Below are 57,671 nucleotides of genomic sequence, written 5' to 3'. Positions count from 1 at the left end.
TTACTGGAAGCGATGCTGCGCACCACAAAAATGGCACTGCCAGGCAGCGCATCGTCAGTATTCACGATGGTGGTGGTCTGAAAACGGTCACGCGGCAAGCTGGCCTGCTGAATGGCTTCGATTAATCGTGCACTCTGATCCTTCGCTGAGAGACGACCCGCCACATGAATCACCAGACGCACTTTTCCGGTCAGAGTCTGACTGTTCCAGCGCTGATAATTTATGTCGCCCTGATTCAGCACCATTTCGCCTTTATCGGCAACGAAGACAGGTGGTACAGGCTGACCAGGGGTCAGGGTGTGAGCGGTGGCAAAGCCGGAAAACAGCAGGGCAATCATCAATCCATAATGGCGCACGGGTTCCTCACTTCTTTCTCGGTTTGCGTCAGACGCGGTGAACGCTCTCATTAGCAGGCAGAAGATTAGTACCACATCTATGTTTCAGATCAATAAAAGCATTCAGGATTTGGCCTGAAAATGCAGGGGAGATTGTGTTTACAGGAGGTGGGAAATGAGTACAGCATTGATGACATTACCTGAATTTGCCCGTCATATCGGCATTGCCACCCCAACGCTGGCGCGCGCCTTTTGCTGCCGGGGATCGCTGGCGGGTGTGCCGCTGCCGCAGGCGCTGGATGATGCACCGCTGACGCAACGCCACTGGCTTCGCGATGATGTACGTCAGTTCGATCATGCCTATAAACGGGTTCAGGCGATGCAGCAACGTAGCACGCTTTAATCTGCGTTAAACAAGACGTGAGCGCGGGAAAGTTCCCGCGCTTTTTTATGCAAAATTATCGGGCTTTATCAGGAAGCAGACCAGATTGGCATCCCGATCGCCCACGATCTCGACGCTGGAATCCAGCCCGCTGACGGCATCACCGCGACTCAGTCGCTGATCGCCGACGCGAATAATCCCTTCAAGTACGGTAAGATAAGCGACAAAGCCCGGCATCGACGGCACGTCCAGCGTATGGTTGCGCTCCAGCAGCGTGTCGAAGATGTAGACTTCCTGGCGCAGTTCCAACGGCGCATCAGACTCTTCCGGCCCGGCCAGTTCGGTCCAGCCATTGGTCATAATGCCCTGATCGCGCTCCAGCACCTGGGTCATCGCTTCACCGCCCTGCTGTGAAGGCCGAATAACCGCCTGTAACAGCTCCGCTTCATATAACGGCACCGACTCTTCGTATTGAACGCCATCACCCGCGTTCACCACCATCACGCGTTTTGCAGAGAGCTGGGTACGTTCGCCGTTACTGTCCTGATGCTGCATCGAACCACGCCACAGGTAGGTGAAAACTTCTTCATCCTGATGCTGCTGCATCGGAATCCGGGCATCGAGTTTTAGCGACATCAGATCAACACTGACCAGCGGGCTTAACGCCTCGCCAGGACGCTGGCGACGGACGGTAAAAGGACCGTACTCAAACAGTTGTTCAGGATTAGCTCGCACAATGTTCATGATTTGCTCTCAAATAAAGTGACTCATAACAACGATCATAGACCTCAGGCGGAGAATGAGAAGCCGGGAGTTTTGCCCGGCTTCGTCAGTTATTTTGAATAACAGAGTTTAGGGTGTCTTGCCAGCTTACTTGCCCTGTTCGTCGCTCTCACCGAGGAAGAAATACCAGAGTGGAATCGACAACAGTCCGGTAAAGACCGTGGAGTAGAGCAGGATCATCATCGCCTGAGTTATATACATGGTCAGCGACCAGTGACTGAAGGGGATCTGATATTGATCAATCACTCCGCCAATCATCGCATTCGCCATCACCGTAATGACAATCAGCGCCAGCACCGTCACGCTGCGCAGAAAATAGCGCATCTCTTTGCGCTTCCCGGCAAAACGCGACTGGACGATGGCCAGCGGCGACTGCTTGTCCGGAGCGACATCCACGCGGACGACCGCGGCGCGCTGTGCGCTGCGCCAGCGCTGAATATCCAGCAGCACCAGCACCACCAGGCTGATTCCCATAACGGGCAGGGCATATCCCAGCGCCAGCATCACTATCAGGCTGGTGCCCTGCGCATAGCGCGGCAGCGCCAGCCAGGCGGATAACAGCGTCTGTGAGGGGTTGAGCTGCGGAACAGCCGGGCGACGAATCCACCACATGCGGTAGCCCAGCACAATCATTGTGCAGAGTCCAAAGCCAGACAGCGCCAGAATCAGCTGATTAGGCAGGCCAAACAGCACGCCCATATGCGCATCCACGCCCCAGCGGGTCAGTTTCGCCACCAGCGGGAAGCTGGCAAACTCAACGCGGTCGACCACGCTAAAATCAGTCGGATTAATTGAAACCGCATCGACCTGGCTTGGCCAGCTGCGGTCAATCTCCGAAACCGTCCACGCCTGTTCAGCGTTCTTAGGCTGGCGTAGTTCCAGTTTCGCTGAGTGCAGTCCTGCCTGACGCGCCGCTGCCAGCGCCTGATCCCAGCTGGCATTCGGCTGATTGAGAATCACAGGCGCAGCGGTTTTCGCTGGCATGGTCATTCCGGACATCGTCATCCCTTCCATTGCGCCGCGATGGTCAGCATGGGGATCGGCGGCTTCAGCGGGCGCGTTACCGTTTAGCGCGGTATTAACCTGCGGCGTTTTCCAGCCAAAGTCGCTGCGCATCTTTTCAATATTATTGCCCGCCCACTGTGACCAGGTCAGCCCGGTTACTGAAAAGAACACCAGTCCGATTGCCAGAAGCAGCCCCAGAGTGACATGCCAGTGACGGGTTGTCGCGAAGCCGCTCCGTCCTTTACTGCGGGTGCGCGGCGGCCGGGTGCCGGACCATAAGACAATCCCACCCAGCGCGGCGACCCACAGCCAGGAGGCTGCCAGTTCACTGTAGTTTCGGCCAAAATCACCCAGCAACAGGCCGCGATGCAGCTGATCCAGCCACATGCGCAGCGGCAACACACCGCTGGTGCCATACACCGTCATATCGCCTTTCACCTGCAGGGTGTAGGGATCAATAAACAGCGATCGTGATTCCGATGGGCCAAGCTGTGGCTCGGCAAACTGCACGCGGGTCGTATCCTGCGGGCCGGGTGCCGGACGCACAGCGTAAATGCGTGCTGATTCACCGGCACGGGCTCGCGCAGCGGCAATCTGGGCGGACAACGGTTGGGCCTCACCCTGGGCATCGGTGGTCAGGGCATCATGGTAGATAGCCTGTTCCAGTTGCGGTGTCAGAACGTAGAGCGTGCCGGTGAGTGCCGCGACAAAAATAAACGGCGCAATAAACAGGCCGATATAAAAATGCAGGCGGCGAAAGAGATTAAACACCGTGCCGCGCGGTGCAGGGGACATTTCCTGAGAAGAGGACATAGCATTCCACACTTTTCAAAAGACAAAGACGATCAGGTGACGTTGTCACGCAATCGGATTAGTAAGTAGTGAGTGTGACGCGATAAAGGGTGGCGCGCGCGGTCGATGAAGACGCAACAGCCGTCGCCATTGGGGTGGATTGATAGCCGCTGGCGGCGGGGCGCGGCTGATCAGGCACATCCACCAGATAAACGGGATAAAAACCCAGAGCATCAGCGGAACATGCACCAGTAGATCGCAGTAGCCACAGGCAAAGCCCGGGCCCATCATCATCCCGTGATCAGCCATCGACATCTCGCTGTGATGAACCATCATCGGCATCTCTGCGCTCATGATCGAAGCGCCTTGCATCCTGGAATGATGTTCAGCGAGATTCTTTGAGATCATCGGTGCAACAAACAACAGAAGCACGGCCAGTATCGCAATACCGGCGGTGAGTCGTTGTCTGAGTGAAGATCCCGGCATGATTTCAACGGTCGTATGAGGTCAGAATTCAGGGCGGCAGTGTAACGCGAAGGGAATAAAAGGGTTAAATAAAGTGGCATCTGTTCCGAAAAAATTCGCACTCTTTGAACATTTTCACTTTAATTTCAGCATCATTTAACTTAGTTGTTACTCGCGGTGCACATACAAATAACATTAATCATTCGCCTGCGGTTTAACCAAACCTGATGAAGGAATAAAAAAAATGAAAATTGTAATGCTGGATGGTGACACGCTGCCTGTACCCCTGCCGACCGATCAACAGCAGGCTGACTGGGAGATGCGCGCGCAGACTCCGGCTGATGACATTGTATCTTCTCTGGCGGGCGCAACGGTCGCTATTACCAATAAGGTGCCGTTGCGGGCTGACACACTGCAACAACTGCCTGAACTGCGTTTTATCTGTGTCGCAGCGACGGGCTATGACTGTATCGATCTTGATGCTTGTAGCGCACGCGGCATCGTGGTCAGTAATGTTCCAGGCTATTCGACTCAGAGCGTTTCAGAGGCGGTGATAGCCGCGATTTTTGCCCTGCGCCGTCAGCTGATGGCGTATGCCAGCAATACCCGCATCGACTGGCCCCAGGCTAAGCACTTCTGTGTGCATCATCAGCCGATAGGGGATATTGGCGGTGCCACGCTGGGCATCGCGGGTAAAGGCGACATCGGCCAGGCGGTCGGCAGGCTGGCCCAGGCGCTGGGAATGCAGGTGCAGTACGCCGAGCGAAAAGGCAGTGAAAGGGTGCGTGACGGTTATGTCAGCTTTGAGCAGATGCTGGCGACCAGCGACATCATTTCGCTGCACTGCCCGCTGAGTGACAGCACCCGCCAGATGATTGATCGCGAGGCGCTGGATAAAATGAAGCCACAGGCGCTGCTGATAAACACGGCTCGTGGCGGACTGATTAACGAAGCCGATCTTGCTGCCGCGTTAAAGCAAGGGCAGATTGGTGGTGCGGCGCTGGATGTGCTGAGCAGCGAGCCGCCCGCTCCGGATAATCCGCTGCTGGCGGATCTGCCAACGCTGCTGCTGACACCGCACATCGCCTGGGCAAGTCGCAGCGGCGTGGAGAATCTGGTGGCTGGCGTGATGGCCAATATCGCGGCCTTTATTCAGGGCGAGCCAATTAATGTGGTGAGCTGAGTCAGATGGAATAGTTTTTAATGCCCGACAGGGGTTGATATTCAGAGCAACCTCGTAGATTTCAGGAAAAGCCTTTTACGCGGTTTAGTCATCAGGGTATTAATTTCGTTATTTCCATCAGGACTTTAAACGTTCGTGCGCTACAGGAATTAGCGCCTTTTACTGGCTGAATCAGCCGATGTAAGCGCTTCAGGAACAGAAAGGATTCTGGCCAGTGAAAAAGAAGAACAGCACGCCTGTGCCTCATGATGCCACATTCCGGCAATTTCTGACTCAGCCGGATATTGCCCGGGATTTCATGGAGCTGCATTTGCCGCCAGAGCTGCGCATATGCTGTGATCTCAGCACGCTGAAACTGGAGTCGGGGGCATTTGTCGAGGATGACCTTCGGCAGTACTTTAGCGACGTGCTTTACAGTCTTAAAACAACCGCTGGCGATGGATATATCCATGTACTAATTGAGCATCAGTCTGTGCCAGACAAACATATGGCATTTCGGCTGATGCGCTATGCAGTGGCTGCCATGCAGCGCCATCTTGAAGCAGGGCATAAGCGGTTGCCGCTGATAATTCCCGTACTGTTTTACACTGGCAGACGCACTCCATATCCCTATTCGACCCGGTGGCTGGATTAGTTCGACGACCCGGCGCTGGCGGACAGGCTTTACAGCCGCAGTTTTCCGCTGGTCGATGTCACGGTGATTCCTGACGATGAGATCATGCAACATCGCAGCATGGCGGCTCTGACCCTGTTGCAGAAGCATATCCGGCAGCGTGATCTGGCTGAAATGATGGACCGGCTGGTAACCATTTTGCAGGCTGGCTATCACTCTTCATCACAGGTGATAACGCTGGTACACTACATTGTACAGGCGGGTGAAACATCGGACGCCAAAGCCTTTGTACGGGAGCTGGCACAGCGTGTGCCCCAACACGAGAACGCACTTATGACTATCGCACAACAGCTTGAGCAGATAGGGCTTGAAAAAGGTATTGAGCAGGGTATTGAACAGGGACGGACAGAAGGTAGTCGTGGAGCAAGCCTCACAATTGCCCACACCATGCTAGAGAGTGGCATGGATCGCAATACCGTTATGCAGATGACTGGTCTGAGTGAAGAGGACCTGGCACAGATTTCGCACTAATTAATTTTTTGAGTTCTGATTATCGCTGACGACTCAAATCGCCAGCGCACTACACGGAAAATGCAAAATCAGCTTCCCGAAATCATGGGAACCCCGTCGCATTTCATCACGGCGAGCCTGTGACTTGCGCGCTCAGCCTCAGAATATCGATCGCCCCAGCTTCTCGGTCAGCAATTCCAGCACTGCGGTACCAGCCAGAGAATTGCCCGCGCTATCCAGTCCAGGCGACCAGACGGCAATGCTCATCTCACCTGGGATAATGGCAATAATCCCGCCACCCACGCCCGATTTTGCGGGCATCCCGACCCGCCACGCGAATTCGCCAGCGCCGTCGTACATCCCGCTGGTGATCATCAGTGCGTTAATCTGCCGCGCCTGACGTGGAGTAATCATCTGGCTGCCATCCAGCGTTTTGCCCTGATTCGCCAGATAGATAAACGTGCGGGCCAGCTCAACGCAGTTCATCGACAGGGAACAGTAGTGGAAATAGGTCTGCATCACGCTGGTGACATCGTTATCGAAATTTCCAAACGACTTCATCAGCCAGGCGATCGCTGCATTGCGGGCCGAGTGTTCGAACTCAGAACGGGCAACGTGGCGATCATAATTGATATCGGACTGCTGACTCAGCTGGCGCACAATTTCCAGCATTCGCTGACGCGGGGCGGTCAGTCGGGTTTCCAGCAGATCGCAAATCACCAGCGCACCGGCATTAATAAACGGATTACGCGGCTTGCCCTGTTCCAGCTCCAGCTGAACCAATGAATTAAATGGCTGGCCAGAAGGCTCTTTGCCGACCCGCTGCCATATTTCGCTGTCCTCATAGCGTGTCAGTGCTACGGTCAGAGAAAGCGCCTTGGAGATCGACTGAATCGAAAAGCGCGTCTCAGCATCGCCCGCCTGAAAGAGGGTGCCATCACGCAGGCAAACCGCTATTGCCAGATGATCGGCAGCCACATCCGCCAGCGCAGGGATATAGTCAGCCACCTTTCCCTGATGGATCAGCGGACGCACCTGATCCAGGATCTCCTGCAGCAGAGCATTATTCAGTTCAGACACGCACATTCTCCCGTCGATTCCCGCCGACCGGTGATGCCAGGCATCCGCGATCCGCGAGTCATTTATTGTTAACGGCTCCGCCGCATTTTCAGCTAATGGGTTTTGACTGCGCTGCCAGCGGAGCCAGCAGCATCTGTAACAGGCTCAGCATTGCCAGCACGCTGAAGGGCAGCGTCCAGTTACCGCTCTGCTCATGGAGCACGCCAAAGAACAAAGGGCCGAGTGCCGCCAGCGCATACCCGACACACTGTGCCATGCCCGACAGCTGTGACGCCTGACGGTGATGAGTGGCTCGCAGATTAAACAGTGAGAGGCAGAGCACCAGTGATGCGCCTGCGCCCAGTCCGGCCAGTGTCAGCCAGATGACGGCCCACTGCGGATTGAACAATAGGCCCAGCATGCCGAGGAAAATGCCTGATGAAGCAATGAACGCGGTAAGCCGGGCATCTTTTACGCGCTTCAGCGCCACCATGCAGCCCAGGTTAGCGACGATCGCAATTGCCTGATACCAGAACAGCAGCCAGCCTGCGTGGGCCTGACTGAAGCCGTTATCCTGGGCAAACAGCGTAAACCAGTCAATCAGGGTATAAAACGCCAGCGATTGCAGCGCCATAAACAGGGCGATTTGCCAGCCGCCGGGCGTTCGCCACGGATGGCGATATGCAACGGGCGCGTCGGCGGACGCTGCGGTTGACCGCCGTTGACGTAACAGCGGCAGCCAGACGAGTAGCGCAATCAGCGCCGGTAGCGCCCAGACAACCAGCGAGAGTCGCCAGCCTGCCGCTGAAAGCTGGCTCAGCGGAACGGCAATGCCAGATGCCAGGCTGGCAGTAATCGACATGGTGGCGGCATAAAGGCCAATATATTTAGCGGTGTGGGCGGTGAAATCGCGTTTAATCAGTGGCGGCAGCAGCACGTTGGCGGCGGCAATGCCTGCGCTGAGCAGCAGCGTTCCGCTCCACAACGCCGCTTCATCAGGCAGCCAGCGCAACAGCGAACCGGCAGTGATCAGGCATAGCGCGCCCCATAAACTGCGCTCAAGCCCGACGCGATTTCCCAGCCAGGCGGCCAGTGGGGCGAGCAGGGCAAACAGCATCAGTGGAATAAAGTTAAACAGGCCCGCTTCACCGACACTCAGGCCAAAGGTCTGGCGGATATCCTGTAGTACCGGGCCGATGACAGTAATGGGCGCACGAAGATTAGCCGCGGTCAGCAGCAGGACGAACAAAAAAAATGTGGCGCTGGAATACGCAGCGAGAGGTTTAGCTGGGTGTTGTACAGGCATCATGGCAGGGATCATCACATGCAGCAGTGCTGCGGGGGCGTTGGTTGACGTTAACGCTTACGCATCAGAATTGATGTCTGGGCGCTACTTTACTGACCGGTTAGCAGCGTGTAAAGCCTTGTTATGCGATGAAATAGCGCAATTGAGATCTCACAGCAGCGATCGCCTTGTGACAGGATCAATGGAATTCAGGTTCAGGGAAATGACCGCAGTCGTTCTGGCTGGGATTGGAGCCTGGCTGGCAGGTCTGCTGGCGGGTTTCGGCCGCCGGAACCGGTTTTTCAGCGTGCCATGGGGCACTACAGGCACTGAGAAGAGAAACCAGAATCATCACACTGATAACGCGCATATCCGCTCCTTATTAACCGTCATGAACAAGGCCACGTCGGTGATCGGCGGTTTGCAGGTCAGGGACGTCTTACCTGAGTGTGGTATCTAAGGGGATAACGTCAATTAAAACAGAGCAAACATCAGCGCGACAGGAAAACTCATCGGCCAGGTGGCCCCCACCAGAAAGGCGCTCAGCAGTTTGATGCTCAGCTTATCTTTGGCGATGAAGAACGTGATCAGCGTAGCGATCAATGCAACAACGGCATAGAAAATTAGCATACCCTGGTACAGTGTCATTGATATCTCCGCAGCGTCATTAAGGTTTTCGCTGCGCATGATGCGGATTTTTGTGATCCAGATCAAGTGAATCAGGGTTTAGCATCTAAAGAAATCATGGGTAAGGGCAGTTGGTTCGCTCGCTGAACTTCATCGTAACAGCGGGCGATTTCAGGCTGAAACCAGGCGGGATAAACGCGGCTAAAACCTTGGCTGATGCCGTCAGCCAGACTCAACAACCTCTGGCGAAGGCTCCCGGATTAAGCGTTGCCATGACGTAAAAAAGCCCGCCAGCGAGGACGGGCCTGTTATCGGCAGTGCATCACTACAGGATATGCGCTTTAACTCTGGCGGTATAACGCCATCACGTCCTCCAGGTCCGGCGTACGTGGGTTGCCGCCGGTACAGACATCATCCAGCGCGGCCTGTGCCAGTGCAGGGATATCCGCTTCTTTTAAGCCCACTTCACGCAGTGAGCGGGGAATACCCACATCGCGACAGAGCTGACGCACCGCGGCGACCGCCGCTTCCCGCGCCTGATCCAGCGACAATGACTCAACCTGTTTCACACCCATTGCACGGGCAATGTCGCGATATTTTTCGCCAGTGCTTGAGGCATTCCACGCCATCACCTGCGGCAGCAAAATGGCATTGGCTACGCCGTGCGGGACATTGTAAAAGGCGCCCAGCGGGTGTGCCATGCCATGCACCAGACCAAGGCCGACATTAGAGAAACCCATACCGGCCACATATTGTCCCAGCGCCATCTGCTCAACCGCCTCAATATTTCCTGCCACCGATTCGCGCAGTGACTGGCTGATAATCTCAATGGCTTTGAGGTGTAGCATATCGGTCAGGGTCCAGGCTCCGCGCGTGATATAGCCTTCAATGGCATGAGTAAGGGCATCAATACCGGTCGCAGCCTTCAGCGACGCTGGCATGCTCGCCATCATCTCCGCATCAATGATCGCCACTTTCGGTATGTCATGGGGATCGACACAGACAAACTTACGGCGATTCTCTTCATCGGTAATGACGTAATTAATCGTCACTTCTGCGGCGGTGCCTGCCGTGGTCGGGATAGCGATGATCGGCACGCACGGATGACGGGTGGGGCTGACGCCTTCCAGGCTGCGGACATCTTCAAACTCAGGGTTATTAATAATAATGCCGATCGCCTTGCTGGTATCCTGTGGTGAGCCCCCGCCAATGGCGATCAGGTAGTCGGCACCTGACTCTCTGAACACCGCAACACCCTGCTGCACAACCCGAATGGTAGGATTCGGCACCACCTCATCATACACCGCCCAGTCAAGCTGATGTTGCGCCAGCAGATCGGTCACCCGCTTCAGCGCACCCGCCGCGACCAGCGCTTTGTCAGTGACGATCAGTGCTTTTCGCATCCCGCGACGTTGTACCTCTTCCGGCAAATGGCGCAAAGCACCAGCACCAAACCAGGCGGTTTCATTGAGAATCATACGTTGGGTCATTAAAACATCCTCTGTTAACAAATGAATTTTTACCATCCGTGATCCCCGGTTCATGTTCTGCGCAGAACCTCTCACTTTCAGGTAAAGACATTTGATAAAAATCAATCAATTAGTAAAAATCACTGCGCCTGTGTCAGCTGGTTTTCGTGCGGTATGTCTGAAATCAGGCTACAGACCTGTTGATGGATTTCTCACTGTCGTCAGTGATATGTAACACTGGGTCATCAGCAAACCCGCATGCCTATGAGGAAAGAAGACATGACCCGATTCGTAATGAATAAAAAGGATGATCTCGTCGACAGCGCGTTAGATGGCATGATTTACGCCAGCCCGTGGCGCAATCTGGTCCGGTTGCAGGTCGATCCGCGCATTCGCATCGTGATGCGTAATGACTGGCAAAAACAGCAGGTCGCGCTGATTTCCGGTGGTGGTTCAGGCCATGAACCGGCCCATGTCGGCTTTATCGGCAAAGGGATGCTGACGGCTGCCGTCTGTGGCGATGTTTTTGCTTCCCCCAGCGTTGACGCGGTTTACAACGCCATCATCAATATTACCGGTGAGGCGGGATGTCTGCTGATTGTGAAAAACTACACCGGGGATCGCCTCAACTTCGGTCTGGCGGCAGAAAAAGCGCGCAAAGCGGGATTCAGCGTCAATATGGTGATTGTCGGTGATGATGTTGCGTTGCCCGATAACCCTCAGCCACGCGGCGTCGCGGGCACGTTGCTGGTGCATAAAGTGGCGGGCTTCATTGCAGAGCGGGGTGATGACCTGACGGCGGTGACCGAGGCAGCAGAGGCAGCCAGTCGTGCTATCGCCACCATGGGCGTTGCGCTCTCAAGCTGCCATCTGCCGGATGAACAGACCGGCCAGCGGGTGCCAGACGGAAGCGTTGAAATGGGGCTGGGGATTCACGGCGAACCGGGTGTTGACGTCATGCAGACGCAAAACAGTCAGCAGATTGTGCAGCACCTGCTGGAGAAAGTGATGCCGGACAACGATCAGCCACGCGCGCTGTTAATCAATAATCTTGGCGGCATGTCCGCGCTGGAGATGAGTCTGGTCACGCGGGATCTGATTGAGTCGCCGCTCAGCCGGGGCAGTGATTATCTGATTGGCCCGGCTCCGCTGATGACCGCGCTGGACATGAAGGGCTTTTCCGTCACCTCCATGACGCTGACGCCGTTGTTCGAAGAGGCGATCTGTGCGCCGGTTGAGGTCACCGGCTGGGTTCAGGCGGTTAAAATCGCACCGCTGCAGCCGGTAAACGCGGCAAAAGAGGCAACAGCGCATCCGGCGCAACCCTCAGATAACCCGACCGTCGCTGCGTTTGTTAACAGCATCTGTGAAACCCTGATCGCCAGCGAAAGCGAGCTGAACAAACTGGATGCGCAGGTCGGTGATGGCGATACCGGTTCGACCTTTGCTGCTGGCGCACGCCAGATCCAGCGCGAATGTGCAGATAATCAGCTGCCGTTAAATGCCTTGCCCGATCTGCTCGCGGTGACGGGTGAGCGACTGGCGACGGTGATGGGCGGCTCCAGCGGCGTACTGATGGCGATCTTTTTCACCGCTGCTGCGCAGCAGCTGGCCGAAGGCGATGCGCTACCCGCGGCCCTGCAACAGGGTCTGGAGAAGATGAAGCAGTATGGCGGGGCACAACCCGGGGATCGCACGCTGATTGATGCGCTGCAACCGGCAATCGAGGTGCTGGTGGCGGGTAAATCGCTGGCAGAGGCGGCTGATGCGGCACAGCAGGGCAGTGATGCAACCGCCAGCATGGGGAAAGCAAAAGCGGGCCGATCATCTTATCTCAACAGTGCTAACCTCAACGGCGTGTCTGATCCGGGTGCCGTCGCTGTCGCCAGGGTCTTTGCGGCATTAAAAAAACTTTAGTGCTGTCACGACGCTAAACGCGCCTGGAGAAAGGCCAGTAACTGGCGGTTTACTTCGCTGCGCTGACGGTGCTGCGGGTAAACCGCATTCAGAGAGAGTGCGGGCGGCAGATAGTCGTCCAGCACGCTCACCAGCTCACCGCGTTGCAGGGCTGCCTCAACGATAAAGGCGGGTAACAATACCAGTCCTAAGCCTGCCAGTGCGGCATCACGCAGGACCTCGCCATTGTTACTCACCATCGGTCCCTGAACCGCCAGCCACTTGGGTTTACCATTGACCTGCAGTTCCCAGCCATTCTGACCTTCACGTCCGTAGCGCAGACAGGCATGTTGCAGCAAGGCTTCTGGCTGCTGCGGCACGCCTGCCCGTTCCAGATAGCGGGGGCTGCAGCAGATAACCCGCTTCAGCTCGCCGAGCGGGCGGGCAATCAGCGTGGAATCAGCCAGCGTACCGATGCGAATCGCCATATCAACGCCTTCGCCAATCACATCGGCATAGCGGTCAGCCAGCTCAATATGAAACTGCAATGACGGATGGTGGCTCAGAAACTCGGCAATCAGGGGGGAGAGGTGGCTCATGCCAAAGGACATCGGCAGATTGATTCGGAAGGTGCCGCGCAGCGCCTGCTGCTGCTCTGACACTGCCAGTTGCGCTTCCTGAATCTCATCCAGAATGCGCTGAGCATGTTGCGCGAACAGTAAACCTGCATCCGTTACAGACAGCTTACGGGTGTTACGGATCAACAGTCGTACCCCTAATGATGCCTCCAGCGCAGCCATACGGCGGCTGACATACTGTTTCGATAGCATCAGATGCTCAGCTGCTGCAGTAAAGTTGCCAGCATGCATTACCGCAACGTAAATCCGGAGATCTTCAATCTGCATAGTGTCCACTTATCGGTGACAGTGACGATGATTCAGGCGAAACTTCAGCCAGATGCGTTAACTTATATCGGGTAATGCGTCACAGGGCAACGCGTCAGCTCTCTCAGCCAGCGCGACGGAGATCATAGATTTGCCGTTTCCTTACCCCTGAACAGGCGGTCAGTCGGGTCAATCGCGTTAAAGCCGTTATAGTAATCAGGCAGTGACGCAATCCATACGGAACATAATCTCTTGAGTAATCTGATAAGGAGTGGCTGGTGAAAAAATTACTCTGCGCGACGGTGCTGGCCGTTTTGCCAATGACCACGCTGGCAGCGTCGGTATTTACGCTGCAATCACAAGACTTCAGCGATAATGCGCTACTGGATAAAAAGTTTGCCGGTGCGAATAAAAGTAATCCTTCCTGTACCGGTGAGAATATCTCTCCCGAATTGAACTGGTCTGCGATTCCGGCGGGCACCCGCAGTCTGGCTCTTCTGATGACCGATCCGGTCGGGGCCAAAGGGCTCGGTGTTACCCACATGGTGGCCTATAACATTCCCGCCAGCCGCTCGTCATTTGCGCAGGGGGCTCTGACAAAGGGCAAGGACTACACCGGCGGAAAAAATACCCCAGGGACGCTGCACTATTATGGCCCTTGCCCGCCTGCAGGCAGTGGTCTGCATCACTATAACTTTGTGCTGATCGCCACCGATTTGCCGGTGGGTCAGTTAAAAGCGGGGTTAACCCAGGCAGAGCTGGTTGCACAGCTAAAAGGCCATGCGCTGGGCGCGGCAAGTACCGTCGGCCGCTTTAGCAATGAATGACCTGCACGTTTGCAGAGGCAGCGCTGAATAGCCTGCCTCAGCGCGCAGCGGATCAGTCGCCACTGAACATCTCGCGGATGCGCGACGCAATGTGATGCGTGTGTGTCTCCAGCGCGAAGTGGCCGCTATCCAGCATCTCGACCACCGCCTGTGGATTATCCCGCTGCCAGGCCACTGCGCCCGGTGGAATAAAGAACGGATCGTGCTTGCCCCAGATCACCAGCGTTGGCACCTGCTGCTGGCGAAAGAACGCCTGAAATTCCGGATAACGTTTCAGATTACTGGCGTAATTGAGAAACAGGGCCTGTTGAATATCTTTGTTACCGGGGCGCTCCATCAGCAGAGTATCCAGGGTATAGGTTTCCGGGGCGATCTGCTGCGGATCGCTCACCCCATGCAGATACTGCCACTTCACCCCTTCCAGCGTCAGGATGGCGTCACGGATCACCTGACCATTTGCTTCGCTGGGATCGTCCCAGTAGGCGCGGACCGGCGCCCAGGCTTCTCCTAATCCCTCCAGATAGGCGTTACCGTTTTGTGATATCAGTCCGCTGACGCGATCGGGGTAAGCCAGTGCCAGTCGCAGACCGGCAGGTGCGCCATAGTCGAAAACATACATCGCATAATGTTCCAGCCCCAGTGCATCGACAAAGGCGGTCAGCGTCTGGCCCAGCGCGTCGAAGGTCCAGGAATAGTTGCGCTCAGCAGGCACTTCAGTGAAGCCAAAGCCCGGCATATCGGGTGCGATGAGATGAAATTTATCGGCCAGAAGCGGGATCAGATTGCGGAACTGATGTGAAGAGGTGGGAAAGCCATGCAACAGCAGCAGTACCGGCAGGGAAGGATCGCCCGCTTCGCGATAGAAAATATTGACGCCATCGGCCTGCTGGTAACGATAGGAAATGGATTGATCACGCATGCTGAACTCCTGTAACTGGTTAAATGATATTTATGGGGTTACCAAGAGTCATTATGCAGCCAGAATGTAACCTGTCAAATCAATTTATAATGGTTACAAAAGATGCGGTGTAACTATTCAAATAGTACTTTGTCGGTTACAGTGGCATCAGCAGAGTTAACAAGGGAGGCAATATCATGGCGGAAACGCAATCACACACCGCCCAGGGACCGTGGTTTCTGGCCGATCATCCGGCGCTGGATTTCATCAATACCCTGGCCATCGTGGAAGGCCAGCCGCACGACTTCTGGCAAACCGATCAGGATGTTGAAGCCTGGCTACACCAGGCCGGACTGGCACCAGACGCCCCGGCTCCGCAGCATGAACCGGGTGCGCTGTTGGAAGCAGCGCGTCACTTACGTCAGATCATTCGTGATAACGTGCAGCAGCACAAAGCGGGAGAGGGCGTTGATATTCAGGCGCTGAACGCCTGGCTGGGTGAAGCGACCAGCCATCTGCAAATGACCGGGGAGCCGGGTGCCTTAAAAATCAGGCGGGTCTATGCGGGCCAGAGTGTGATGCAGCGGCTGGGACAGGTTGCGGAACAGACCGCGATGTTGCTGGCGCAGGAGGATTTCAGCAGAGTCCGTGGCTGTGAACATCCCGCCTGTACACTGTGGTTTTACGATCGCACCAAAGCGCATCGCCGTCGCTGGTGCAGCATGGCGCTGTGTGGCAATCGGGCGAAAGTGGCGCGTTTCAGGGCAGTTAAATCAGCTGGGTAAACAGATCGGATGGCAGATAAAAAAACACCCTGCAGAGCAGGGTGTCAGAACAGTTATTTCGCGGTGGTCGCTGATGGCTTGTGCCGCTTGCGCAGCTTGTCGATCAGGCGATGCGCTTCCGCTTTGGTCGCTACCGCAGGGGATGAACCGGTCAGCGGTTGACGGGCTGTTTCACGTACCGTCAGAATGGTGAGCAGGCCAATCACGCCCGCGCCCATCATGTAGTAAGCCGGCATCATATTGTTTTTAGTGGTATCCACCAGCCACGCGGTAATCAGCGGTGTCGTACCCCCAAACAGCGATACCGACAGGTTGAAGCCGATGGCCAGCGCACTGTAACGGATATCGGTAGTAAACAGCGCAGGCAGCGTCGAAGGCATAGTGCCGCTGAAGCAGGTGTGCAGTACACCCAGAATCATCAGGCCGCCAAATACCGCCCACATATTACCGGACCCGATCAGCATAAAGCTTGGGATGGCGAGCAGGATCAGACCCACCGCACCAAAGGCAATCACCGGACGACGACCGATGCGGTCAGTCCAGCGACCCCACAGCAGCGTCAGCGGCATCATCACGAACATCGCCACCATCACCAGCAGCAGGCCACTTAACTCTGGCAGACCCAGCACGCCGGTCAGATAGCTCGGCATGTACGAGGTCAGCATGTAGTTAGAGACGTTAAACAGCAGCACCAGACCGATACATTTCATCATCGGTGCGCGGTATTTGCTCAGCATCTGCATCAGCGTCAGACGCGGCTTGCTTTGCTCCAGTGCTTCCTGTTTTTCCATGTGCTGCTGGAAAGCCGGAGTCTCTTCCAGCTTCAGTCGCACATAGAGACCAAACAGGCCCAGCGGCGCGGCGATAAAGAACGGCACGCGCCAGCCCCAGGACATCATCGCCTCATTCGACATCACGGTGGTCATCACCGTGACCAGGCTGGCACCCAGCAGGTAACCACCGATGGTGCCGAATTCCAGGAAGCTGCCCATAAAGCCCCGGCGTTTATCGGTAGAGTACTCCGCGATAAAGGTCGCTGCGCCACCATATTCACCACCGGTTGAGAAGCCCTGGATCAGACGTGCCACCAGCAGCAGAATCGGTGCCATGATGCCTATTGAAGAGTAAGCCGGGATCAGACCGATACAGAACGTACCAATCGACATCATGATCATCGTCATCGCCAGCACTTTCTGCCGTCCGATGCGGTCACCCAGCGGGCCAAATACCAGGCCGCCAATCGGACGGACCAGGAAGGCCGCGGCAAACGTACCAAAGGTGGCGATTAGCTGCACCGCGTTGTTGGCATCCGGGAAGAAGACTTTGCCGATGATCACGGCGAGATAGCTGTATACGCCAAAGTCGAACCATTCCATCGCATTACCTAACGCAGCTGCGCCAACTGCACGCTTCAGCATGTCGTTGTCGATTACGGTAATGTCGTCAACAGTCAGCTCTTTTGGCTTCCTGTTCCAGAAATGTTTCTTTGGGTGTTCAGACGATGAGTTTCTGGTGTCCATATTCTCCTCAGGTGCATCAATGAAGGAGTCTTATAGCTTTCGCAGCCGCAAACAATGTTCAGAAGAAACCGTGGAAATGAAAGCTATAAGAAGCCGAATAAGTTTTAAGTGAAGCGGCAGAAACCGCAGCCGGTAAACTCTAGACTACGATTGTAAGTTTTTGCAAGTTTTCAGCCGAAATAACTGCATTTACTGACAAACCCAGCATAGTGAACTTATTTACGCCTGCTTACGGGTCTGAACATTTGGTAATAACTTGCAGCTGGTGCTCTGGTTATATCTGGAACTGATTTTCCCGATACTGATGCGCTACTTAAACAGTTTCAGTTCGTCGATGCGATCCAGCGCCTGCAGTAATTGCTCCGTCCCGGTTGTCAGGCTGATGCGAATATAATCACGGCCCGCTGCGCCAAACCCGTTACCCGTTGCCACCAGCAGATGACATTGGGCCAGTAGCAGGGCGGCGAACTGCTCCCCGGTGAAACCAGCTGGCGCTGCCAGCCAGAGGAAAAAGGTGCCCTGACGGGCGCGAACCGGCCAGTGCATCGCTGCCAGCCTGGCTAAAATCACTCTGCGGCGCTGATGGTAATGCTCTGCCAGCAAGCTGAGTTGTTCAGCGGGCAGCGACAACGCGGTGATAGCGGCATCCTGCACCGCGCCATACACCGTGCTGTAGCTATGAGTATGAAGTTTTTTAAATGCCGCAATCATCGAGGCGTTTCCCACCGCAAATCCCACCCGCCAGCCTGCCATGAGTGCGCTTTTTGACAGCGTATAGATTTCCACGCCCCAGGCTTTGCCATCGGGCTGTGCCAGCAGACTCAGCGGCTGTTCGCCCGACTCACTGCCCAGCGTGGCATAGGCGAAGTCATGAATCAGCGGAACATGATGCTGGCGGGCGAAGGCCAGCGCGTCGTCGAACAGCGCGGGTGTCGCCAGTGCGCCGGTAGGGTTATGGGGATAATTGAGCAGCAGCAGACCGGCACGCGCCGCGATCTCGTCCGGCACCTGGGTGAAATCGGGCAGGAAATCATTGCGCGCCTCCAGCGGAATGCCATAAAAATCGGCACCTGCCTGACGGGCCGCTGAGCGGTAGAGCGGATAGCAGGGATCGGTAGAGATCAACACCTGCCCCGGATTGAGCAGGGCGCGGGGAAAACCGTTGACGCCAATGTGCGCGCCCTGGAACAGCGCCACTTCAGTTTCAGGATCGAGCGTGACGCCGTAGTGACGCTGGTAGAAGGCTGCGATAGCACCTCGCAGCGCGGGTTTGCCCCAGAACGAGGGATACTCATGGTTCTCCGGTTTCGCTGCCGCAGCCTGTAATGAAGCGATTACCGCGGGCGGCGTTGGCTGACGTGGACTGCCGGAAGAGAGATCGATCAGCGGTAACAGCGCATCATCCAGTTGTGCTGCCTGCTTTTCCAGCATGCTGAAGAGGTTCTCTTCGAGCCCTGCGACCATCTCTGAAGCTGCAAACTCCGCCATATCTCTCCCGCAATAAACAGTGTTAAGCGAAGAAGGATGACACAGCTGACATTAAAATCTTTAGCAGAAATAACGCTGTTCTTTGCAAGGATTCGAATATCCAGCATGTGACTATCGTTAGCATAAATAAGCCAAAGTCGGGGCTGGGTTTTGCCTGTTCCTCTCCGCGATGGCTGTGATTAAATCGATCGCTCTCACAATAATGAATCAGGGCAAACAATGCAGATCACATCCCGGGGAATTATTCTGGCACTGACCACCGCCAGCCTTTTTATTTCTGCCGCTCAGGCAGCCGACCAGAAGAAAATACGGATTGGATTTAATCCAGGGCCTTATAAAGAGCAGTTTGAAAAAGGCGTTGCGCCCTTATTAATCAGGCAGGGGTATACCCTGGAATATAAAGATTTCAGTGATGGGATTCAGGTTAATGATGCCGTTCACCGCGGGACGATTGACGCCAATATCATGCAGCACCCCGTCTATCTGAAGTCGGTTAATGAGCGGCTTGGCATTGATAATGTTGGCATTGTGCAGGTGCCGACCCCGCCAATGGGGCTCTACTCTGAGCGCGTGAAAACGCTGACTCAACCTGCACCGGGCAGCACGGTCTCTGTGCCCAACCAGCCCTCAAATGAGTATCGGGCGGCGCTGTTACTCCAGAGCATCGGCTGGCTCAAAATCAGCCCCGATAGCGATGCTGCCACTTTTTCGCAGAAAAATATCACGGAAAACCCCTACAAAATCGTGCTCAAAGAGATGGATAACGCTCAGCAGGTGCGTGCACTCCCCGACGTTGACTATGGAGTCATTCAGGGCAACTTCGCGGTATCCAGTGGCATGAAACTCAATTCGGCACTGAAACTGGAAGCGGCAACCAGCCAGTTTATTAACGTTGTGACGGTAGCCGGTAAAAATAAGCAGGCTCAGTTTGCCCGTGACATTATTGCCGGCTACCACTCAGCAGAATTTAAAAGCTATATCACCGGAAATGCGCAGTATGCGGGCTATCTGCTGCCAGATTATTTCAAATGAGTCAGGTAGCCATTGCGTTTCGCCATGTCAGCAAAACGTTTGCGCGTAACGGTGCAGAAGTGCAGGCGCTGAAGGAGATTAATCTGCGCATCAACCAGGGTGACATCTTTGGCGTCATCGGCACCAGTGGAGCCGGAAAAAGTACGCTGCTGCGCCTGATTAATCACCTGGAGACCCCCACAACCGGCTCGGTTGAGGTGCAGGGTGAAGCGTTACAAGGGATCAGCAAAAAGCGCTTAATTCAGGTCAAAAAGCAGATTGGCATGATCTTCCAGCACTTCAATCTGCTCAATGCCCGAACGGTGTTTCACAACGTCGCCATCCCACTGATTTTACAGGGCCGGGATAAAGATTTTATCGCCACCCGCGTGGCGGAGCTGCTGGCGTTTGTTAACCTCAGCGACAAAGCCCACAGCTATCCGGATGAACTCTCCGGCGGTCAAAAACAGCGCGTCGGAATTGCCCGCGCGCTGGCAACCAATCCCGCGATTCTGTTGTGTGATGAGGCGACCTCCGCGCTGGATCCCCAGACCACGGTACAGATTCTGCTGCTGTTACAGGAGATTAATCAGCGTTACGGCATCACCATTGTCCTGATCACTCATGAGATGTCGGTGGTACAGAAGATCTGCAACCGGATGGCGGTGATGGAGCAGGGCCGCATCGTTGAACAGGGCGATGTCCTGTCGCTGTTTGCTGAACCGCAACAGTCGGTGAGCGCCAGCTTTGTGCAGTCCGTTATTCACGATCGCCTGCCACAGCAGACCCTTGCGCTGTTAAGCCAGCATCCGGCTGTCGACGTGTTGCGGCTGGAGTTTGTCGGCAGCACGGCACAACAGCCGATCATCAATCGCCTGATCCGTGAACATGAGGTTGAAGTGAATATCCTGTTCGCCAGCATGACGGAAGTTCAGCGTACCATTGTGGGTTTCATGATTGTGCAGATCAAAGGCGAGCCCGCCCGACGCGAGGCGGCCATCCAGTTTCTCATCGCGACCGGAGTGAAAATCTGTGATATCAGAACTCTTTGAAACCGCCGTTACCGGCGATCAGTTCCTGACGGCGATGCAGGACACGCTGATCATGGTGGCGCTATCTCTGGGCTTTGGTTCGCTGCTGGGCCTGCCGCTTGGCATTGTGCTGGTGATCTGTCGTCCGGGTGGGATACAGCCGAATCGACTGGTACATCAGTTGCTGAACCCGATCGTGAATATCATCCGTTCACTGCCGTTTATTATTCTGCTGATCACTATTCTGCCGCTGACGCGCCTGCTGGTGAACACCACCATTGGTACGGCGGGGGCCATTGTGCCGCTGGTGATATTTATCGCGCCCTATATTTCACGGCTGGTGGAGAATGCGCTGCTGGAGGTGGATGAGGGCATTCTGGAGTCAGCCAATGCGATGGGTGCCACCACGCTGCAGACCATCTGGTATTTCATGATACCCGAAGCCGCCTCGTCGCTGGTGTTAGCCCTGACCACCGCCACTATCGGCCTGCTGGGTGCGACGGCGATGGCGGGCACGGTGGGGGGCGGCGGCATTGGCGACCTCGCCATCACTTACGGCTATCAGCGCTTTGATGCCTTTGCCACGATTTCGACTGCGCTGGTGCTGATTGTCATTGTCCAGCTACTGCAAACCCTGGGTACGCGTCTCTCGCGCCGTATCCGACGCGAGTAAGCCATGAAAAAGAATGATTTAGCCGTTATGCACTGGGGTACGTATCACGTCACCACCGATGGGGACACGCTGACGTCGGTCAGGCCGGTGGCGTGGGACCGTAATCCCTCTGCGATCGGGCAGTCGTTACCGGGCGCGGTGCAAAGCGAAACCCGGGTCAAAAATCCGGCCGTCAGGCTCGGTTATCTCCAGAACAGAAGCGCATCCCGCAACGGGCGCGGCAAAGAGCCGTTTGTGGAGGTGAGCTGGGATGTTGCGTTGCAGCTGGTGGCGGAGGAGCTGGGGCGGGTAAAAACAGAGCACGGCAATCAGGCGATCTACGCCGGCTCTTACGGCTGGTCGAGTGCCGGACGTTTCCATCATGCTCAGAGCCAGCTTCATCGTTTCTTTAACCACTATGGCGGCTACACCGCCAGCACCAACACCTATAGCATTGCGGCCGGTGAACGCACGCTGCCGCACATCATCGGCAACCTCGATGAGTTACAACGTCACCATACCCATTGGCCGGTTCTGGCAGAGCATTGCGAACTGTTTGTGGCTATCGGGGGTTTGCCGCTGCGCAATGCGCAGGTCAATGGCGGCGGGGCTAATGACCATGCGCTTTCTCATTGGTTAACCACGCTGCAGCAAAATGGCACCCGGTTTATCAACATCAGTCCGGTCAGAAACGATCTTGCTGGGGTGGCCGATGCGGAGTGGCTGGCGATACAGCCCGGCTCCGATACGGCGCTGTTACTGGCAATCGGGCAGGTGTTAATTACTGAATCTCTCTATGACGCGCCATTCACAGAACGTTACACGGTGGGCTTTGACCACTATGCCGCCTACCTGCTGGGTGAACACGACGGGATAGCTAAAACGCCAGAATGGGCCGCACCGCTGACCGGGCTGGCGGCCGCGAAGATCCGTGCGTTGGCACGGCAGATGGCGGCGCATAAAACGATGGTGAATATTGCCTGGTCGGTGCAGCGGGCGCGGCAGGGCGAGCAGGCTTTCTGGGCCACCGTTGCGACTAGCGCTCTGCTGGGTCAGATAGGCACGCCCGGCGGCGGGCTGGGCTTTGGTTACGCCTCAACCAATCTGGCCGGTGCCGCCCGGCGACAGTTTTCCGGGCCTCGTCTGCCCGCCGGTCATAATCCGGTTCAGGAGACGATTCCGGTGGCACGCATCGCCGACATGTTGCTCAATCCCGGAGGGCACTATGAGTTTGATGGGCAACAGCGGGTCTATCCCGACATCCGGCTGGTCTACTGGGCGGGCGGCAATGTCTTTCATCATCATCAGGATATCAACAAGCTGATACGCGCCTGGCAGCGGCCGGACACTGTAATTGTGCATGAGCAGTTCTGGACGGCGCAGGCAAAATTTGCCGACATCGTGCTGCCTGCGACCACGTCGCTGGAGCGTGAAGATATTGGCAGCGCCAGCAACGACGGTTTTATCATCGCCATGCCGCAGCATCTGCCGCCGTTTGCAGCTGCAAAATCGGATTACGCAATTTTTGCCGCTCTGTCGCAGCGGCTCGGTTTTGCTGACGCCTTTACGCAGGGGCGTGATGAGCGCCAGTGGCTTCAGTCACTCTATGAAGATTCCCGGCCACGCGCGGCAGCGCAGGGCATCGAACTGCCGCCCTTTGAGGCGTTCTGGTCACAGGGAGTGGTGGAGTATCCCGCGCCAGAGACGCCGCAGATCCTGCTAAAACCGTTTCGCGATAACCCGGAGTCAGCCCCGCTCAGCACGCCGTCGGGGAAAATCGAGCTTTTTTCTCAGCAGGTGGCCGATTTCGGGTATGACGAAGCGCCCGGATTTGCCTGCTGGTATGCGCCGGAATACCAGGCGCAACAGCAGGAAAAGCAGCAGTGGCCGTTGCATCTGCTCTCCAGCCAGCCACGGACCCGGTTGCATAGTCAGTACGATCATGGACGGGTCAGCCGGGCCACCAAAATTGCCGGGCGTGAGCCACTCTGGATGCATCCTGAAGATGCTGCTGCGCGCGGCATTGAGGAGAACAGCATCGTAAAAGTCTTTAACGGACGCGGCGCGCTGCTGGCGGGTGTGCATCTGACGCAGGATATCCTGCCGGGTGTCGTACAGATGTCGACCGGCGCCTGGTATGACCCGCTCGATCAGCAGGAGGGCCAGCTGCTGGATAAACACGGCAATCCCAATGTGCTGACCCAGGATAGCGGCAGTTCACGACTCGGCCAGGGGTGCAGTGCGCAGACCTGTTTTGTCGAGATTGCGCTTTATCAACAGCCTTTGCCTGAGATTACGGCATGGTTACCGCCGGCATTCGTGGCGTGGAGCGCAGAGTAATCTGCGGGTTTATAGCCCGCGGCATGGTGGGATATTCCCATCCGTCGCATATCTATAGCAGGATTAGTTGGTAGTTAACGCATAAATGAAATGGCAGTGTAAGGCGATTCCATGCCAACAGAGTGTCAATCATGAGCGCGTTAACCACAGCAGAATTGCCGGTAATTGATTTCGCATTATTGTCAGGTAATCAACAGCAGCAGCAACAGGTCCTGGAAAAATTAAGCCAGGCCGCGCGTGATGTCGGTTTCTTCTATTTAATCAATCACGGCATCGACCGTGAATTATTAGATGAGGTTCAGCACGTCGCGCGGAAATTTTTTGCCCTGCCACAGGCGGATAAATCCGCGGTGGCGATGGCTAACTCGCCGCATTTTCGTGGCTATAACCTGGCGGGCGTGGAAATAACCCGCAGCCAGCCCGACTATCGCGAGCAGTTTGATATTGGTGCGGAACGGGAAGCGCTGCCCGTTACCGCCGATTCACCCACCTGGCAACGGATGCAGGGGCCGAATCAGTGGCCTGAAGCCTTACCTGAACTGCAAACGGTGGTCACCCGCTGGCAGCAGCAGATGACAGCGGTGGCGCTGGAGCTGCTGCGCGCCTTTGCCGGGGCACTGAATCTGCCGCGCAACGCCTTCGATAACCTCTATGGCGACTATCCCAACGAACATATCAAACTGATCCGTTATCCGGGCCGCACGGAGGGCGAGTCACGCCAGGGTGTTGGCGCGCACAAAGATTCAGGCTTCCTGACGATGTTACTGCAGGACGATCAGCCGGGCTTACAGGTGGAAGTGACGCCGGATAACTGGATCGATGCCTCACCACTGCCGGGCGCGTTTGTGGTGAACATTGGCGAGCTGCTGGAGCTGGCGACCAACGGTTATCTTCGCGCAACGGTGCACCGTGTGGTGTCGCCACCGCAGAGCAGCGAGCGCTTATCCATCGCCTTTTTCCTTGGCGCGCAACTCGACGCCGTGGTGCCGATCTATCAACTGCCTCCTCAGCTGGCTGAACTGGCACAGGGACCGAGCAGCGATCCGCTTAATCCGCTGCTGCGCGAAGTGGGCTGGAACTACCTTAAAGGCCGGCTGCGTTCGCATCCGGAAGTTGCCCAGCGTTTCTACCCCGAACACAACACCCACTGATAACGATAAGAGATAAATGATGATGATTAAAAAGCGCTTTCTGGCCCTGGCCGGTCTTTCACTGCTGATTGCCCAGAGTTTACAGGCCGCGCCGCTGCGCGTAGCGGCCGATCCGCTGCCCCATGCGGAAATCCTGGAGTATGTCAAAACCCTGGATCCGAAACTGGATCTCAAAATTGTTGAGCTGAGCGGGGGCGTGAATGCCAATGAGCTGCTGGCCGCCGGGGATGTGGATGCCAACTACTTCCAGCATCTGCCTTACCTGAAAGATCAGGAGAAGGCGCTGGGGAAAACCTTTGCCGTGGCCGCCAGTGTTCACATCGAGCCGCTGGGTATCTATTCGCGGAAAGTGAAAAGTTTAGCGGCGCTACCTGAAGGGGCCAGCATTGCGGTACCGAACAATACCACTAACCTGAGCCGCGCACTCTGGCTGTTGCAGGACAAAGGGGTGATCAAACTCAACGCGCAGGGTGAAACGGGTTCGACGCTGGTGACGCCAAAAGATATCAGTGATAACCCGAAGAAAATTAAGATCGTTGAGATTGAGTCGCCGCAACTGCCACGCTCGCTGGATGATGTGGATGCCGCAATTATCAACGGCAACTACGCGCTTGAAGCAGGTCTGACCCCATCGAAAGATGCGCTGGGACTGGAGTCTGCAGCACATAATCCCTACGCCAACCTGCTGGTAACGACGCCAGAACTGGCGAAAGATCCCCGCGTATTACAGCTGGCGAAAGATCTGCGCTCGCCGCAGGTAGCGGAGTTTATCCGTAAAAATTATCAGGGCTCAGTGATTCCGGTTGCGGACCAGCAGCATGATTAAACTCAGTCATCTCAGCAAACAGTATCCTGGCGCATCTGCGCCAGCGTTAGACGACATCTCACTCACCATCGAAGAAGGGACCATCTTTGGCATCCTCGGTCGGAGCGGAGCGGGAAAAAGTACACTATTGCGCTGCCTCAATCGGCTGGAGAGTCCCACCAGCGGCCTGATTGAAATTGACGGGCAGGATCTCGCTGCGATGAGCCTGGCGCAACTGCGTCAGCAGCGACAGCAGATGGGGATGATCTTCCAGCACTTCAATCTGCTGCATTCGCGCAACGTGCAGGACAACGTCGACCTGGCGCTGGAGATTGCCGGTGTGCCTGCGGCTGAACGCCGCGAGCGGGTCGCATCGCTGCTGAAACTGGTGGGGCTGGCCTCCTTTGCGGCGGCCTGGCCGTCGCAGCTCTCCGGTGGACAGAAACAGCGCGTCGGCATCGCCCGCGCGCTGGCCGCCCGACCCCGTTATCTGTTGTGCGATGAGGCGACCAGCGCGCTGGATCCCGAAACCACCACTTCGATTCTCGATCTGCTGGCCGATATTCAGCAGCAGCTCAATATCACCATTGTATTGATCACCCATGAAATGGCGGTGGTGAAGCGGATTTGTGACGGGGCGGCGCTGCTTGAGAATGGCCAGCTGGTTGAGAGCGGCAGCCTGAGCCAGATCATGGGACGTGAAGAGGGACGCCTGCGCAAAATGCTGCTGAAGGATGGCGAAGCAGACCGGGCGTTTATCGAAAAATATCAGCGTGAGGCGTTAACCCGATGCGTAGCATGAGTAGTGAGCGGTTTCAGGAACTGCTGCTGAACGCCACTGGCGAAACACTGTATATGGTGTTGCTGGCGGCCCTTTTCACGGTCGCGATAGGGCTGCCGGTAGGCGTGCTGCTATTTCTGACCCGGCCAAAAGGCATTCTGCCCAATCGCGCGATTTCACTGCTGCTGAATACGCTGGTAAATACCGGACGCGCCTTGCCATTTGTGGTGCTGCTGATTGCGCTGATCCCCTTTACCCGTCTGCTGGTCGGCACCACGCTGGGCAGCACTGCCGCTATTGTGCCGATTACGCTGGGGGCATTTCCCTTTTTCGCCCGCATCGTGGAGAACGCGCTGGATGAGGTCGACCGCGGCCGTATAGAAGCGGTGGTATCAATGGGCGGTACCCTGTGGCATATCGTCAGCCGTGTGCTGCTGCCGGAAGCGCTTCCCGCGCTGGTGGCGGGCGTTACCCTGACGATTGTGATGTTGATTGGCTTCTCGGCGATGGCGGGTGTGGTTGGCGGTGGCGGGCTGGGCGATCTGGCGATTCGCTACGGTTATCAGCGCTTTGATAACCAAATCATGGCGGCCACCATTGTGGTGCTGCTGGCGCTGGTAATGCTGATTCAGAAACTCGGCGACCGGCTGGTGCGCTCGCTGGCTTATCGTCGATAAGGGGGAACGATGTTTCGCGTGATGTCGCCGAAAGGCTATCTGCAACGGCCAGGGCTGCGGGCCGGGGTGGGAGAAATTATCCGGCCGCTTGCCTCGCATATTCACATCTTCACCTCGCCGCGGGCCTGGCAGGCGGTGAATCCTGACATGAGCATAAGTCTGGAACGGGCGGGGATCCGCTGGCAGCTCGACACGCTGACCGGTGAGTGTACCGATGCGGCGATTGCTGCCCTGCAACAGCAGGTGCAGACGCACGGCGCTACCCTGATTCTGGCAGTCGGCGGCGGGCGGGTTCTGGACTGCGCCAAAGCGGTCAATGATGCGCTGCCGGATATCCGGCTGGTTAACTTCGCCACGCTGGCCGCCACCTGTGCCGCCTGGTCTCCGCTGGCGATTATCTATGATGAGCGCGGCGGCCATCTGCGCAGCCAGCCGCTTAATGCCATGCCGGAGCGGATTCTGGTGGACAGCGAGGTCATCGCCCGCAGCAAGGTACGCTATCTGCGGGCCGGAATCGTGGATGCGCTGGCCAAATGGTTTGAATTTGAGCCTTATCAGCGACAGACGCCGCACCAGCTGGCGCTGGATCTTAAAGTCGCAGCCGCCTGGCAGGCGGTGACGGTGCTGAAACGCTGGGGAGACACGGCAGTGGCCGATAACATCAGGCAGCAGGTCACCCCGGCGCTGGAGAAAGTGATTGAAGCCAACATTGTGCTGGCGGGGCTGGCTAACAGTATTCAGGATGCGATGGCAACCCCCGGTTTTGCCCACATCATCCACGATCGCCTGACTCACCAGCCGGAGCTGCATCACTGGCTGCATGGTGAAAAGGTCGGCTTTAGCTTGCTGGTACAATCCTGGATTGAACAGCAGGGTAAGCAGGTGGAGCCTGAACTGCTGGCGCTGCTGCGCCGTTTCCACTCGCCTCTGACGCTGCCTGCGGCGATTAACGCGGACAGGATGAGACAGATTGCGCAGCAGATCCATTTCCCCTCCGCCAGCCTGGCGCACCTTCCCTTTACGTTCGATCACCCTCTGCTGGAGCAGGCCTTGCTGGCGACTTCTGCGTTTAAACAGTAAGTGCGGTCAGCGAATCGATCAACGGTCGCCGCTTGCTAACCTACCAATAGTAACTTACCTTTAGTAGCTTAATGGCTAATCAGGTAAGGTGACGACGATGAATGCATTAATAGTGACTTCCCATCCCAATCAGGACGCTCACACCCACCGCGTGGCGGACCAGCTGGCGCAGGGCATTATCGCGACAGGCCATCATACGGCTGAAAAGGCCGATCTGGCGGCAGAAGGGTTTGATCCAGGTTTTTCGCTCAGCGATCACAGACATTTCAACGGTCTGGCACCGACGCCGCCCGATGTGCTGGCAGAACAGCAGCGGCTGGATCGTGCCGATGCGCTGGTGCTGGTCTATCCGGTCTACTGGTGGTCATTTCCGGCACAGCTTAAAGGCTGGATAGACCGCGTCTTCATCGCGGGCTGGGCCTTTGATGAGCAGGATGGCCATATCGTAAAACGCCTCGGCCATCTTCCCGTGCATCTGGTTGCGATTGGCGCGGCTGACACCCGAACCTTTCTGCGGCGCGGCTATTTCGCCAGCATGCGGAATCAGATTGATCACGGCATCTTTGACTATTGCGGTGCGCCGGTGGTGACCAGTGAACTGTTGCTGAGCGGCGATGAAGGTTATCCTGAGTCACACTATCAGCTGGCGCATCAACTGGGCCAGCGTCTGTTCGCCCATCAGGAAAAACATGACCGTTGAAAAAACACCCCGTAAGCGTCTGTCACGCGAAGCACGACGCAGGCAGTTGTCAGACGTCGCGTGGCAGATAATGCAAACCGAAGGCAGCGAGGCACTGACGCTGGCCAGAGTCGGCGACGCGGCGGGGGTCAGTAAACCGGTGGTTTATGACCACTTCACCACCCGTCATGGATTGCTGGCGGCGTTGTATGACGATTTTGATCGTCGCCAGACCGAAAAGATGGAAGCGGCGATGAATGCCGCACCGATGGTGATGCAACAAAAAGCGGAAGTGCTTGCGGCCTGTTATGTGGATTGTGTGATGACGGAGGGGCGTGAGATTCCGGAGTTGCTGTCAGCGCTCAGCACCTCACCGGAACTGGCTGCCGTCAAACGCCACTATCAGCTCGACTTTATCGCCCGCTGTCAGCGCTGGTTTGTCCCTCTGGCAGGCAGCAGCGGTATTCCGGAAGCAGGCATGTGGGGCTTGCTGGGGGGCGCGGATGCCATCGCAGGTGCGGTGGCACGCGGCGATGTCAGCAAACGGGAAGGAGAACAGGCGATCACTGCCATGGTCGTGGCGCTGGTGGCAGGCAGCCGTGCGTCGGAATCGGATTAGCATAAAAAAGGCGGCCCGCAGGCCGCCGAATCCTTCAACCACAACAGGCGTTGTGTAAGTAGTGGCAACGTACAATGATGATCGTTTTAGCCTTTCACCCCGCCTGCGGTTAAACCGCTCACCAGCCAGCGCTGCGCCAGCAGGAAAACCAGGGTGATCGGAATCGCGGAGAGCACCGCCGCGGCGGCGAAATCGCCCCACAGATAGTTCTGCGGATTGAGGTACTGCTGCATTCCGACCGCCAGGGTGTAGCTGTTTACATCGCGCAGCAGCAGCGAGGCGACCGGCACTTCAGTCACCGCGGCGATAAACGCCAGAATAAACACCACCGCCAGAATCGGCACCGACAGCGGCAGCAGCACCAGCCGGAACGCCTGCCACGGCGTTGCGCCATCCAGCGCGGCGGCCTCTTCCAGTGACCCGTCGATAGTTTCGAAATAGCCTTTGATAGTCCAGACATGCAGCGCGATACCGCCCAGATAGGCGAATATCACCCCACCGTGGGTATTCAGCCCGATAAAAGGCAGATACTGACCGAGACGATCAAACAGGGCATAGAGCGCCACCAGCGACAGCACCGCCGGGAACATCTGGAAAATCAGCATTCCTTTTAGCAGGCTGGAACGGCCGGTAAAGCGCATACGGGCAAAGGCATAGGCGCAGGTGGTAGAGAGCGCCACGATGCCCAGCGCACTGATTGCCGCAATCTTGATCGAGTTCCATAACCAGAGCAGCACCGGGAAGGGCGGCGGTGTCACCCGGCCATCCGCATGTTCCACGCTGAAACCCAGCGCCAGACGCCAGTGCTCCCACGAGATCTGCTCCGGGATCAGGCTGCCGGTGGCGAAGTTCCCGGCACGCAGCGAAATCGCAATCACCATCAGCAGGGGAAAGAGAATCGCCGCGATAAATAACAGCAGCAGCAGATGCGTGGTGAACAGACGCAGCCGTTGCGATTTCGGTTGTACCATAGCCATAACAACTCCTCTGAGCCTGGTCCATCAGGCTATTTTATTTGTCAGTCTGAACCCGGGCAGTGCTCACAATCCTCACCTCCCAGGTTCCGGTTGTTCCACGCTCTTCGCGTCCGGACTGCCTGCAACCATGACGCCTGTCGGGCCAGGCGCTTAGTCGAATTTCATCCGCGAGGCTTTCAGGTTAATCACCGCCAGCGCACCCACCAGCAGGAAGATCAGCGTGGCGATAGCGGCGGCCAGCCCAAAGTCCTGCCCGCCGCCGCCCTCAAAGGCGATACGCCAGGTGTAGTTCACCAGCAAATCGGTGTAACCGGCTGGCGTGGTGGTGCCGAGGCGATCCGGCCCGCCGTTGGTGAGTAATTGCACCAGCACAAAGTTATTAAAGTTAAAGGCAAAGCTGGCGATCATCAGCGGCATCAGTGGTTTCAGCAGCAGCGGCAAGGTAATCAGGAAGAAGTTCTGCAGCGGTCCTGCACCGTCCATCGCCGAGGCTTCATAGAGATCGTCCGGAATCGCCTTCAGCAGGCCCATGCAGAGGATCATCATGTAGGGGTAGCCGAGCCAGGTATTGACGATAATCAGCATGGTGCGCGCCAGCGTCGGGTCGCTGAACCAGGCCGGCTTCACGCCAAACAGCGCGCTGAGCATCACGTTGATTTCACCAAAGCTTTGGTTGAACAACCCCTTGAAAATCAGGATCGAGATAAACGCCGGAACGGCATAGGGCAGAATCAGCATCACCCGATAGACCGCTTTGCCGCGCAACGCCTCCCACTGCACCAGACAGGCCAGCACCATTCCCACCGCGACGGTCAGCACCACCGTGATCAGCGAGAAGAGTAGCGTCCAGCCAAATATCGCCAGGAACGGCTTCTGAATCCCTTCGTCAGTAAACACCCGCACGAAGTTTTTCCAGCCGGTATTCACGGTAAAGCCGGGACTTAAGGTTTCGTTCGCCCAACGGCCGTCGGCGTTAATCGCCTGGTAGAAACCAGTCTGCGGATTTGCACGATAGCGCGCGTTACTCTGCTGGTTGATCAGCTCATCCTGCGCATCCACCCGATAGAGCGGCTGGGTGCCGGAGAACTGGCGCAGCGAACTCATCCGCAACTGACGACCATCCGGCAGTTCAGCCCGGATCTGGCTCAGTGCCTGACGATGGGTCGTGATCGCTCTGAAGTTCGCCCGTTCACCTGACGGTGGTGCGGCAGGGGCCATTTTCAGCGTCTGTTCAGCGCCAAACTGAAACGGCGGCGAAACATAGTCTTTGCCATCATTCAGCACCAGCTGCCAGCGATCGCCGGCCGGGAACAGAGAAAAACTGACTGCTTCACCCGACTGGAAGGTGCGGCCCAGCAAAACCTGCTGCGCCCGTTCAAAGGTGAGCTGGTTGCTGCTGCTGTAGTTGGTAAAGGCAATGGCAATTGTGCAGGCAAGGGGAAACAGTACAAACAGCGCCATTCCCGCCACGCCGGGATAGACATAACGCCACGCATAGGCGCGACGGTTAGCAAAAATCCACAGTCCGGTCGCACTGAGGATCAGCGTCAGCAGCGCAAACAGATATTCGCCCTGCGCGTACATCAGCACCAGCAGATAGCCGACCAGCAGACAGCAGATCCCGATGAGAACGCTTTTCAACAGCACACTGCGCGTTTTCGGTTTTCCTGACATGATGCGGTTTTCCTTAACGGTCACTCAAGCCGGGTTGCCCCGGCTGCAAGGGGAGAATTACTTCTTCAGACGGGCCTGAGCATCTTTCAGTGCGGCGTCGACGCTCTGACGACCGCCAAGCGCGTTCAGGGTAGCGGTGCGCATCGCATACCAGAATGCCGCCATCTGCGGGATATTCGGCATGATGTCACCCTGACGGGCGTTGTTCATGGTGGCGGCGATACGCGAATCTTTTTCCAGCGTCTGCTGGAAAGATTTCAGCGCCACGGCACCCAGCGGCTTATCTTTGTTGACCGCATCCAGACCGGTGTCAGTCAGCAGATAATTCTCCAGGAACTCTTTCGCCAGCTCTTTGTTAGGACTGGCGGCGTTGATCCCGGCACTCAGCACGCCGACAAAAGCTTTCGACGGTTTACCGTTCAGGGTTGGCAATTCGGTGACGCCATAGTCTATGCCGCTTTTGTCGAGGTTGCCCCACGCCCACGGACCATTAATGGTCATGGCGGTTTCGCCTTTGTTAAAGGCGGCCTCAGCAATCGAATAATCGGTGTCCGCATTCAGGGTTTTGGCTTTAACCTGATCGACCAGGAACTGCATGCCCGCTTTAGCTCCGGCGTTATCGACGCCGACATCCTTCACGTCATAATGTCCGTCGGTGAGCTTGAAGGCGTAAGCCCCGCCTGCGGCCAGCAGCGGCCAGGTGAAGTAGGGCTCCTGCAGGTTAAACATGATGGCGCTTTTGGCTTTGGCGCGCAGTTGCTTGTCGAGACCGGCAATCTCTTCCCAGGTTTTTGGCGGGTTCGGCAGCAGCTTTTTGTTGTAGATCAGTGACAGCGACTCAACGGAAATCGGATAGCCAATCAGCTTGCCGTCGAAGCGCACCGCGTCCCAGGTGAACGGGAAAAGCTTCTCGCGGAAGCTGGCATCCGGCGTGATCTCAGCCAGCAGGCCGGACTGCGCATAGCCGCCGAAACGGTCATGTGCCCAGAAGATAATATCCGGGCCATCGCCGGTCGCCGCGACCTGCGGATACTTCTCTTCCATTTTGTCAGGATGTTCGACCGTGACTTTGATGCCGGTCTCCTGCTCAAATTTCTTACCCACTTCGGCAAGGCCGTTGTAGCCCTTGTCACCATTGATCCAGATGACCAGTTTACCTTCCTCAATTTTTGCCATCGCGCTGGCCGAAAAGAGCACGGCAGAGAGGGCAGAAAGGGCCAGAATTCTTGCTCCGGTTTTCATCGTCATAAATCCATCCTGTTAGCGGAAGTGGTGAATGCTGTACCGGCATCATTGTGCTTATCCGCCACGGCTTCTCATCCTCCTCTGCTCTACGCCCCTCGGCCTGCCGCTGTGATCGCGCTGGCAAAAAGCCCTTTAAGCGGGCGCTTACGCGGCAAAAATTCCTGCGGGTCTGCGTTAGCGATCACAAAAAAGCGCGGCAGCGTGCGGGCCGCGGCGTCAGCCCGCGTTTCTCCTCCTCCCGCCTCCTCCCCCAGCGGAATGCAGTGCGGTGGAGGATGTTACCGTCTGTTTCCTCTCGCATAGTGAGCCCCGGAACCCGTCTGCCGCTGGGCAGACACGACTATGCAGCTAAGAGGGAAGGGATCATGGCGAGCGTTGTGTTACGCAATGTCACGAAAGCCTGGGGCGATACGGTGGTGTCGAAAGATATCGATCTCACTATTCGTGAAGGGGAATTTGTTGTTTTCGTCGGCCCATCAGGCTGTGGCAAATCGACGCTGCTGCGCATGATTGCCGGACTGGAGACTATCACCAGCGGCGAGCTGTTAATCGGCGACCGGCGCATGAATGAAGTGCCACCCGCCGAACGCGGCATCGGCATGGTGTTTCAGTCCTATGCGCTCTATCCCCATCTGTCGGTGGCGGAGAACATGTCTTTTGGCCTCAAACTTGCCGGGGTGAAAAAAGCGGAGATCCAGCAGCGGGTTAATCAGGTGGCGGAGATTCTGCAACTGGCGCATCTGCTCGATCGCCGTCCTAAAGCCCTCTCTGGCGGGCAGCGTCAGCGCGTGGCGATTGGCCGCACGCTGGTGGCGGAACCGCGCGTCTTCCTGCTGGATGAACCACTGTCGAACCTTGACGCGGCGCTGCGCGTTCAGATGCGGATTGAGATCTCCCGTCTGCATAAGCGCCTGAAGCGCACCATGATTTACGTAACCCACGATCAGATCGAAGCGATGACGCTGGCCGACAAAATCGTGGTGCTGGATGCCGGACGTATTGCGCAGGTCGGTAAGCCGCTTGAGCTGTACCACTATCCCGCCAACCGCTTTGTCGCCGGATTTATCGGCTCACCAAAAATGAATTTCCTGCCGGTCAAAGTGACCGCCACCGCCATCGATCAGGTTCAGGTGCGGCTGCCGAATCAGCAGCTGGTCTGGCTGCCGGTTGACAGCGCCGGTGTGCAGGTCGGCAGCAACATGTCACTGGGTATTCGCCCGGAACATCTGCTCTCCAGCGATATCGCCGACGTCACCCTGGAAGGGGAAGTGCAGGTGGTGGAACAGCTGGGGCATGAAACACAGATCCACATCGAAATTCCCGCTATCCGTCAGAACCTGGTTTACCGCCAGGAGGACGTCGTGCTGGTAAAAGAGGGCGCCATCCTCGGTATTGGCCTGCCGCCCGAGCGTTGTCACCTGTTCCGCGAGGACGGGAGCGCGTGCCGCAGGCTGTATCAGGAGCCGGGTGTATAGCCCTGCCAAAAACAATAAAAGCAATGACCTCAGGAGATAGAAAATGTTAACTCTGCGCAAACTTCCCATCGCCGTTGCCGTCGCGGTGGGAACCCTCTCCGCCCCGACGATGGCGGTTGATTTTACCGGTTACGCCCGTTCCGGCATTGGCTGGACCGGCAGCGGTGGTGAACAGCAATGTTTCCAGGCCACCGGCGCCCAAAGTAAATACCGTCTGGGCAACGAATGTGAAACCTATGCCGAATTGAAATTAGGCCAGGAAGTGTGGAAAGAGGGCGACAAAAGCTTCTATTTCGACACCAACGTGGCTTACTCCGTGGCACAGCAGAATGACTGGGAAGCCACATCGCCCGCCTTCCGTGAAGCCAACGTAAAAGGTAAAAACCTGATCGACGCGCTGCCAGGATCTACCATCTGGGCCGGTAAGCGTTTCTATCAGCGTCATGACGTCCATATGATCGACTTCTACTACTGGGATATTTCCGGTCCGGGTGCCGGTCTGGAAGATGTCGATCTCGGCTTCGGTAAACTCTCTTTCGCCGCAACCCGTTCATCTGAAGCGGGCGGCTCTTACACCTTCTCCAGCGATCGTATCCGTGACTTCGCCACCAGCACTGCCAACGACGTGTTTGATGTGCGTCTGGCCGGTCTGGAAACCAACACCAACGGCGTGCTGGAGCTGGGTGTCGACTACGGTCGCGCTAATGCCCGTGACGACTACCGTCTGGAAGAGGGTGCCTCTAAAGATGGCTGGATGTTCACTGCTGAACATACCCAGAGCATGCTGAAGGGCTATAACAAATTCGTACTGCAGTATGCCACCGATGCGCTGACCTCTCAGGGCAAAGGCGTGCCGCAGGGCACCAGCCTCAATAACAATGGTGACATGTATCGCATCCTCGACCACGGTGCGATCTCGCTGGCGGAACGCTGGGATCTGATGTACGTCGCTATGTACCAGAACATCGATCTGGACAACAACCGCGGCACCGAGTGGTACACCGTGGGTGTGCGCCCGATGTACAAATGGACGCCGATTATGAGCACGTTGCTGGAACTGGGCTACGACAACGTCAAATCACAGCAGGCTAACGAGCGCAACGGCCAGTACAAAGTGACGCTGGCGCAGCAGTGGCAGGCGGGCGACAGCATCTGGTCACGTCCGGCTCTGCGTCTGTTCGCGACCTACGCCAAATGGGATGAAAAGTGGGGTTACAACAAAGATAACTCAGGCGATCTCACCACCTTCGCCTCTGCGGACACCAGCGGCAACGGCATCCTGACCAACAGCCGTGGTAAAGACGATGAAGTGACCTTCGGCGCGCAGATGGAAATCTGGTGGTAAGCCAGCACCTTTTCTGACAGGCGCGCCTGCGCCTGGTGGATCTCTTTGGTCGCGGTGTGCCATTGCCTGGTTCACGCCGCGACCTGCAATAAGGTAGACATAATGAAAATGAAAAAACTGGCTGCACTCTGCCTGAGTGCGGCGTTACTGACAGGACACGCGCTTCCCGCCCTGGCGGATGTCAATCTGGTGCCGCAGGATCTCTCGTCCGCACCGGTCGTGGCACCCGAGACACTGCAACGCCTGAGCTGGCAACCGCTGGCTGCTTCTCAGACACAGACCACAAAACTTGCTAACAGCGGACAGACGCTGAATGCGCCACACATTGCCGGTCCGGTCGCGGCCTACAGTCTGCCCGCCAATATCGGCGAACTGACGCTGACGCTGAGCAGTGAAGTGGCGAACGGTCAGGTTTTCGCACCGAACGTGCTGGTGCTGGATGAAAACCTGCGTCCTGCGGCCTGGTTCCCCAGCCGCTACTTTACCTATCAGAAGCCGGGCGTGATGGCGGCAGATCGGCTGGAAGGGGTGATGAAATTAACCCCGGCGCTGGGTCAGCAAAAAATCTACCTGCTGGTGTTTACCACCGACAGCGATCTGACACAAACCACCACGCTGCTTGACCCGGCCAAGGCCTACGCCCAGGGCACCGGTCATGCGGTACCGGATATTCCCGATCCCGTCGCCCGCCACAGCCGGGAAGGGACAATCAAGCTGAAGATGCAGACCAGTTCCGGCTCATCCATTCTGGTCGGGCCGCTGTTTGGTTCATCCGGCCCGAGCGCGGTGACCGTCGGCAATACCGCACCTGCGGCAGCGTACAGCGCAGCACCGGCGCCTGCACCCGCCGCAGCGCCCGCGCCAAAAGCCCGTGCGGAACCGATCATGAGCGACACCGAGAGTTACTTTAACCAGAAGATCAGACAGGCGGTGAACAGCGGCAATATCGATAAGGCGCTGAAACTGCTGGATGAAGCCGAGCGGCTGGGTTCCACCTCTGCACGGCAGACCTTTATCAGTAGTGTTAAAGGCAAGGGGTGAAGCTGCCCCGACAATACTGATGTTGTTCCATCTGGTGCGCTGCGGCGCACCTTTTTTTGTTGCAGAGATCCTGATTGCATGATTTTTTTGCGTGGTTTTACGCATTGCGTAAGTCATGCTGTGGGCAATAGCGTTTGATGAATATAGGCTAACTAAGCCGTTTCAGGGATGACTTTTCTGGAGGCTATATGCGAAGTTACACGACAACCCAGGCCCGAAAATATCTTGCTGAAATCATGGATATCGTGATGGCGGGTGAGCCTGTGATTATCACCCGCCGGGGCGGCTCTGCTGCTGTGCTTATCAGTCGCGAAGAGTTTGATGTCTGGCAGGAAATAAAACAGGGTGCCAATTTTTCAGTCGATACGGAAAAGCGTAATCAGAAACTTTTAATGAAGACTTAGTAACAAAACATTCGCTCTTATCGCGATCAATGCATTTGCATTGCCAATGCACTTGCATTACTGTTGCGCTATCTTGTTTTTTTCTAGTGAGAATCCGCAATGGGAACTCTGACTCATGCAAACATCTCTCTGCGTGCTTCATCAAAACTGACAGCGCGCAGCCAGACCACTATCCCTGCCGCAGTTCGTGATGCGATGAATCTGCAACCTGGTGAGAATATCGAATACGCTGTTCTGCCGGGCGGCAAAGTCCTTATTACCCGTCAGGAAACGGTGACTGATGATGATCCAGTGATCGCGAGCTTTCTGAGTTTTCTTGCTGCTGACATACGCAACACGCCTGCAAATATTAAAACGCTGGATCGAGGATTATTAACTCGCATTACATCGTTGACCGAAGGTATGGACGTTGATTTGGATGCTCCACTCATGGACGATGAGTAATTAAGTATGGAAGACAGCACGGTTATAAATGGATGGCACGTTTATGTTCATCCCTGTTTTGAATCGCAGCTGATTGCGCTGACCAATGAAGTGGAGTTACTCAGGGCTAAATATCCTGAAAGTTACCAGCGAAAAGCGACGACTAAGCTTTTAGCCGCTGTGTTTAAAGTTATCAATAGTGAGATTTGCGCCGATCCACATCAGGCAAAGTTTCGCCAGGGCGATACGCTGGGAGAACAAAATAAGCATTGGTTCCGTGCAAAGTTTTTGATGCAGTATCGTTTGTTCTTTAGATTCAGCGAGCAACATAAAACCATCATCCTTGCATGGATGAATGACGCTGAGACCAAACGTGCTTATGGCAGTAAGCGTGACGCCTATAAAGTATTTTCAGGAATGTTGCATAACGGCTATCCACCTGACGACTGGGCATTGCTGTTAAAGCAATCTCAGGATTGGGCGAAGATAAATTCTTAAGTTCATTAAATCCTGAATAGAATCCGGTTAGTGTTTTTCAGACGCTCGTGCTCAGGGCGATCTTATCACTGTTGAGAGGCGCTGATTACAGTAGCAGCGTGCGAGCCGTTGCCGGCCCGCACGCTGTAATAACTGAAAATTATGTAAAACAGGCTGCGTGAGACACGAGTCTGAGTCGCGCGTTAACCTTCAATTGCGCAGTAGTCGCTTCCGGCGTGCCGTCAGATCACGCAGCAGCATGTCAGTGGCAGGATCGCTGAACAGCGTTTCCAGCGTGGCACTGAGCTTGCGTCGCCAGTTCGGATATTCATCGCTGGTGCCCGGAATATTGACCGGCACCGCCATATCCAGCCAGTCCTCCGGTTGCAGTCCCAGCAGGGCGCTGTGACTGTCAGCCAGATAGCGCTGCATCGCCCGGTTTAATGCCTTGCTCATGCCGGTGCGAGGTGCATCGCGTCCGGCACGTTTCGGCAGGGCACCAACGCGATGCAGACTCTGCAGCAGCGCCTGCTTTGCCCGCAGCCGATCCTGATATAGCCCGGCCAGCACCACCTTGTCGGGATAGAGGCCGAGTTGTGCGCCGGTGGTCAAATCATCGCTCTGCCACCAGCCACGCAGCGTCGGAAGATCGTGAGTGGTCGCGACCGCCATTGCCTGCCGTGGCCATTCGGCAGGCGGACGAAAACTGTGGGCTGACTCCTGCTCAAAATAGAGCACCTTATAGGAGTAGACCCCGCCGTCCCGCAGCTTATCGACAATCGCTTCCGGCACCGTACCGAGATCTTCGCCAATGACCATGCAGCGATGACGCTGACTTTCCAGCGCCAGAATCGCCAGCAGATCGTCGATGGGATAGTGCACGTAGGCACCGTGCATCGCGCTATCACCGGCCGGAATCCACCACAGCCGCATTAGCGCCATCACATGGTCAATGCGCAGTGCGCCGCAGTGGCGCATGTTGGCGCGCAGCAGGGCGATCCACGGCTCCCAGGCGCGCTGACGCATCACCTGCGGATCCATGGGCGGCAATCCCCAGTCCTGGCCGCGCGGGCCGAGAATATCGGGCGGCGCACCGATGCTGGCATCCATGCAGTAGAGATCGCGCTCGCTCCAGGTCTCTGCGCCACCCTGCGCAACACCCACCGCCAGATCGCGGTAAAGTCCAATCGGCATCTGCTGCTGCTGGCAGATGTCCCAGCAGTCGGCAAACTGCTTCGCGGCCAGCCACTGCAGCCAGAGCCAGAAGCGCACCTGATCGGCGTGCTGTTGCAGGAAGGCCTGCACGGCCGGACTGCCGGGATCCTGCAACGCCTCCGGCCACACCGGCCAGCCCCAGCGATCACTATCCTGTGCTATCTGATCGGCGTGCAGCGCATCAAACAGCGCCTGATGCTGAAGACTCTCGCCTCCTTCACGTATAAATCCATTAAACGCCTGCACCTCGGGATCGCTGGCGTCACGCTGAGTAAAATGCGGCCACGCCAGTCTCAGCGCGTCAATTTTCAGCCGGGTCACCGCCGCATAATCCACCCAATCTGCTGCGCGAGCCTGTTCCAGTGCCTGTTCTGTTTCCGGAAGTTGCCACCAGGCCTGAGCGGCAGCGCTCTGCCGGAAGTCAGCGACTGCGCCCACATCGATGTAGAGCACATTAAGCCAGCGCCGGGACGAGGGGCTGTAAGGGCTGGCACTCTCCGGGCTGGAGGGAAACAGCGCATGGATAGGGTTAAGACCGATAAACGCGCCGCCGCGTGCGGCCACCTCCGGCAGCATCCGGCGCAGATCGCCAAAGTCGCCGATTCCCCAGTTTTCCGCCGAACGCAGGGTATAGAGCTGCACGCAGGCCCCCCATAATGACTCACCTGCCAGCAGGGCCGGGGGTTCATAACAGCGGGCCGGGGCAATTATTATCCGGCACGACCACTGCTGCGCGCCCTGTTGCAACGTCAGCTGATGATAGCCTTCCGGCAGCGGCGGCAGATGCAGCGGCTGAGCGGGCTGGCAGCGACCTGAGCGGATTTCACCCGCTTCACTGGTGAGATGCCAGTGGGCATCGTCAGCGAGCTGTGGCGACAGGCTCAGAAGATCGCCGCTGCGAAAAATCACCACCGGTGGCAGCGGCGTGCTCAGCGGATGGGAAGGCTGCATCACCGCCAGCAAACGCTGGCGGGTCAGGGTCGGGATCGCCTGTGGCTTGCCGTGAGCATTGATATACTCAGCGGCGATGCCCGCCCTGGAGAAATCGTCCATAACCGGATCTGTTTTCATGGCGTTCCTTAGCGTTTCGCTTGCCAGATGCGCTGCTGGTAATCGCGGATAGCGCGATCGGAGCTGAACATGCCACAGCGTGCGGTATTGAGGATGGTGGCACGTGTCCAGGCCTCCTGATCGCTCCACAGCGCTTCTACCTGCGCCTGTGCGTCAAGGTATGGCTGGAAGTCAGCCAGTACCAGATAGGGATCACCGCCTTCCGGGCCGAGACTCTGCAACATCGCATCAAAGGCGTGGCAGTCGCCCTGGCTGAAGGTGCCATCTTCCAGCGCCAGTAAGACCTGATTGAGCTGCGGATCTTTCTTGCGCCACTGCGCCGGGGCATAACCGTCTGCTTTTAACGCCACCACCTGTTCCACGGTATGCCCGAAGATAAAGATGTTCTCGCTGCCAACCTGCTCAGCGATCTCGACGTTCGCTCCATCCAGTGTGCCGATGGTCAGTGCGCCATTCAGCGCCAGTTTCATATTTCCGGTGCCGGACGCTTCTTTACCGGCGGTGGAGATCTGCTCGGAAAGGTCGGCGGCGGGAATCAGCCGCTCGGCGACGGAGACGTTGTAATCGGGAATAAACACGACTTTCAGACGGTCACCGATGCGGGGATCCTGATTGATCACCTCGGCCACTTTGTTGATGGCATAGATGATGTTTTTCGCCAGTGCATAGCCGGGCGCGGCTTTGGCACCAAACAGCACCACGCGCGGCGTCCGGTTAGCCTGCGGATCGGTGACCAGCGTCTGCCACAGCGCAATGATGTGCAGCAGGCTCAGATGCTGGCGTTTGTACTCATGCAGTCGTTTGATCTGTACGTCAAACAGCGCGGTGGGGTCAATCTCAATGCCGGTCCGCTGTTTTACCCAGTGCGCCAGCGCGACTTTGTTCTGCTGCTTGATGGCGCGATATTCCGCGCAGAAGGCGGCGTCATCCGCAAAGGCTTCCAGCCCCTGCAAGGCATCGAGATCGTTCAGCCAGGGTTTTTGCAATGTCCTGGTGATCAGGGCACTCAGCGCCGGGTTGCACTGATTGATCCAGCGGCGCGGCGTAATGCCGTTGGTCACGTTGTGGAATTTCTCCGGCCACATCTGGTGATATTCCGGGAAGAGATCCTGCACCACCAGTTTCGAGTGCAGCGCCGCCACACCGTTGACCGCGAACCCGCTGGTCACGCAGAGGTTCGCCATCCGCAGCTGGTTATTATGCACCAGCGCCAGTCTGGCCCACTTCGCTTCATCGTCTGGCCAGCGCGCGGTGACAGCCGTTTTTAGCTGCGCGTTCAGGGTATTGATGATCATCATATGGCGCGGCAGCAGGCTGCGCACCAGACGCACATCCCAGCACTCCAGCGCTTCCGGCATCAGGGTGTGATTGGTGTAGGCAAAAGTGTGCTGTGTGATCTGCCAGGCGCGATCCCAGCTCAGCTGATGCTCATCCAGCAGCAGACGCATCAGCTCCGGGATGGCCAGCGTCGGATGGGTGTCATTAAGCTGGATCACTTCATGATCGGCCAGGGTTTCGATGCTGCGTCCGGCCCGATGATGGCGACGCAGAATGTCAGCCAGCGCACAGGCGCACTGAAAATATTGCTGCATCAGACGCAGTTTTTTACCGTTCTGATGATTGTCATTGGGGTAGAGGACCTTGGTCAGTTTTTCAGCATCAATACCCCGTTGTTCAGCGCGCAGAAAGTCGCCGTCGTTGAAGCGATCAAGGTTAAACGGCTGAGCATGTTTCGCCTGCCATAGACGCAGTGGCTGGCTGATACCATTCTGATAACCCACCACCGGCAGATCCCAGGCTTCGCCGAGCAGTTCAAACGCCGGTTGCCACTGTGGCTGACCCGCAACCGTCACTACTTTACCGCCCAGTCCGACCCGCACGTTAAGCGCGGCGTTGTGGTTAAACCACGGATAGCGGTCGCGCTGCCAGTCATCGGGGCTTTCAATCTGCGCGCCCTGTTCGAAGCGCTGGCGGAACAGACCGTACTGATAGTTCAGACCGTAGCCCGTAGCGGGCTGACCCACATTCGCCATGGAATCCAGGAAACAGGCTGCCAGGCGACCCAGGCCGCCATTACCCAGCGCCGGATCTGTTTCGGTTTCCAGCACGTCAGTGAGTGAGATATCCCAGGCGGCCAGGGCCTCGTTGACCGCGTCATACCAGCCCAGGTTCAGCAGGTTGTTGCCGGTCAGGCGACCGATCAAAAACTCCATCGACAGATAGTTAACATGGCGCAGTTCTGTCGGGGCCGGGGGAGCAGGTTGCGCGGCCAGCATATCGGCCAGCGCACCGCTGAGTGCCTGCCACCACTGTATCGTGGTCATCTCCTGCGCATCGCGCAGGCCAAAACGCTGCCACTGACGGGTCAGGGCAGCATTGAACTGAATCGGGTTGAAATCGGGCTGTGTCATGGTTGATGTCCTGTAAAAACGGAAAATGGATCAATGTGGCGACAGTCTGCCCGCGCGGAAACCCTCGCTCATCCTCCTGCAAAGAATTAGCGGAGGAGGATGGGGAGGGTGGAGAGGATGAGGCTAATCCGAAATCGTTGAAGGAGTGTGATTGCGCACGCTTTTGTAAAGTTTAATTAATGGGTTTGCTTGCATTCATCTGACGAAATGCTGAACCTGTGTAAGGAATAATTACGAAGCGTAAAATAATGATGCGCTCGACAAATGGAGAAACGCGCGCCCATGTTAATACCCGCTAAACTCAGCCGCCCGGTGCGTCTTGAAGGCACTGTGATTCGGGAGAGATTGCTGCAAAAGCTCACCGCTGCCGGTAACTATCGGCTGGTGCTGGTCACCAGTCCGGCGGGCTACGGTAAAACCACACTGGTGTCGCAGTGGGCGGCAGGGAAAAGCGATCTGGGGTGGGTTTCTTTAGATGAGGGCGATAATCAGCCGGAGCGCTTTGCCGATTACCTGATCGCTGCACTGCAACAGGCCACTCACGGTGGCTGTCCGCGCAGTGAACTGCTGGCGCAGAAGCGGCAGTATGTGAATCTCAACGCCCTGTTTTCTCAGCTCTTTATCGAGCTGGTGGAGTGGCAGCAGCCGCTGTGGCTGATCGTTGATGACTACCATCTGATTACCAATCCGGTGATCCACGACGCGATGCGCTTTTTCCTGCGCCATCAGCCTGAAAATCTGACGCTGATTCTGATGTCACGCAACCTGCCGCAACTCGGTATCGCCAACCTGCGGGTGCGTGAGCAACTGATTGAGCTGGGCAGCCAGCAGCTGGCTTTTACCCACCAGGAGGCGCGACATTTTTTTGACTGCCGACTGGCGGCCCCGCTGGAAAGCGAAGAGAGCAGCCGACTCTGTGATGATGTAGCGGGCTGGGCTACGGCGCTGCAATTGATCGTACTGTCGGCGCGACAGGGTGCCAGTTCGGCTCAGCATTCCGCCCGGCGTCTCTCTGGCATTAATGCCAGCCACCTCTCCGATTATCTTGTTGAAGAAGTCCTGGATAACGTCGATCTGCCTACCCGCCATTTCTTACTGAAAACCGCGCTGCTGCGTTCAATGAACGATGAACTGATCACCTGTGTCACCCGCGAAGAGAACGGCCAGATGCGGCTGGAAGAGATTGAGCGTCAGGGTCTGTTTCTGCAGCGCATGGACGATTCCGCCTGCTGGTTCAGCTACCATCCGCTGTTTGGTAACTTCCTGCGTCAGCGCTGCCAGTGGGAACTGGCGGCGGAGCTGCCCGCGCTGCATCGGGCTGCGGCAGAGAGCTGGATGGCGCAGGGCTTTCCCGGCGAGGCGATTCATCATGCGCTCGCCTCTGGCGACGCCACTATGTTGCGGGACGTGCTGCTTAAGCACGCCTGGACGCTGTTTAATCAGAGCGAACTGCCGCTGCTGGAGAACTCTTTAAAAGCGCTGCCGTGGGAGATGATGCTGGAAAATCCAATGCTGGTGCTGCTGCAGGCGTGGCTGATGCAGAGTCAGCATCGCTTCTCCGAAGTCGACAGTCTGCTGGCGCGTTTTGAACAGGCCAGCCGCTGCGAGATCGATGCAGCACTGCGTGGTGAATTTAATGCGTTGCGCGCCCAGGTGGCGATTAACGATGGCAATACCGACGAAGCGGAGCGGCTGGCGAAAGTGGCGCTTGACACTCTGCCAGCGAGCCGTCACTACAGCCGCATTGTGGCAACCTCAGTGCATGGTGAAGTGATGCACTGCAAAGGCGAGCTGGATGATTCACTCAAGCTGATGCGGCAGACCGAACAGATGGCGCGGCGCGATGAAGTGTGGCACTACGCCCTCTGGAGCCTGATTCAGCAGAGCGAGATTCTGTTTGCTCAGGGCTTTTTGCAGGCAGCCTATGAGATCCAGAGCCGCGCCTTTGTGCTGGTCGACGAGCAGCACCTGGCTCAGTTCCCGCTGCATGAGTTTCTGCTGCGCATTCGCGCTCAGTTGCTGTGGGCCTGGGGACGACTGGAAGAGGCGGAGCAAGCGGCCCGGGAAGGCATCAAGGTACTGAACGGTTTCCAGCCGCAGCAGCAGATTCAGTGTCTGGGATTGCTGGTGCAGTGCTCACTGGCACGCGGCAATCTGGATAACGCCCGCAGCTACCTGAACCGGCTGGAAAACCTGCTGAACAATGGCAACTGGCACAGCGACTGGATAGCCAATGCCGACAAAGTCCGGGTCATTTACTGGCAGTTGACCGGCGACAGCCAGAACGCCCGTGACTGGATGCGGCAGACGCCTAAACCTGCCTTTGCCAATAACCATTTTCTGCAGGGACAATGGCGGAACATCGCCCGCGCGCAAATCCTGCTGGGTGATGTCAGCCAGGCGGAAGTGGTGCTGGAGGAGCTGAATGAGAATGCCCGTGCCCTGCGCCTGATGAGCGATTTAAACCGTAATCTGCTGCTGCTGAATCAGATCTACTGGCAGACCGACCGCAAAGCGGAGGCGCAGCGTGTCCTGATTGAGGCGCTGAAACTGGCGCGCAGCACCGGTTTTATCAGCCATTTTGTGATTGAAGGCGAGATGATGGCGCAGCAGTTGCGGCAATTGATTCAGCTGAATACCCTGAATGAGCTGGACAGCCACCGCGCCCGGCGCATCCTGCTGGAGATCAACAAATATCACCGTCACAAGTTCGCTCATTTCGATGAAGGCTTTGTCAGCCGGTTGCTTAACCATCCTGACGTGCCGGAGCTGATCCGAACCAGTCCGCTGACGCAGCGTGAATGGCAGGTGCTGGGATTGATCTATTCGGGCTACAGCAACGATCAAATCGCCGGTGAGCTGGCGGTGGCCTCCACCACCATCAAAACCCACATCCGTAATCTCTATCAGAAGCTGGGCGTCACCCATCGCAGCGAAGCGATGAATCAGGTGCAGTCGCTGCTGAAAATGATGGGATATGTCTGACGACAGGCGTATTCAGGGGCGGGCTTCAGCCCGCTCATGCTGAAAACAAATAGTCGATCACTGTGAGAAACACTTGCTATCCTCCCTGGCTGAATTTCCCCCATCACCAACCGTCCTTTTCCTCGTTGGCTGCCGCTTTGCTGGTGCGTGACACCCAGGGCTCTATCTGCCGGCGTCGATAGAGACATTCCTGAAACCACACGCCTTGCCCATCCAGCTTCGTGAAAGTGTCGAACCAGACCTGTTCGCACCCTTACACCTGCAGGGATGTTGTTACCGGCTGTCTCTGGAGTTAATTAACTTTCTCTATGCTGATGCTTTTAACTGGCAGCGCAGTGAGAAAAGAAGAACAGCGATAAAGCAGGTTATTACCTGTATACCTCCTAATGAGGTAACTGCGGGGAAAGCCAGCACAGAGGCCAGCCATGTCGTTACGGCGGCAGAACCCATGGACAGAAACCCGAGCAAAGCGGATGCCAGACCGGCCTGATGCCCAAATGGACCCATAGTGATAGCTGTACCCAGTGGATTGGCCAACCCCATACCCCAGAGGAACATAATCATCGACAGGGTATACCAGCCCAGTCCTGGCGCTGCCGGGCCAATCAGCAACAGGCCACCACCTGACAATGCTGTGAGAATCCCGACCAGGGTAATGTTTTGTGCGCCATAACGATGGGCAAGGCGTGGTGACGCCATACCTGCTGCAAAGACCACAAACACTGTTGAAGCAAAATAGAGGCCGGTCTGCAATGATGACAATCCGATACCGCCCATCAGGATGGCAGGTGCAGCACTAAATGACGCAAACAGACCACTCATTAACAGGCTTACAGACATTGCCGGAAGGATAAATTTTGCATTCAGCGCCAGCTTAACGTACGCAACCACGACGCCGGGAATGGAGTGCGGGGCACGTCGTTCGGCAGGATGCGTTTCGCCTAATGCACTGGCATAGAAAACGGCGACGGCAAAAGCCGCCAGGCCCACCGCAATGAAGATTGCCCGCCAGCCCAGCGTGGCGGCTAATACGCTGCCTATCAAGGGTGAGAAGCCGGGAGCTGTCGCTGTGGCGATCATGGTCAGGGACAGTGCCCGCGCTAATCTTTCGCCTGTAAACAAATCACGCGCAATGGCGCGAGACAGAACCGCTGCGGCGCATACGCCCAGCGCCTGTATCACCCGACCGGTGATCAGCATTTCCAGTGAACCGGCAAGCCCTCCCACAACGGTTCCCACCATGAATACGGAAAGGCCGCCCAGTACCAGTTTCTTGCGCCCGAAACGATCTGCAAGCGGACCGACAACCAGCTGCGCCAGAGCAAATGTGATAAAAAAGCTCGATAGCGTAAGGCCAAGTTCGCGTGATGACACGCCTAACTGCTCTCCGATATCCGGAAATGCGGGAAGGATAATGTTAGTAGAGAGTATGCCAATGGCTGAAAGTCCTGCCAGTAACGCGATAATTTTTCCTGTCAGCTGCTCTCCTTCGGTCTGTTCGGCTTCAGGAAGGATGACAGGAGTAGACTGTTCTGGCTTCATAAACCCTTACCGTAAGGCACTGAAACGACCACAGGTTTACGGGGAAACGGCGTTAGCAGATGAGATTCGCTCATGCTGTTGCCTCCCAGCGGCGAAACAATATGCGGGCATTGACGTTACCAGAACCGAAGCCGTCAGATAATGCTAGCGTTATGGCGCTAGCGCGTGACTTTAAGTCCACAAGATCAGTCGGGAGGAATCGCTCCGGGTCATGCCCTGCAACAGGGTCACTGACAATGCCGCAACCGGTCATGACTTTTTGCTTTTGACTTTCAAGAACCATGCGTTAAAACCTCTTCATTCACTTCTCTGGGTTAAAGGGCGTGAATCCCTTATTCAGGAATTCACACCCTTTGCTGCGTCAGCATCAGGTCAGGGCTTTTTTGTCAGCAGGCGTCGGTGTCTCAGGGCGAATTCTGAACCAGATCGCGTACATCGCAGGCAGGAACACCAGCGTAATAACGGTGCCGCCTAACGTGCCGCCAATCAGGGTATATGCCAGGGTTCCCCAGAAGACTGAGTGCGTAAGCGGAATAAATGCCAGTATGGCGGCCATTGCCGTCAGCAACACCGGACGGGCACGTTGTACCGTTGCCTCCACCACCGCATCAAACGGTGCAAGTCCTTCCTGTTCGTTATGGTGAATCTGACCGATCAGGATCAGGGTGTTACGCATCAGGATGCCCGACAGCGCAATCAGGCCAACCAGGGCATTAATGCCAAACGGCTGGTTAAACAGCAGTAACGTAGGCACCACACCAATCAGCCCCAGTGGGGCGGTAAGGAAAACCATCACCATCGCTGACATCGACCGTACCTGCAGAATGATAATCAGCAGCGTCACGGCGATCATTATCGGGAACAGCGGTGCCATCGCTTTCGTCGCTTTACCGGATTCCTCGATAGAGCCCGCCTGCTCAATACGGTATCCAGCCGGAAGTTTGTCGATTACCGGCTGCAGTTCTTTGAGCATGGCGGTGGAGACATCCGGTGGCTGCAGGTGCTCAGCGATATCGCCACGTACCGTAATTGTCGGGGTGCGATCGCGACGACGCAGAATCGGATCTTCCATGCGGACGCCGACTTCCCCTATCTGTGAAAGCGGAACACGCTGACCGGCGGAACCGACTAAGGTAAAGCCCGCTATTTTGGCCGGATCAAGCCGGATGTCGCCCGCCGCGCGTCCCATAACCTGCACAGAGCGGATGTCTTCACGCACCGATGTGATCGGAACGCCTGAAAGCAGGAACTGAAGCTGCTGTGCAACAGCATTTGAGGTCAGGCCCACGGCCTGCAGACGATCCTGATTGAGCGTGAAATGCAGCGTCGGCACCCGCGGGCCCCAGTCCGTATTGACGGTTCTCATCATCGGACTGGCCTGCATCACCGCCTCTACTTTGCCTGCAATAGCGCGCAGCGTGTTCGGATCCGGCCCCATAACGCGATAAGCCACCGGGTAGGGCGAGTAGGGACCAAACACCAGCTGTGTCACGCGGACGCGCGCTTCTGGTGCCAGTCCGTGAGCCGCCGCTTCGCGCAGCCGGAACTTCAGCGCCTCACGCGCCTCCTGGCTGTCCGTCAGCACCACAATTTTTGCAAACGAGGGGTCAGGGAGTTCGGGTGCCATGGCCAGATAAAAACGCGGTGACCCCTGGCCGATATAGGACGTGACGATTTTTGCCTCTTCCTGCTTATGAAGCCACGCTTCGATTTTTGCAGTCGTGGCGCTGGTCTCCTCGATTGAGGTGCCATAAGGCATCTGAACTTCTACCAGCACTTCCGGACGGTCTGAGGTAGGGAAAAACTGTTTTTTAACCAGCCCCATACCGAGAACAGCGACGGTAAAGATGGCAATAACCGATCCTGCTACCAGCCATTTTTTCGCGATAACGCGAGTCAGTACGCGCCGGAAACGATTGTAATGACGGGTGTTGTAGATGGCAGCATGCCCACCCTCGACCGTTTTGATTTTCGGCAGCATTTTCACGCCCAGATAAGGCGTAAAGACCACCGCGACCACCCATGAGGCGATCAGGGCGATGCCCACAATCCAGAACATGTTGCTTGTATATTCGCCGGCGGTGGACTGTGCAAACCCGTTGGGCATAAAGCCCACGGCCGTTACCAGCGTACCCGCCAGCATCGGCGCCGCCGTATGGCTCCAGGCATAGGCGGACGCTTTGATACGGTCGTAGCCTTCCTCCATTTTCACCACCATCATTTCTATGGCGATAATGGCGTCATCCACCAGCAAACCCAGCGCCAGGATCAGGGAACCCAGCGTGATGCGGTCAAAGTTCTTACCGGAAGCCTCCATCACGACAAAAACGACAGCCAGCGTCAGTGGCACGGCGGCGGCGACCACGACGCCCACCCGCCAGCCCATACTGACGAAGCAGACCACCATTACCACCAGCAGGGCGACAAAAAACTTGACCATGAACTCATCAACGGCGGAACTGATGTTGACAGACTGATCGGTAACCTTGGTCAGCGTCATGCCAAGTGGCATACCCTGATTGATTCTGGCCGTTTCCTCATCCAGCGCTTTACCGAGATCCAGACCGTTCCAGCCATCACGCATGATGATGCCCAGCAAAAGAGCCGGTTCGCCCTGGTTACGCACCTTAAAGGTCGCTGGATCTTCGTAACCTCGTTCAACCGTTGCCACGTCCGAGAGACGCAGCGTTCTGCCCTGGGCCACAACAGGCGTTTCGCGGATTTTCTCCAGTTTGTCGAAGGCACCATCAAGACGAATAAAGACCTGGGGTCCGCTGGTATCAATCGAACCGGCAGGGGTCAGAACGTTCTGACTGTTCAGTGCAGAAAAGATATCCTGCGGCGAGATACCGAGCGTGGCCAGCCGGTCATGAGAGAACGAGACAAAAATCCGCTCACTCTGCTCACCAATAATGTTGACCTTTTTTACGCCGGGCACATGCAGAAGCTGCTGGCGCAGCGATTCTGCATCCCGGGCCAGCACGCGCTGTGGCTCCCCCTTCGCCTTAAGCGCAAAGAGCGCAAAGGTAACGTCAGAGAACTCATCGTTAATCATCGGTCCGATCACGCCCGCCGGCAGGCTTTTAGCTTCATCACCCAGCTTTTTACGCGCCTGATAGAATTCCTCCTGCACTTCTGACGGCGGCGTGCTGTCCTGCAGTGACAGCATGGTAAAAGCCAGACCGGGACGGGTGTAGGTCTCACTGCGGTCATACCACTTGAGCTCCTGCAGACGCTTTTCAAGTGGCTCGGCAACCTGATCCTGCATTTCCCGGGCGGTTGCACCCGGCCAGGCAGAGATAATGGTCATCTGCTTGACAGTAAACGGCGGATCTTCAGCCCGTCCGAGTTCGAAGAACGACAGAATACCGGCGACAGTAATCAGAATAATGAGGAACAGGGTGATTGAACGCTCGCGAACCGCAAGCGCGGAGAGGTTGAAACGCCCGCTGCTCATGGCTGACTCCCGGCAGCAGTAGCGCTGTTGGGTGGCGCTATTCGCACTGCTTCACCGTCATGCAGCAGATGTGCCCCCAGCGCGACCACCTGATCGCCCGGCCGAAGGCCACCGGTTACGCTGGCTGCATCGTCCCCCAGGCCGAGCACCTGGACGGATTGCCATGACACTTTGGCCGGCTTGCCTGAAATAGCCCAGACGCCAGCACCTTTGCCCGGGTCATAAATCGCCGCCAGTGGTACCTGTAATACCTGACCGGACATTTTATCTTCTGCTATATGCAGCGTAACGGTGGAGCCGAGCGGCGCGCTGGCTAGCGCGCCTTCAAGCACATACCTTGCTTCAAAAGTCCGCGTTACAGGATCAGCCGCATCGGAAAGGAGACGCAGCCTGGCGGAAACAGACTGCTTTGCTGAACCGTACAGCGTGGCCTGCGCCTCGCTGCCAATTGCCGGCCGCAGCGTCTCGGGCAGTTGTACGATGGCTTCACGCTGGCCTGCTCTCGCCAGTCTGACGACTGGCTGGCCTGCCGCAACGACCTGTCCGGGTTCGGCTAATGTATCCATGACCACGCCGTCCGCATCCGCCAGCAGTACGGCGTAACCTGTTGCATTCCGGGCGACATTGGCCTGTGCCTGAGCAGCGCTGAGTTCGGCCCTGGCCGAATCTGCGGCGGCTTTTATCTGGTCGTAGGCCGATGCAGAAACAGCGCCTGCAGCGACCAGCCCGCGATAACGCGCCTCATCATCCGTTGCCTGTCTGGCGCGAGCCCGCGCAGCCGCAACGGCCTGTGCCTGTGCCTGCGCCTGGAGACTCAGGTCAACCGGATCCAGACGCATTAAGGGCTGACCACGCTTAACGGTCTGGCCGGTATCGACCAGACGCTCAAGAATTTTGCCCTGTACCCGGAAGCCAAGGTCGCTTTGGGTGCGTGCCACAACAACGCCGGTGAACGCGCGGGAGGCATCGGCAGCACTCACCACGGTAGCAGCTCTGACCAGGGGAGGCTGAGTACGCGGATCGTCGGCGCCGGACGGGTCGCCGCAGGCCACCAGGGCCAGCGGCAACAGGCAGAGAGCAAGGGTGGCAGGTTTGAGCCTGGGCATAGGTTACCTTATTCATTAAGCATGACAGTGAACGCATTTTCAGACTGGTGACTATTAATGTCAATAGTCACATTTCAGGGTCAAACACGTTTCTGCCTGAGGCTGATGACAGCGCCGCTGAGGAAGCCGTAAAGCAGAGGCTCAGGTATCTGGTCATTCGGGCAACCGCACCGCAAGGTAGCCAGATTGACAACTAGTGACTATTTGGTAATGTAGTCACAATTCTGGATTATCTCAGGGACTCTTTATGTTCTCCTTACGTACCCTCTCATTGATGGTCAGCTCCGGGCTGCTGGCCGGTTGCGCTGTTGGGCCAGATTATCACCGCCCTGATATGCCCCTGCCGGATCGGTATCAGTCTGCCATGCAGCAGAGAAGCGCAACCCGCCCGGCAAGCTTTGCCGTCTGGTGGGAAGGCTTCAATGACCCTCTGCTGAGTCGGCTGGTTTCGGATGCGCTGGCCCAGAATCTCGATATCGCTCAGGCATCTGCCCGCATGGCGCAGGCGCGTGCAGGTCTGGGCGCCGCAACGGCTGCGCTGCTGCCATCGGGTAATATCAGCGGACAGGCTTCACGGGCTTATCAGTCGGTTGAAACACCGCTGGGGCAGGTTCTCAGTTCGACGCCGGATTACAATCGCTACGGCAATGCTTATGAAACCAACCTTAATGCAGGCTGGGAGATTGACGTCTTCGGTGGCCTGAGGCGCGGCCGCCAGTCAGCTCTGGCTGATTATCAGGCTTCAGAGGCGGGCGTAGCCGCCACCCGTCTTGCGGTTGCTGCCCAGACTGCCGATATCTATATCACTTTGCGCGGATTACAGGCCCGCCTGGCAATTGCTGAGGCTCAGGTCAGAACCCGGCAGGAACTGCTGGAAAAAGTCCAGCTTCTGCACAGCAAAGGAGTGGCTCCCGAATATCAGGTCCGGCAGTCCGAAGGCGAACTGGCGCAGGTTCAGGCAACCGTGCCGGAGCTCCTTACAGGAATAGATGCTGCCATGAATGCACTGGACGTTATGCTCGGTACGCCAGCCGGTACGCATCGCACTGAGCTGACTTCAGCCGGGACCATTCCGCAGGCTCCGCTGATCACATCAACGGGTACGCCTGGCGACCTGCTGCGCCGGAGACCCGATATTATCGTGGCGGAGCGTCATCTCGCTGCCTCAAGTGCGCGTATCGGTGTCGCCATCAGCGAGTATTATCCGAAGTTCTCACTCAGTGCCTTACTCGGCAGCGCAACAGCTGTGTCGGGGGATAACCTCTTCTCCAGCGGTGCCAGCCAGTGGGCAGGCGTGCTGGGACTCCGCTGGCGGCTCTTTGATTTTGGCCGCATCAATGCTCAGATAGATCAGGCTAAGGGGCAGGAAGCGGAAGCGCTTGCTGCCTATCGTCTGTCTGTATTGCGTGCCACTGAAGATGTCGAAAATGCCTTCTCCGCGCTGGTCAACCGAGAAAATCAGACCGCAACCCTGGTCAAAGGTGAAGCATCCCTTGCCAGTGCCCGCCAGTCGTCTTTTGTCGCCTTCCGGCAGGGAACGGCAAGCCTGATAGACGTCCTTCACAATGATGAAACACTTTTACAGATTTCTGATGCCAGAGCACAGGCGCAGACAGAGTCTGCCCGCGCCGCTGTCGCGACATTCAGGGCACTGGGAGGCGGCTGGCAGCCGTCAGAAACCGATAAAAAGGCGCTTTAAGAGCAGTAAACTTCGATGTGCCTCACTACACACCGGGTCAAAGGCATCGCTGATCTTGCACCGTTGAAAACATGACGAAATGGAACTGATGGCGGGGGACGGATGAAAAGGATCGGTATTCTGGATGTGGATGCGTTAACTGAAAAACTGGTACGGGGGCTGTTTCGTGCCGAACCGGATTCACAGATATTTCTTTTTTGTGGAAACAACGAACGTGCGCGAAAACTTTCAGTAGATCTGCCCTGCTGGACGCTGGATAGTTACCAGGATGTCGTCGATGAAGTTGATGTCATTATTCTCGGCGGGGAATATCATTATCTGAAGAGAATAGCGCCTCAGATACAGTTACGCTGTCCGCAAACCCTGATTTCTCTTGTACCGGCTATTTCCACTCAGAAGCTGCGTGATTTATTCAGACATACTGACTGTGTCAGGCTGATGCTCGCCTTCGCCGCTGAAATTAACCAATCGAGTGTGCTCCTGACGCCTGCCGATAATGATATTCAGGCCCTGTTTAACCGGCTAGGCCAGCTAACCGTTTTTACCGATGAATCAGAATTTGATTTGGCTACGGCCAGCATGGGTATGAACAGCTGGTTCTACTTCCTCGCAGAAGGTTTGCAAAGCTGGTTTGTGCAGAAAGGGCTGACAGAGGATATAGCCCGACTGCTGGTACTCAACGGCTTCAGGGACTTCGTGGAATATGCAGACTATAAGAATTCTGCGGGTCTGGATGAGCTGGGTAAAGAAATTGCACTATCCGGCCTTTATAAACTTGAGGGACTTGAAGTTCTTGCGCAGATGCAGGTTCTTGAACCGTGGCATAACGCCTCTGATACGGTTTTATCGATGATAAAAGAAAATAAGCCACCCTGGAAATGAATCAGGACAACTCATCATCTCCGCTGGATGTATTACCTCTGACAGATATCCGCATGCGTCCAGGTAAATATCTGAGGGACAGCATGGCATCATTCAGGGGTGAATATCTTAATGGTGGTAAGCCTGTTAGAGATTTTCCGTCTGCCTGATGAACTTTGCCCTGTACAGGCTGTGTTCCGAATAACCTTCTCGCCGAATCCACCAGGTTAACGCTTTGCAGAGCAGAGAGTTCTTAATCGTGACTTTCAGTAATACCAACCGGCTCTTAAGCCTGTTTAACTATTTTTCTGCACCTGTTGCCAGTCTGGACAGAATACCCTGCTGAACTCTGAGAGCAGAAGTCAGTAGGGCAGTTTCCGTTGTGCCCGCGATATGGGGAGTGAGAAGCGCATGTTCTGATTCCTGTAATGGAGAATAAAAGGGCTCGCGCTCGACTTCGAAGGTGTCCAGAGCGACACCTGAAATCCATCCCGGATGTTGCTTCATAAAAGCTGCAAGGGCCGCCTCATCAATCAGTCCGCCTCGGGACATGTTGAGTAAATACGCCCCTTTTCTGATACAGGGAAGGACCGATGCGTTGAGCATATGATGAGTATCAGCGTTCAAAGGCAGGTGAAGAGAGATCACGTCATTCCCGCTGAGCAAAGCCAGCAGGTCATCAGCTCTCATGACGCCAAGCTCATCCGCATCTTTATCCGTGAAGCGGGAACTACCCAGAACGGTAACCGGGCATTGAAAAGGTTTCAGCAGTGCAATCAGCGCCCTGGATATAGCACCACTGCCTGCCAGCCCAACAGAGATATCACTTAACGAGCGCGCAGGAGGCCGTGCTGACTTACTCCAGTGGCCTCTTCGCATCTGATCCTGATGCCAGTTAGTCTGGCGCAGCAGGGCGAGCATCTGTAGCAAGGTGAATTCAGCAACAGCTGTTGCGTTTGCTCCAGGTGTATTAAAAACATCAATTCCAAGTTCTTCAGCAGCGCCGGTATCAATATGATTCAGGCCGACTCCTGCCTGACCAATAACCTTTAACCGTGAAGCAAGGTCTTCAGCGGTTAGTGCGCATAGTAACTCTTTCCTCAGAGGTACGTTTTTCCTGAGTTTAATCGCATCGAATCCCCCAAATTGCCGTGCAACCGCCAGAATCTCTCCCTCATCGTGGATATTAATACTCACGCTTTCAAAATGCCGGTGCGCCTGGTATGCGTGACAACCGTTTTGCGGCAGGTTGACGATAAGCGCGATCTCCGGAGAAATGTAACCTGCTATTTCTTTTATTGATAACTCATCAGGAAGAACATCCAGCAGCATAATTCTACGTTTCATTTTTTGATCCTTAATTTTGAAAAAGTATGCACTAATCTATAAGGGCCAGGCGTCCACTACTTCTCAGTGAGTGGTATGGGAAAGCGCCTTGCGGCGATCGATCCGCTTCTCACATACCGGTAAGCTTGAGAAATGGCCATTGCGCAATGCCGATAATCTGAATCTTCCCGTCACGATGGTGTGCAATAACATAGAAACGCGCGTCTGCTTTGCCCTGCGAGGGTTGGGAATTGCCAGCCTGCCGGATTTTGCTGTCCGTGATTTGGTTGCAAATGGCACTCTTGTGCCAGTACTCAATGAATTTGTTGAGTGGCAGGGTACTTTTCACATCCTGTGGCCTGCCAGTAAACACGTCTCACCAAAGATCCGTGCACTGGTCGATTTTTTCACGCAGCGGGTGCTGAAGCCGTAATTCTGAGTAAATGAGCTTAAATAATTTGATGCACTAAGCCTGGGATAAAACCCCATTAGCTAAGCAAACGAACCGCGCCTGGAGACTTGCCCGTTACACGCTTAAAAGCCCGGCTGAAAGCAGCCTGAGAGGAGTATCCTAACCGTTGCGATGCGGTGTCGACGGTAATGTTTTCTGACGACAGCCAGCGGACAGCGAGATGCATCTTTACTTCTGTTGCATACCGTAGCGGTGGGACGCCGATGGTGGTCTGAAACCTTTCGGCGAATGCGGAGCGGGATATATGCGATTCGGCGGCGAGTTCTGCCACGCTCCAGTCCCGACCCGGTTCGCGATGAATCGCCAGGATGGCCTGAGCCAGACGCGGATCGCGCAGTGCTGCAGCCAGGCCAGGGCTATTGCCGCAACCATCTTCCACCCATCCTCTGATAAACATCGCTCCAGCCACATCGGCAAGCCTGGCGAGAATACCTGCATAGCCCACGCGTCCGGAGCATATCTCACGCTTCATCGCATCAAGGATATGCATGAGTCCCGGCCACTGAATCCCCTTTGCATCGGCATGCATAATTTCAGGCAGCACATCCGCCAGCCGCTGCATGCTTCCCAGATCAATTTTCATACAACCAAAAAACAGCACAGCGCCTGGCGTTTCCTGGGTACTCGGGCAGGTATCAATGCCACTCACTTTTTCATCCAGTGGTGCCGTTTCAATATTGTCGATATCCAGCACGTCGGCGGCTGTTGCCGACAAAAGCTGATGCCGTTCGCCGTGGGGAAGAAATACAGCCTCTCCGGCCGAAAGCGTAAGAACTTCGCCGTTTGCACTATGAAGCACCATCTCCCCTACAGCGACGTAGTGCAGATAAGCA

Annotated in this window: 48 protein-coding genes and 2 pseudogenes (2 of these 50 running past the window's edge); 27 read left to right on the top strand and 23 right to left on the bottom strand. The window is 56.4% G+C overall.

The features are described from left to right. On the bottom strand, window positions 1–338 hold the 5' portion of the coding sequence (locus OK412_RS04780) for a YtfJ family protein (protein WP_010247442.1). It extends 193 nt beyond the left edge of the window; 338 of the gene's 531 nt are visible here — the first part of the coding sequence; its start codon is at window positions 336–338; the stop codon falls past the left edge of the window. A 172-nt stretch (window positions 339–510) separates the two neighbouring features. Here OK412_RS04780 and OK412_RS04775 point away from each other — a divergent pair, with 172 nt between their 5' ends. Beyond that, window positions 511–738, top strand: coding sequence for a hypothetical protein (locus OK412_RS04775; protein ID WP_191920184.1), 228 nt, complete (start codon window positions 511–513; stop codon window positions 736–738). Between the two features lie 45 nt (window positions 739–783). Here OK412_RS04775 and OK412_RS04770 read toward each other — a convergent pair whose 3' ends face one another. The 3 genes from OK412_RS04770 to OK412_RS04760 form a co-directional block, all read right to left on the bottom strand. After that, window positions 784–1,461, bottom strand: a complete 678-nt coding sequence (locus tag OK412_RS04770) for a pirin family protein (protein WP_045140164.1) — start codon at window positions 1,459–1,461, stop codon at window positions 784–786. Between the two features lie 126 nt (window positions 1,462–1,587). Continuing rightward, window positions 1,588–3,318, bottom strand: a complete 1,731-nt coding sequence (locus tag OK412_RS04765; RefSeq protein ID WP_264352773.1) for a DUF2534 family protein — start codon at window positions 3,316–3,318, stop codon at window positions 1,588–1,590. Between the two features lie 45 nt (window positions 3,319–3,363). Next, window positions 3,364–3,783: a DUF2946 domain-containing protein gene (locus tag OK412_RS04760; RefSeq protein WP_264352772.1), complete on the bottom strand. Its 420-nt coding sequence runs from the start codon at window positions 3,781–3,783 to the stop codon at window positions 3,364–3,366. A gap of 223 nt (window positions 3,784–4,006) precedes the next feature. Here OK412_RS04760 and OK412_RS04755 point away from each other — a divergent pair, with 223 nt between their 5' ends. Together OK412_RS04755 and OK412_RS04750 are read left to right on the top strand one after the other, a co-directional pair. Beyond that, on the top strand, window positions 4,007–4,945 hold the full coding sequence (locus OK412_RS04755) for a D-2-hydroxyacid dehydrogenase (RefSeq protein ID WP_264352771.1): 939 nt from the start codon (window positions 4,007–4,009) through the stop codon (window positions 4,943–4,945). A gap of 214 nt (window positions 4,946–5,159) precedes the next feature. After that, a pseudogene (locus OK412_RS04750) lies at window positions 5,160–6,089 on the top strand (Rpn family recombination-promoting nuclease/putative transposase). A 138-nt stretch (window positions 6,090–6,227) separates the two neighbouring features. On the opposite strand, the gene glsB reads toward OK412_RS04750, so the two are convergent. The 5 genes from glsB to fucO form a co-directional block, all read right to left on the bottom strand. Continuing rightward, window positions 6,228–7,154 (bottom strand): glutaminase B, encoded by a 927-nt coding sequence (glsB, locus tag OK412_RS04745; protein ID WP_010247422.1) that lies wholly within the window; start codon window positions 7,152–7,154, stop codon window positions 6,228–6,230. A gap of 82 nt (window positions 7,155–7,236) precedes the next feature. Next, a complete protein-coding gene (locus OK412_RS04740) occupies window positions 7,237–8,436 on the bottom strand; it encodes a CynX/NimT family MFS transporter (RefSeq protein ID WP_264352770.1) in 1,200 nt (399 codons plus the stop codon). Between the two features lie 175 nt (window positions 8,437–8,611). Then, entirely contained in the window at window positions 8,612–8,782 is a 171-nt protein-coding gene (locus OK412_RS04735) for a hypothetical protein (protein ID WP_010247418.1), read from the bottom strand. A gap of 104 nt (window positions 8,783–8,886) precedes the next feature. Next, window positions 8,887–9,060 (bottom strand): GhoT/OrtT family toxin, encoded by a 174-nt coding sequence (locus OK412_RS04730; RefSeq protein ID WP_010247416.1) that lies wholly within the window; start codon window positions 9,058–9,060, stop codon window positions 8,887–8,889. 320 nt (window positions 9,061–9,380) lie between these two features. After that, window positions 9,381–10,529 (bottom strand): lactaldehyde reductase, encoded by a 1,149-nt coding sequence (gene fucO / locus OK412_RS04725; RefSeq protein WP_052271619.1) that lies wholly within the window; start codon window positions 10,527–10,529, stop codon window positions 9,381–9,383. 258 nt (window positions 10,530–10,787) lie between these two features. Here fucO and OK412_RS04720 point away from each other — a divergent pair, with 258 nt between their 5' ends. After that, window positions 10,788–12,425: a dihydroxyacetone kinase subunit DhaK gene (locus OK412_RS04720; RefSeq protein WP_264352769.1), complete on the top strand. Its 1,638-nt coding sequence runs from the start codon at window positions 10,788–10,790 to the stop codon at window positions 12,423–12,425. Window positions 12,426–12,430: 5 nt separating this feature from the next. Here OK412_RS04720 and OK412_RS04715 read toward each other — a convergent pair whose 3' ends face one another. Next, on the bottom strand, window positions 12,431–13,309 hold the full coding sequence (locus OK412_RS04715) for a LysR family transcriptional regulator (RefSeq protein WP_264352768.1): 879 nt from the start codon (window positions 13,307–13,309) through the stop codon (window positions 12,431–12,433). 257 nt (window positions 13,310–13,566) lie between these two features. Between OK412_RS04715 and OK412_RS04710 the strand changes: the two genes are divergently transcribed. Then, complete coding sequence (locus tag OK412_RS04710) at window positions 13,567–14,115, top strand: YbhB/YbcL family Raf kinase inhibitor-like protein (RefSeq protein WP_010247409.1); 549 nt, start codon at window positions 13,567–13,569, stop codon at window positions 14,113–14,115. 52 nt (window positions 14,116–14,167) lie between these two features. Here OK412_RS04710 and OK412_RS04705 read toward each other — a convergent pair whose 3' ends face one another. After that, window positions 14,168–15,034 (bottom strand): alpha/beta fold hydrolase, encoded by an 867-nt coding sequence (locus OK412_RS04705; RefSeq protein WP_264352767.1) that lies wholly within the window; start codon window positions 15,032–15,034, stop codon window positions 14,168–14,170. 176 nt (window positions 15,035–15,210) lie between these two features. Here OK412_RS04705 and OK412_RS04700 point away from each other — a divergent pair, with 176 nt between their 5' ends. Next, window positions 15,211–15,798 carry a CGNR zinc finger domain-containing protein gene (locus OK412_RS04700; RefSeq protein WP_010670738.1) on the top strand — a complete coding sequence of 196 codons (588 nt, stop codon included), beginning with the start codon at window positions 15,211–15,213 and terminating at the stop codon, window positions 15,796–15,798. 53 nt (window positions 15,799–15,851) lie between these two features. Here the strand turns inward: OK412_RS04700 and proP are convergent, their stop codons facing one another. Further along, window positions 15,852–17,318, bottom strand: coding sequence for a glycine betaine/L-proline transporter ProP (gene proP / locus OK412_RS04695; protein ID WP_010670739.1), 1,467 nt, complete (start codon window positions 17,316–17,318; stop codon window positions 15,852–15,854). 309 nt (window positions 17,319–17,627) lie between these two features. Beyond that, window positions 17,628–18,806: an aminotransferase class I/II-fold pyridoxal phosphate-dependent enzyme gene (locus OK412_RS04690; protein WP_264352766.1), complete on the bottom strand. Its 1,179-nt coding sequence runs from the start codon at window positions 18,804–18,806 to the stop codon at window positions 17,628–17,630. A gap of 219 nt (window positions 18,807–19,025) precedes the next feature. On the opposite strand from OK412_RS04690, the gene OK412_RS04685 reads away from it, so the two are divergent. The 11 genes from OK412_RS04685 (at window position 19,026) to OK412_RS04635 (ending at window position 29,632) form a co-directional block, all read left to right on the top strand. Further along, a complete protein-coding gene (locus tag OK412_RS04685; RefSeq protein ID WP_187484510.1) occupies window positions 19,026–19,838 on the top strand; it encodes a MetQ/NlpA family ABC transporter substrate-binding protein in 813 nt (270 codons plus the stop codon). Further along, the gene (locus OK412_RS04680; RefSeq protein WP_264352765.1) at window positions 19,835–20,869 is read left to right on the top strand and encodes a methionine ABC transporter ATP-binding protein; all 1,035 of its coding nucleotides are present in this window, start codon (window positions 19,835–19,837) and stop codon (window positions 20,867–20,869) included. The genes OK412_RS04685 and OK412_RS04680 overlap by 4 nt, the downstream gene beginning before the upstream one ends. A gap of 34 nt (window positions 20,870–20,903) precedes the next feature. Beyond that, window positions 20,904–21,521 (top strand): methionine ABC transporter permease, encoded by a 618-nt coding sequence (locus OK412_RS04675; protein WP_222940270.1) that lies wholly within the window; start codon window positions 20,904–20,906, stop codon window positions 21,519–21,521. Window positions 21,522–21,524: 3 nt separating this feature from the next. Continuing rightward, window positions 21,525–23,840 (top strand): molybdopterin-dependent oxidoreductase, encoded by a 2,316-nt coding sequence (locus OK412_RS04670; protein WP_264352764.1) that lies wholly within the window; start codon window positions 21,525–21,527, stop codon window positions 23,838–23,840. Window positions 23,841–23,971: 131 nt separating this feature from the next. Further along, the gene (locus tag OK412_RS04665; RefSeq protein ID WP_010670745.1) at window positions 23,972–24,991 is read left to right on the top strand and encodes an isopenicillin N synthase family dioxygenase; all 1,020 of its coding nucleotides are present in this window, start codon (window positions 23,972–23,974) and stop codon (window positions 24,989–24,991) included. Between the two features lie 22 nt (window positions 24,992–25,013). Beyond that, entirely contained in the window at window positions 25,014–25,817 is an 804-nt protein-coding gene (locus OK412_RS04660; protein ID WP_033780393.1) for a MetQ/NlpA family ABC transporter substrate-binding protein, read from the top strand. Continuing rightward, the gene (locus OK412_RS04655; RefSeq protein WP_010670747.1) at window positions 25,810–26,598 is read left to right on the top strand and encodes a methionine ABC transporter ATP-binding protein; all 789 of its coding nucleotides are present in this window, start codon (window positions 25,810–25,812) and stop codon (window positions 26,596–26,598) included. The genes OK412_RS04660 and OK412_RS04655 overlap by 8 nt, the downstream gene beginning before the upstream one ends. Continuing rightward, on the top strand, window positions 26,586–27,254 hold the full coding sequence (locus OK412_RS04650; RefSeq protein ID WP_022624728.1) for a methionine ABC transporter permease: 669 nt from the start codon (window positions 26,586–26,588) through the stop codon (window positions 27,252–27,254). Before OK412_RS04655 ends, OK412_RS04650 begins: the two co-directional genes overlap by 13 nt. Before the next feature lie 9 nt (window positions 27,255–27,263). Then, window positions 27,264–28,334: an iron-containing alcohol dehydrogenase family protein gene (locus OK412_RS04645; protein ID WP_264352763.1), complete on the top strand. Its 1,071-nt coding sequence runs from the start codon at window positions 27,264–27,266 to the stop codon at window positions 28,332–28,334. Window positions 28,335–28,431: 97 nt separating this feature from the next. Continuing rightward, window positions 28,432–29,034: an NAD(P)H-dependent oxidoreductase gene (locus tag OK412_RS04640; RefSeq protein WP_264352762.1), complete on the top strand. Its 603-nt coding sequence runs from the start codon at window positions 28,432–28,434 to the stop codon at window positions 29,032–29,034. Beyond that, complete coding sequence (locus OK412_RS04635; protein WP_022624730.1) at window positions 29,024–29,632, top strand: TetR/AcrR family transcriptional regulator; 609 nt, start codon at window positions 29,024–29,026, stop codon at window positions 29,630–29,632. Before OK412_RS04640 ends, OK412_RS04635 begins: the two co-directional genes overlap by 11 nt. An 86-nt stretch (window positions 29,633–29,718) precedes the next feature. Here OK412_RS04635 and malG read toward each other — a convergent pair whose 3' ends face one another. The 3 genes from malG to malE form a co-directional block, all read right to left on the bottom strand. After that, entirely contained in the window at window positions 29,719–30,609 is an 891-nt protein-coding gene (gene malG / locus OK412_RS04630; protein WP_264352761.1) for a maltose ABC transporter permease MalG, read from the bottom strand. A 150-nt stretch (window positions 30,610–30,759) separates the two neighbouring features. Next, complete coding sequence (gene malF, locus OK412_RS04625) at window positions 30,760–32,283, bottom strand: maltose ABC transporter permease MalF (RefSeq protein ID WP_228312687.1); 1,524 nt, start codon at window positions 32,281–32,283, stop codon at window positions 30,760–30,762. Between the two features lie 57 nt (window positions 32,284–32,340). Then, window positions 32,341–33,531 (bottom strand): maltose/maltodextrin ABC transporter substrate-binding protein MalE, encoded by a 1,191-nt coding sequence (gene malE, locus OK412_RS04620; protein ID WP_264352760.1) that lies wholly within the window; start codon window positions 33,529–33,531, stop codon window positions 32,341–32,343. Between the two features lie 362 nt (window positions 33,532–33,893). Between malE and malK the strand changes: the two genes are divergently transcribed. From malK to OK412_RS04590, 6 genes are all read left to right on the top strand, one after another. Further along, window positions 33,894–35,003, top strand: coding sequence for a maltose/maltodextrin ABC transporter ATP-binding protein MalK (gene malK, locus OK412_RS04615; protein WP_010247360.1), 1,110 nt, complete (start codon window positions 33,894–33,896; stop codon window positions 35,001–35,003). Window positions 35,004–35,046: 43 nt separating this feature from the next. After that, on the top strand, window positions 35,047–36,348 hold the full coding sequence (locus OK412_RS04610) for a maltoporin (protein WP_033760237.1): 1,302 nt from the start codon (window positions 35,047–35,049) through the stop codon (window positions 36,346–36,348). Window positions 36,349–36,450: 102 nt separating this feature from the next. Then, window positions 36,451–37,389 carry a maltose operon protein MalM gene (malM, locus tag OK412_RS04605; RefSeq protein ID WP_010247352.1) on the top strand — a complete coding sequence of 313 codons (939 nt, stop codon included), beginning with the start codon at window positions 36,451–36,453 and terminating at the stop codon, window positions 37,387–37,389. Window positions 37,390–37,577: 188 nt separating this feature from the next. After that, window positions 37,578–37,793 (top strand): type II toxin-antitoxin system Phd/YefM family antitoxin, encoded by a 216-nt coding sequence (locus OK412_RS04600; RefSeq protein WP_033773851.1) that lies wholly within the window; start codon window positions 37,578–37,580, stop codon window positions 37,791–37,793. A 99-nt stretch (window positions 37,794–37,892) separates the two neighbouring features. Continuing rightward, a complete protein-coding gene (locus OK412_RS04595) occupies window positions 37,893–38,237 on the top strand; it encodes a type II toxin-antitoxin system PrlF family antitoxin (RefSeq protein WP_033768537.1) in 345 nt (114 codons plus the stop codon). 6 nt (window positions 38,238–38,243) lie between these two features. Then, on the top strand, window positions 38,244–38,714 hold the full coding sequence (locus OK412_RS04590) for a type II toxin-antitoxin system YhaV family toxin (protein WP_064690735.1): 471 nt from the start codon (window positions 38,244–38,246) through the stop codon (window positions 38,712–38,714). 189 nt (window positions 38,715–38,903) lie between these two features. Here OK412_RS04590 and malQ read toward each other — a convergent pair whose 3' ends face one another. Together malQ and malP are read right to left on the bottom strand one after the other, a co-directional pair. After that, entirely contained in the window at window positions 38,904–40,979 is a 2,076-nt protein-coding gene (gene malQ, locus OK412_RS04585; protein WP_264352759.1) for a 4-alpha-glucanotransferase, read from the bottom strand. A gap of 8 nt (window positions 40,980–40,987) precedes the next feature. Next, entirely contained in the window at window positions 40,988–43,390 is a 2,403-nt protein-coding gene (gene malP / locus OK412_RS04580) for a maltodextrin phosphorylase (RefSeq protein WP_264352758.1), read from the bottom strand. A gap of 282 nt (window positions 43,391–43,672) precedes the next feature. On the opposite strand from malP, the gene malT reads away from it, so the two are divergent. After that, window positions 43,673–46,375 carry an HTH-type transcriptional regulator MalT gene (gene malT, locus OK412_RS04575; RefSeq protein ID WP_264352757.1) on the top strand — a complete coding sequence of 901 codons (2,703 nt, stop codon included), beginning with the start codon at window positions 43,673–43,675 and terminating at the stop codon, window positions 46,373–46,375. Window positions 46,376–46,681: 306 nt separating this feature from the next. On the opposite strand, the gene OK412_RS04570 is transcribed toward malT, so the two are convergent. The 3 genes from OK412_RS04570 to OK412_RS04560 form a co-directional block, all read right to left on the bottom strand. Next, window positions 46,682–47,917 (bottom strand): multidrug effflux MFS transporter, encoded by a 1,236-nt coding sequence (locus tag OK412_RS04570; protein ID WP_264352756.1) that lies wholly within the window; start codon window positions 47,915–47,917, stop codon window positions 46,682–46,684. Window positions 47,918–48,284: 367 nt separating this feature from the next. Further along, the gene (locus tag OK412_RS04565; protein ID WP_264352755.1) at window positions 48,285–51,374 is read right to left on the bottom strand and encodes an efflux RND transporter permease subunit; all 3,090 of its coding nucleotides are present in this window, start codon (window positions 51,372–51,374) and stop codon (window positions 48,285–48,287) included. Further along, window positions 51,371–52,480, bottom strand: a complete 1,110-nt coding sequence (locus OK412_RS04560; protein ID WP_264352754.1) for an efflux RND transporter periplasmic adaptor subunit — start codon at window positions 52,478–52,480, stop codon at window positions 51,371–51,373. Before OK412_RS04560 ends, OK412_RS04565 begins: the two co-directional genes overlap by 4 nt. 247 nt (window positions 52,481–52,727) lie before the next feature. On the opposite strand from OK412_RS04560, the gene OK412_RS04555 reads away from it, so the two are divergent. Both OK412_RS04555 and OK412_RS04550 read left to right on the top strand, forming a co-directional pair. Then, window positions 52,728–54,179 carry an efflux transporter outer membrane subunit gene (locus OK412_RS04555; RefSeq protein ID WP_264352752.1) on the top strand — a complete coding sequence of 484 codons (1,452 nt, stop codon included), beginning with the start codon at window positions 52,728–52,730 and terminating at the stop codon, window positions 54,177–54,179. Window positions 54,180–54,281: 102 nt separating this feature from the next. Further along, complete coding sequence (locus OK412_RS04550; RefSeq protein ID WP_264352751.1) at window positions 54,282–55,061, top strand: pyrroline-5-carboxylate reductase; 780 nt, start codon at window positions 54,282–54,284, stop codon at window positions 55,059–55,061. Between the two features lie 279 nt (window positions 55,062–55,340). On the opposite strand, the gene OK412_RS04545 is transcribed toward OK412_RS04550, so the two are convergent. Continuing rightward, on the bottom strand, window positions 55,341–56,387 hold the full coding sequence (locus tag OK412_RS04545) for an NAD(P)-dependent oxidoreductase (RefSeq protein ID WP_264352750.1): 1,047 nt from the start codon (window positions 56,385–56,387) through the stop codon (window positions 55,341–55,343). 103 nt (window positions 56,388–56,490) lie between these two features. Between OK412_RS04545 and OK412_RS04540 the strand changes: the two are divergent. Beyond that, a pseudogene (locus OK412_RS04540) lies at window positions 56,491–56,799 on the top strand (LysR substrate-binding domain-containing protein); the annotation flags it as partial. A 55-nt stretch (window positions 56,800–56,854) separates the two neighbouring features. Here OK412_RS04540 and OK412_RS04535 read toward each other — a convergent pair. After that, window positions 56,855–57,671: the 3' portion of an AraC family transcriptional regulator gene (locus tag OK412_RS04535; protein WP_031592446.1), read on the bottom strand. 134 nt of this gene lie beyond the right edge of the window; only the last 817 of its 951 coding nucleotides appear in the window; its start codon lies off the right edge, out of view; it ends in the stop codon at window positions 56,855–56,857.

Source organism: Pantoea sp. JV6, from assembly GCF_025910055.1.
Lineage (GTDB): Bacteria > Pseudomonadota > Gammaproteobacteria > Enterobacterales > Enterobacteriaceae > Pantoea > Pantoea agglomerans.
This window is presented reverse-complemented; position numbering and strand designations above follow the sequence as displayed.

Bases quoted from the DNA above. Each gene is read 5' to 3' on its own strand.
- OK412_RS04775 (WP_191920184.1), top strand. From the start codon at position 511: ATGAGTACAGCATTGATGACATTACCTGAATTTGCCCGTCATATCGGC.
- OK412_RS04770 (WP_045140164.1), bottom strand. From the start codon at position 1,461: ATGAACATTGTGCGAGCTAATCCTGAACAACTGTTTGAGTACGGTCCT.
- OK412_RS04765 (WP_264352773.1), bottom strand. From the start codon at position 3,318: ATGTCCTCTTCTCAGGAAATGTCCCCTGCACCGCGCGGCACGGTGTTT.
- OK412_RS04760 (WP_264352772.1), bottom strand. From the start codon at position 3,783: ATGCCGGGATCTTCACTCAGACAACGACTCACCGCCGGTATTGCGATA.
- OK412_RS04755 (WP_264352771.1), top strand. From the start codon at position 4,007: ATGAAAATTGTAATGCTGGATGGTGACACGCTGCCTGTACCCCTGCCG.
- glsB (WP_010247422.1), bottom strand. From the start codon at position 7,154: ATGTGCGTGTCTGAACTGAATAATGCTCTGCTGCAGGAGATCCTGGAT.
- OK412_RS04740 (WP_264352770.1), bottom strand. From the start codon at position 8,436: ATGATGCCTGTACAACACCCAGCTAAACCTCTCGCTGCGTATTCCAGC.
- OK412_RS04735 (WP_010247418.1), bottom strand. From the start codon at position 8,782: ATGCGCGTTATCAGTGTGATGATTCTGGTTTCTCTTCTCAGTGCCTGT.
- OK412_RS04730 (WP_010247416.1), bottom strand. From the start codon at position 9,060: ATGACACTGTACCAGGGTATGCTAATTTTCTATGCCGTTGTTGCATTG.
- fucO (WP_052271619.1), bottom strand. From the start codon at position 10,529: ATGACCCAACGTATGATTCTCAATGAAACCGCCTGGTTTGGTGCTGGT.
- OK412_RS04720 (WP_264352769.1), top strand. From the start codon at position 10,788: ATGACCCGATTCGTAATGAATAAAAAGGATGATCTCGTCGACAGCGCG.
- OK412_RS04715 (WP_264352768.1), bottom strand. From the start codon at position 13,309: ATGCAGATTGAAGATCTCCGGATTTACGTTGCGGTAATGCATGCTGGC.
- OK412_RS04705 (WP_264352767.1), bottom strand. From the start codon at position 15,034: ATGCGTGATCAATCCATTTCCTATCGTTACCAGCAGGCCGATGGCGTC.
- OK412_RS04700 (WP_010670738.1), top strand. From the start codon at position 15,211: ATGGCGGAAACGCAATCACACACCGCCCAGGGACCGTGGTTTCTGGCC.
- proP (WP_010670739.1), bottom strand. From the start codon at position 17,318: ATGGACACCAGAAACTCATCGTCTGAACACCCAAAGAAACATTTCTGG.
- OK412_RS04690 (WP_264352766.1), bottom strand. From the start codon at position 18,806: ATGGCGGAGTTTGCAGCTTCAGAGATGGTCGCAGGGCTCGAAGAGAAC.
- OK412_RS04685 (WP_187484510.1), top strand. From the start codon at position 19,026: ATGCAGATCACATCCCGGGGAATTATTCTGGCACTGACCACCGCCAGC.
- OK412_RS04680 (WP_264352765.1), top strand. From the start codon at position 19,835: ATGAGTCAGGTAGCCATTGCGTTTCGCCATGTCAGCAAAACGTTTGCG.
- OK412_RS04675 (WP_222940270.1), top strand. From the start codon at position 20,904: ATGCAGGACACGCTGATCATGGTGGCGCTATCTCTGGGCTTTGGTTCG.
- OK412_RS04670 (WP_264352764.1), top strand. From the start codon at position 21,525: ATGAAAAAGAATGATTTAGCCGTTATGCACTGGGGTACGTATCACGTC.
- OK412_RS04665 (WP_010670745.1), top strand. From the start codon at position 23,972: ATGAGCGCGTTAACCACAGCAGAATTGCCGGTAATTGATTTCGCATTA.
- OK412_RS04660 (WP_033780393.1), top strand. From the start codon at position 25,014: ATGATTAAAAAGCGCTTTCTGGCCCTGGCCGGTCTTTCACTGCTGATT.
- OK412_RS04655 (WP_010670747.1), top strand. From the start codon at position 25,810: ATGATTAAACTCAGTCATCTCAGCAAACAGTATCCTGGCGCATCTGCG.
- OK412_RS04650 (WP_022624728.1), top strand. From the start codon at position 26,586: ATGCGTAGCATGAGTAGTGAGCGGTTTCAGGAACTGCTGCTGAACGCC.
- OK412_RS04645 (WP_264352763.1), top strand. From the start codon at position 27,264: ATGTTTCGCGTGATGTCGCCGAAAGGCTATCTGCAACGGCCAGGGCTG.
- OK412_RS04640 (WP_264352762.1), top strand. From the start codon at position 28,432: ATGAATGCATTAATAGTGACTTCCCATCCCAATCAGGACGCTCACACC.
- OK412_RS04635 (WP_022624730.1), top strand. From the start codon at position 29,024: ATGACCGTTGAAAAAACACCCCGTAAGCGTCTGTCACGCGAAGCACGA.
- malG (WP_264352761.1), bottom strand. From the start codon at position 30,609: ATGGCTATGGTACAACCGAAATCGCAACGGCTGCGTCTGTTCACCACG.
- malF (WP_228312687.1), bottom strand. From the start codon at position 32,283: ATGTCAGGAAAACCGAAAACGCGCAGTGTGCTGTTGAAAAGCGTTCTC.
- malE (WP_264352760.1), bottom strand. From the start codon at position 33,531: ATGACGATGAAAACCGGAGCAAGAATTCTGGCCCTTTCTGCCCTCTCT.
- malK (WP_010247360.1), top strand. From the start codon at position 33,894: ATGGCGAGCGTTGTGTTACGCAATGTCACGAAAGCCTGGGGCGATACG.
- OK412_RS04610 (WP_033760237.1), top strand. From the start codon at position 35,047: ATGTTAACTCTGCGCAAACTTCCCATCGCCGTTGCCGTCGCGGTGGGA.
- malM (WP_010247352.1), top strand. From the start codon at position 36,451: ATGAAAATGAAAAAACTGGCTGCACTCTGCCTGAGTGCGGCGTTACTG.
- OK412_RS04600 (WP_033773851.1), top strand. From the start codon at position 37,578: ATGCGAAGTTACACGACAACCCAGGCCCGAAAATATCTTGCTGAAATC.
- OK412_RS04595 (WP_033768537.1), top strand. From the start codon at position 37,893: ATGGGAACTCTGACTCATGCAAACATCTCTCTGCGTGCTTCATCAAAA.
- OK412_RS04590 (WP_064690735.1), top strand. From the start codon at position 38,244: ATGGAAGACAGCACGGTTATAAATGGATGGCACGTTTATGTTCATCCC.
- malQ (WP_264352759.1), bottom strand. From the start codon at position 40,979: ATGAAAACAGATCCGGTTATGGACGATTTCTCCAGGGCGGGCATCGCC.
- malP (WP_264352758.1), bottom strand. From the start codon at position 43,390: ATGACACAGCCCGATTTCAACCCGATTCAGTTCAATGCTGCCCTGACC.
- malT (WP_264352757.1), top strand. From the start codon at position 43,673: ATGTTAATACCCGCTAAACTCAGCCGCCCGGTGCGTCTTGAAGGCACT.
- OK412_RS04570 (WP_264352756.1), bottom strand. From the start codon at position 47,917: ATGAAGCCAGAACAGTCTACTCCTGTCATCCTTCCTGAAGCCGAACAG.
- OK412_RS04565 (WP_264352755.1), bottom strand. From the start codon at position 51,374: ATGAGCAGCGGGCGTTTCAACCTCTCCGCGCTTGCGGTTCGCGAGCGT.
- OK412_RS04560 (WP_264352754.1), bottom strand. From the start codon at position 52,480: ATGCCCAGGCTCAAACCTGCCACCCTTGCTCTCTGCCTGTTGCCGCTG.
- OK412_RS04555 (WP_264352752.1), top strand. From the start codon at position 52,728: ATGTTCTCCTTACGTACCCTCTCATTGATGGTCAGCTCCGGGCTGCTG.
- OK412_RS04550 (WP_264352751.1), top strand. From the start codon at position 54,282: ATGAAAAGGATCGGTATTCTGGATGTGGATGCGTTAACTGAAAAACTG.
- OK412_RS04545 (WP_264352750.1), bottom strand. From the start codon at position 56,387: ATGAAACGTAGAATTATGCTGCTGGATGTTCTTCCTGATGAGTTATCA.